This window comes from Pseudarthrobacter sp. NKDBFgelt (assembly GCF_046097905.1).
Classification (GTDB): domain Bacteria; phylum Actinomycetota; class Actinomycetes; order Actinomycetales; family Micrococcaceae; genus Arthrobacter; species Arthrobacter polychromogenes.
Genome location: NZ_JBJURL010000007.1, coordinates 1 through 54453, shown reverse-complemented (window position 1 = coordinate 54453; position 54453 = coordinate 1). Strand labels below are relative to the sequence as shown.

The 54453-nt window shown below is 66.3% G+C and carries 56 protein-coding genes, 1 tRNA gene, 1 pseudogene and 2 riboswitches (1 of these 60 only partly in view); of the genes and pseudogenes, 23 read left to right on the top strand and 35 right to left on the bottom strand.

Features of this window, described 5'->3' with window-relative positions; all coding sequences use genetic code 11:
* On the top strand, positions 1 to 302 hold the end of the coding sequence (locus tag ACKAE7_RS03315; protein WP_408978507.1) for an MFS transporter. The gene continues 1078 nt to the left of window position 1, outside the view; the window shows 302 of its 1380 coding nt (coding positions 1079-1380); its start codon lies beyond the left edge, outside the window; its stop codon occupies positions 300 to 302.
* Between the two features lie 6 nt (positions 303 to 308).
* On the opposite strand, the gene ACKAE7_RS03310 is transcribed toward ACKAE7_RS03315, so the two are convergent.
* The 3 genes from ACKAE7_RS03310 to ACKAE7_RS03300 form a co-directional block, all read right to left on the bottom strand.
* Complete coding sequence (locus tag ACKAE7_RS03310) at positions 309 to 1463, bottom strand: N(5)-(carboxyethyl)ornithine synthase (protein WP_188811980.1); 1155 nt, start codon at positions 1461 to 1463, stop codon at positions 309 to 311.
* On the bottom strand, positions 1460 to 1600 hold the full coding sequence (locus ACKAE7_RS03305) for a hypothetical protein (RefSeq protein WP_172801468.1): 141 nt from the start codon (positions 1598 to 1600) through the stop codon (positions 1460 to 1462). The genes ACKAE7_RS03310 and ACKAE7_RS03305 overlap by 4 nt, the downstream gene beginning before the upstream one ends.
* Positions 1601 to 1704: 104 nt before the next feature.
* Positions 1705 to 1778: transfer RNA gene (locus tag ACKAE7_RS03300), tRNA-Gly, on the bottom strand.
* Between the two features lie 241 nt (positions 1779 to 2019).
* Here ACKAE7_RS03300 and ACKAE7_RS03295 point away from each other — a divergent pair.
* Positions 2020 to 2499 (top strand): SRPBCC family protein, encoded by a 480-nt coding sequence (locus ACKAE7_RS03295; RefSeq protein WP_188811982.1) that lies wholly within the window; start codon positions 2020 to 2022, stop codon positions 2497 to 2499.
* Between the two features lie 30 nt (positions 2500 to 2529).
* Here the strand turns inward: ACKAE7_RS03295 and ACKAE7_RS03290 are convergent, their stop codons facing one another.
* Entirely contained in the window at positions 2530 to 4188 is a 1659-nt protein-coding gene (locus tag ACKAE7_RS03290) for a CAP domain-containing protein (RefSeq protein WP_408978506.1), read from the bottom strand.
* A 248-nt stretch (positions 4189 to 4436) separates the two neighbouring features.
* On the opposite strand from ACKAE7_RS03290, the gene dcd reads away from it, so the two are divergent.
* Positions 4437 to 5012, top strand: coding sequence for a dCTP deaminase (dcd, locus tag ACKAE7_RS03285; protein ID WP_188811987.1), 576 nt, complete (start codon positions 4437 to 4439; stop codon positions 5010 to 5012).
* A gap of 49 nt (positions 5013 to 5061) precedes the next feature.
* Here the strand turns inward: dcd and ACKAE7_RS03280 are convergent, their stop codons facing one another.
* The 7 genes from ACKAE7_RS03280 to ACKAE7_RS03250 form a co-directional block, all read right to left on the bottom strand.
* Positions 5062 to 6240: a cation:proton antiporter gene (locus ACKAE7_RS03280; protein WP_188811989.1), complete on the bottom strand. Its 1179-nt coding sequence runs from the start codon at positions 6238 to 6240 to the stop codon at positions 5062 to 5064.
* 6 nt (positions 6241 to 6246) lie between these two features.
* On the bottom strand, positions 6247 to 6729 hold the full coding sequence (locus tag ACKAE7_RS03275; RefSeq protein WP_188811991.1) for a cation:proton antiporter regulatory subunit: 483 nt from the start codon (positions 6727 to 6729) through the stop codon (positions 6247 to 6249).
* Between the two features lie 9 nt (positions 6730 to 6738).
* A complete protein-coding gene (locus ACKAE7_RS03270; RefSeq protein WP_190614487.1) occupies positions 6739 to 7785 on the bottom strand; it encodes a LacI family DNA-binding transcriptional regulator in 1047 nt (348 codons plus the stop codon).
* Complete coding sequence (locus ACKAE7_RS03265; protein WP_408978505.1) at positions 7782 to 8516, bottom strand: cupin domain-containing protein; 735 nt, start codon at positions 8514 to 8516, stop codon at positions 7782 to 7784. Before ACKAE7_RS03265 ends, ACKAE7_RS03270 begins: the two co-directional genes overlap by 4 nt.
* Positions 8517 to 8539: 23 nt before the next feature.
* Positions 8540 to 9511, bottom strand: a complete 972-nt coding sequence (locus ACKAE7_RS03260) for a PmoA family protein (RefSeq protein ID WP_408978504.1) — start codon at positions 9509 to 9511, stop codon at positions 8540 to 8542.
* Complete coding sequence (locus tag ACKAE7_RS03255) at positions 9508 to 10608, bottom strand: Gfo/Idh/MocA family protein (RefSeq protein ID WP_408978503.1); 1101 nt, start codon at positions 10606 to 10608, stop codon at positions 9508 to 9510. Before ACKAE7_RS03255 ends, ACKAE7_RS03260 begins: the two co-directional genes overlap by 4 nt.
* Positions 10609 to 10716: 108 nt before the next feature.
* Complete coding sequence (locus tag ACKAE7_RS03250) at positions 10717 to 12120, bottom strand: MFS transporter (protein WP_408978502.1); 1404 nt, start codon at positions 12118 to 12120, stop codon at positions 10717 to 10719.
* Between the two features lie 195 nt (positions 12121 to 12315).
* Between ACKAE7_RS03250 and ACKAE7_RS03245 the strand changes: the two genes are divergently transcribed.
* The 6 genes from ACKAE7_RS03245 to mnhG are packed head-to-tail and all read left to right on the top strand — an operon-like array spanning position 12316 to position 18840.
* Positions 12316 to 15387: a Na+/H+ antiporter subunit A gene (locus tag ACKAE7_RS03245; protein WP_408978501.1), complete on the top strand. Its 3072-nt coding sequence runs from the start codon at positions 12316 to 12318 to the stop codon at positions 15385 to 15387.
* On the top strand, positions 15384 to 16031 hold the full coding sequence (locus ACKAE7_RS03240) for a Na(+)/H(+) antiporter subunit C (RefSeq protein WP_408978500.1): 648 nt from the start codon (positions 15384 to 15386) through the stop codon (positions 16029 to 16031). Before ACKAE7_RS03245 ends, ACKAE7_RS03240 begins: the two co-directional genes overlap by 4 nt.
* Positions 16028 to 17632, top strand: coding sequence for a Na+/H+ antiporter subunit D (locus ACKAE7_RS03235; RefSeq protein ID WP_104188508.1), 1605 nt, complete (start codon positions 16028 to 16030; stop codon positions 17630 to 17632). The genes ACKAE7_RS03240 and ACKAE7_RS03235 overlap by 4 nt, the downstream gene beginning before the upstream one ends.
* On the top strand, positions 17629 to 18174 hold the full coding sequence (locus tag ACKAE7_RS03230) for a Na+/H+ antiporter subunit E (RefSeq protein WP_188812008.1): 546 nt from the start codon (positions 17629 to 17631) through the stop codon (positions 18172 to 18174). The genes ACKAE7_RS03235 and ACKAE7_RS03230 overlap by 4 nt, the downstream gene beginning before the upstream one ends.
* Positions 18171 to 18449: a monovalent cation/H+ antiporter complex subunit F gene (locus ACKAE7_RS03225; RefSeq protein WP_104188512.1), complete on the top strand. Its 279-nt coding sequence runs from the start codon at positions 18171 to 18173 to the stop codon at positions 18447 to 18449. Before ACKAE7_RS03230 ends, ACKAE7_RS03225 begins: the two co-directional genes overlap by 4 nt.
* Positions 18439 to 18840 carry a monovalent cation/H(+) antiporter subunit G gene (gene mnhG / locus ACKAE7_RS03220; RefSeq protein ID WP_104188514.1) on the top strand — a complete coding sequence of 134 codons (402 nt, stop codon included), beginning with the start codon at positions 18439 to 18441 and terminating at the stop codon, positions 18838 to 18840. The genes ACKAE7_RS03225 and mnhG overlap by 11 nt, the downstream gene beginning before the upstream one ends.
* 74 nt (positions 18841 to 18914) lie before the next feature.
* Here mnhG and ACKAE7_RS03215 read toward each other — a convergent pair whose 3' ends face one another.
* From ACKAE7_RS03215 to ACKAE7_RS03190, 6 genes are all read right to left on the bottom strand, one after another.
* Positions 18915 to 19178 (bottom strand): DUF4235 domain-containing protein, encoded by a 264-nt coding sequence (locus tag ACKAE7_RS03215; protein WP_066279890.1) that lies wholly within the window; start codon positions 19176 to 19178, stop codon positions 18915 to 18917.
* Positions 19179 to 19268: 90 nt separating this feature from the next.
* On the bottom strand, positions 19269 to 19562 hold the full coding sequence (locus ACKAE7_RS03210) for a CDGSH iron-sulfur domain-containing protein (protein ID WP_229666471.1): 294 nt from the start codon (positions 19560 to 19562) through the stop codon (positions 19269 to 19271).
* A 10-nt stretch (positions 19563 to 19572) separates the two neighbouring features.
* Positions 19573 to 20628 (bottom strand): iron-containing redox enzyme family protein, encoded by a 1056-nt coding sequence (locus ACKAE7_RS03205; RefSeq protein WP_408978499.1) that lies wholly within the window; start codon positions 20626 to 20628, stop codon positions 19573 to 19575.
* Positions 20629 to 20699: 71 nt separating this feature from the next.
* Positions 20700 to 21215: a DUF4383 domain-containing protein gene (locus ACKAE7_RS03200; protein ID WP_408978498.1), complete on the bottom strand. Its 516-nt coding sequence runs from the start codon at positions 21213 to 21215 to the stop codon at positions 20700 to 20702.
* 98 nt (positions 21216 to 21313) lie between these two features.
* Positions 21314 to 21463: a hypothetical protein gene (locus ACKAE7_RS03195; protein WP_190614469.1), complete on the bottom strand. Its 150-nt coding sequence runs from the start codon at positions 21461 to 21463 to the stop codon at positions 21314 to 21316.
* A 22-nt stretch (positions 21464 to 21485) separates the two neighbouring features.
* Positions 21486 to 22028, bottom strand: a complete 543-nt coding sequence (locus ACKAE7_RS03190) for a heme-degrading domain-containing protein (RefSeq protein WP_191036232.1) — start codon at positions 22026 to 22028, stop codon at positions 21486 to 21488.
* A 73-nt stretch (positions 22029 to 22101) separates the two neighbouring features.
* Positions 22102 to 22241, top strand: a riboswitch (TPP riboswitch).
* Positions 22242 to 22305: 64 nt separating this feature from the next.
* On the opposite strand from ACKAE7_RS03190, the gene ACKAE7_RS03185 reads away from it, so the two are divergent.
* The 3 genes from ACKAE7_RS03185 to ACKAE7_RS03175 are packed head-to-tail and all read left to right on the top strand — an operon-like array spanning position 22306 to position 25282.
* Entirely contained in the window at positions 22306 to 22929 is a 624-nt protein-coding gene (locus ACKAE7_RS03185; RefSeq protein ID WP_188812024.1) for an ECF transporter S component, read from the top strand.
* Positions 22929 to 24485 (top strand): ABC transporter ATP-binding protein, encoded by a 1557-nt coding sequence (locus ACKAE7_RS03180; RefSeq protein WP_408978497.1) that lies wholly within the window; start codon positions 22929 to 22931, stop codon positions 24483 to 24485. Before ACKAE7_RS03185 ends, ACKAE7_RS03180 begins: the two co-directional genes overlap by 1 nt.
* On the top strand, positions 24482 to 25282 hold the full coding sequence (locus ACKAE7_RS03175) for an energy-coupling factor transporter transmembrane component T family protein (RefSeq protein WP_408978496.1): 801 nt from the start codon (positions 24482 to 24484) through the stop codon (positions 25280 to 25282). Before ACKAE7_RS03180 ends, ACKAE7_RS03175 begins: the two co-directional genes overlap by 4 nt.
* A gap of 13 nt (positions 25283 to 25295) precedes the next feature.
* Here the strand turns inward: ACKAE7_RS03175 and ACKAE7_RS03170 are convergent, their stop codons facing one another.
* Both ACKAE7_RS03170 and ACKAE7_RS03165 read right to left on the bottom strand, forming a co-directional pair.
* A complete protein-coding gene (locus ACKAE7_RS03170; RefSeq protein ID WP_408978495.1) occupies positions 25296 to 25688 on the bottom strand; it encodes a hypothetical protein in 393 nt (130 codons plus the stop codon).
* Between the two features lie 93 nt (positions 25689 to 25781).
* Positions 25782 to 26189, bottom strand: a complete 408-nt coding sequence (locus tag ACKAE7_RS03165; RefSeq protein ID WP_408978494.1) for a hypothetical protein — start codon at positions 26187 to 26189, stop codon at positions 25782 to 25784.
* Between the two features lie 179 nt (positions 26190 to 26368).
* Between ACKAE7_RS03165 and ACKAE7_RS03160 the strand changes: the two genes are divergently transcribed.
* Together ACKAE7_RS03160 and ACKAE7_RS03155 are read left to right on the top strand one after the other, a co-directional pair.
* Positions 26369 to 27892 (top strand): UDP-N-acetylglucosamine 1-carboxyvinyltransferase, encoded by a 1524-nt coding sequence (locus tag ACKAE7_RS03160; protein WP_408978493.1) that lies wholly within the window; start codon positions 26369 to 26371, stop codon positions 27890 to 27892.
* A 67-nt stretch (positions 27893 to 27959) separates the two neighbouring features.
* A complete protein-coding gene (locus ACKAE7_RS03155; protein ID WP_188812028.1) occupies positions 27960 to 29186 on the top strand; it encodes a glutamate--cysteine ligase in 1227 nt (408 codons plus the stop codon).
* Between the two features lie 166 nt (positions 29187 to 29352).
* On the opposite strand, the gene ACKAE7_RS03150 is transcribed toward ACKAE7_RS03155, so the two are convergent.
* On the bottom strand, positions 29353 to 31146 hold the full coding sequence (locus tag ACKAE7_RS03150) for an endonuclease (protein ID WP_408978492.1): 1794 nt from the start codon (positions 31144 to 31146) through the stop codon (positions 29353 to 29355).
* Positions 31147 to 31268: 122 nt separating this feature from the next.
* On the opposite strand from ACKAE7_RS03150, the gene ACKAE7_RS03145 reads away from it, so the two are divergent.
* Positions 31269 to 31571: a DUF1905 domain-containing protein gene (locus ACKAE7_RS03145; RefSeq protein ID WP_188812030.1), complete on the top strand. Its 303-nt coding sequence runs from the start codon at positions 31269 to 31271 to the stop codon at positions 31569 to 31571.
* On the opposite strand, the gene ACKAE7_RS03140 is transcribed toward ACKAE7_RS03145, so the two are convergent.
* The 4 genes from ACKAE7_RS03140 to ACKAE7_RS03125 are packed head-to-tail and all read right to left on the bottom strand — an operon-like array spanning position 31522 to position 34003.
* Positions 31522 to 32085, bottom strand: coding sequence for an isoprenylcysteine carboxylmethyltransferase family protein (locus tag ACKAE7_RS03140; protein WP_188812032.1), 564 nt, complete (start codon positions 32083 to 32085; stop codon positions 31522 to 31524). The genes ACKAE7_RS03145 and ACKAE7_RS03140 overlap by 50 nt on opposite strands.
* A 23-nt stretch (positions 32086 to 32108) precedes the next feature.
* Positions 32109 to 33317, bottom strand: coding sequence for an O-succinylhomoserine sulfhydrylase (locus ACKAE7_RS03135; protein ID WP_188812034.1), 1209 nt, complete (start codon positions 33315 to 33317; stop codon positions 32109 to 32111).
* Positions 33318 to 33728, bottom strand: coding sequence for a rhodanese-like domain-containing protein (locus tag ACKAE7_RS03130; protein WP_188812035.1), 411 nt, complete (start codon positions 33726 to 33728; stop codon positions 33318 to 33320).
* On the bottom strand, positions 33725 to 34003 hold the full coding sequence (locus ACKAE7_RS03125; RefSeq protein WP_408978491.1) for a DUF1737 domain-containing protein: 279 nt from the start codon (positions 34001 to 34003) through the stop codon (positions 33725 to 33727). The genes ACKAE7_RS03130 and ACKAE7_RS03125 overlap by 4 nt, the downstream gene beginning before the upstream one ends.
* 13 nt (positions 34004 to 34016) lie before the next feature.
* Positions 34017 to 34130, bottom strand: a riboswitch (SAM riboswitch).
* 310 nt (positions 34131 to 34440) lie between these two features.
* Here ACKAE7_RS03125 and opgC point away from each other — a divergent pair.
* Complete coding sequence (opgC, locus tag ACKAE7_RS03120; RefSeq protein WP_408978490.1) at positions 34441 to 36849, top strand: OpgC domain-containing protein; 2409 nt, start codon at positions 34441 to 34443, stop codon at positions 36847 to 36849.
* Between the two features lie 55 nt (positions 36850 to 36904).
* On the opposite strand, the gene ACKAE7_RS03115 is transcribed toward opgC, so the two are convergent.
* From ACKAE7_RS03115 to ACKAE7_RS03100, 4 genes are all read right to left on the bottom strand, one after another.
* Positions 36905 to 37495: a GNAT family N-acetyltransferase gene (locus ACKAE7_RS03115; protein ID WP_408978489.1), complete on the bottom strand. Its 591-nt coding sequence runs from the start codon at positions 37493 to 37495 to the stop codon at positions 36905 to 36907.
* Positions 37496 to 37659: 164 nt separating this feature from the next.
* A complete protein-coding gene (locus ACKAE7_RS03110; protein WP_188812043.1) occupies positions 37660 to 37917 on the bottom strand; it encodes a hypothetical protein in 258 nt (85 codons plus the stop codon).
* A 242-nt stretch (positions 37918 to 38159) separates the two neighbouring features.
* Positions 38160 to 38624, bottom strand: a complete 465-nt coding sequence (locus ACKAE7_RS03105) for a pyridoxamine 5'-phosphate oxidase family protein (RefSeq protein WP_104188559.1) — start codon at positions 38622 to 38624, stop codon at positions 38160 to 38162.
* A 66-nt stretch (positions 38625 to 38690) separates the two neighbouring features.
* Positions 38691 to 39626: an aminodeoxychorismate lyase gene (locus tag ACKAE7_RS03100; RefSeq protein WP_190612619.1), complete on the bottom strand. Its 936-nt coding sequence runs from the start codon at positions 39624 to 39626 to the stop codon at positions 38691 to 38693.
* Between the two features lie 99 nt (positions 39627 to 39725).
* Between ACKAE7_RS03100 and cls the strand changes: the two genes are divergently transcribed.
* On the top strand, positions 39726 to 41198 hold the full coding sequence (cls, locus tag ACKAE7_RS03095; protein ID WP_188812176.1) for a cardiolipin synthase: 1473 nt from the start codon (positions 39726 to 39728) through the stop codon (positions 41196 to 41198).
* A 76-nt stretch (positions 41199 to 41274) separates the two neighbouring features.
* On the opposite strand, the gene pabB is transcribed toward cls, so the two are convergent.
* The 7 genes from pabB to ACKAE7_RS03060 all read right to left on the bottom strand — a co-directional run bounded on the left by pabB (position 41275) and on the right by ACKAE7_RS03060 (position 47459).
* On the bottom strand, positions 41275 to 43329 hold the full coding sequence (pabB, locus tag ACKAE7_RS03090; RefSeq protein ID WP_408978488.1) for an aminodeoxychorismate synthase component I: 2055 nt from the start codon (positions 43327 to 43329) through the stop codon (positions 41275 to 41277).
* Between the two features lie 16 nt (positions 43330 to 43345).
* Entirely contained in the window at positions 43346 to 43468 is a 123-nt protein-coding gene (gene ykgO / locus ACKAE7_RS03085; protein ID WP_011693081.1) for a type B 50S ribosomal protein L36, read from the bottom strand.
* 53 nt (positions 43469 to 43521) lie between these two features.
* Positions 43522 to 44652, bottom strand: coding sequence for a GTP-binding protein (locus ACKAE7_RS03080; protein ID WP_408978487.1), 1131 nt, complete (start codon positions 44650 to 44652; stop codon positions 43522 to 43524).
* Positions 44653 to 44720: 68 nt separating this feature from the next.
* Positions 44721 to 45260, bottom strand: a complete 540-nt coding sequence (locus ACKAE7_RS03075) for a low molecular weight protein-tyrosine-phosphatase (RefSeq protein WP_190612622.1) — start codon at positions 45258 to 45260, stop codon at positions 44721 to 44723.
* A 114-nt stretch (positions 45261 to 45374) separates the two neighbouring features.
* Positions 45375 to 45998, bottom strand: coding sequence for a LysE family transporter (locus ACKAE7_RS03070; RefSeq protein WP_181038179.1), 624 nt, complete (start codon positions 45996 to 45998; stop codon positions 45375 to 45377).
* A gap of 102 nt (positions 45999 to 46100) precedes the next feature.
* Complete coding sequence (locus tag ACKAE7_RS03065) at positions 46101 to 46919, bottom strand: methyltransferase domain-containing protein (protein ID WP_190612623.1); 819 nt, start codon at positions 46917 to 46919, stop codon at positions 46101 to 46103.
* Between the two features lie 9 nt (positions 46920 to 46928).
* The gene (locus tag ACKAE7_RS03060; RefSeq protein ID WP_190612624.1) at positions 46929 to 47459 is read right to left on the bottom strand and encodes a MarR family transcriptional regulator; all 531 of its coding nucleotides are present in this window, start codon (positions 47457 to 47459) and stop codon (positions 46929 to 46931) included.
* A gap of 197 nt (positions 47460 to 47656) precedes the next feature.
* Here ACKAE7_RS03060 and ACKAE7_RS03055 point away from each other — a divergent pair, with 197 nt between their 5' ends.
* From ACKAE7_RS03055 to ACKAE7_RS03030, 6 genes and pseudogenes are all read left to right on the top strand, one after another.
* A complete protein-coding gene (locus ACKAE7_RS03055; protein ID WP_190612625.1) occupies positions 47657 to 49849 on the top strand; it encodes an efflux RND transporter permease subunit in 2193 nt (730 codons plus the stop codon).
* 48 nt (positions 49850 to 49897) lie between these two features.
* Positions 49898 to 50158, top strand: a complete 261-nt coding sequence (locus ACKAE7_RS03050) for a hypothetical protein (protein ID WP_188812053.1) — start codon at positions 49898 to 49900, stop codon at positions 50156 to 50158.
* 250 nt (positions 50159 to 50408) lie between these two features.
* Positions 50409 to 52298, top strand: a complete 1890-nt coding sequence (gene dnaK / locus ACKAE7_RS03045) for a molecular chaperone DnaK (RefSeq protein ID WP_190612626.1) — start codon at positions 50409 to 50411, stop codon at positions 52296 to 52298.
* A 2-nt stretch (positions 52299 to 52300) separates the two neighbouring features.
* Positions 52301 to 53005 (top strand): nucleotide exchange factor GrpE, encoded by a 705-nt coding sequence (locus ACKAE7_RS03040; protein ID WP_188812055.1) that lies wholly within the window; start codon positions 52301 to 52303, stop codon positions 53003 to 53005.
* Between the two features lie 78 nt (positions 53006 to 53083).
* Positions 53084 to 54055: a DnaJ C-terminal domain-containing protein gene (locus tag ACKAE7_RS03035; RefSeq protein WP_188812057.1), complete on the top strand. Its 972-nt coding sequence runs from the start codon at positions 53084 to 53086 to the stop codon at positions 54053 to 54055.
* Between the two features lie 15 nt (positions 54056 to 54070).
* Positions 54071 to 54394: pseudogene (locus ACKAE7_RS03030) on the top strand (heat shock protein transcriptional repressor HspR); the annotation flags it as partial.
* Between the last annotated feature and the right edge of the window lie 59 nt (positions 54395 to 54453).

The following is a 54453-nucleotide window of genomic DNA, read 5'->3' as shown; positions in this document are numbered from 1 at the left end:
TGATGTTCCTGACCGGGTCCAACCAGCTGGTCCAGGTCAGCTCCAACATGGGCATCAGGGGCCGGGTCATGAGCCTGTACATCATGGTCCTGATCGGCGGCCAGGCAATCGGCGGGCCCATGCTGGGCTGGATCGCCGAGCACGCCGACCCGCACGTGGCGCTGCTGGTGTCCGGCGGCGTGCCTGCCCTCGCGGCCCTGACGGTGGCAGTGATCCTGGCGCGCAAGGGCTCGCTGTCGCTGAGGGTGGACCTCAAGGACCGGCGGCAGCCCGTGCGGATTGTCCGGCGGGCGGCCGCGTAGTCCGGACTACAGCGCCAGGTGAGGGTACGCCTCTTCGCGCTTCTGGAACTCCAGGACATCCTTATTGCGGATGACGCCGTCGCGGATCTCGATGGCGCGGGCAATGGTGTCGTTGCCGTCCCACGCCCCGGGGCCGCTGACGACGGTGTCCAGGAATGGCAGCAGGGCCTGGCTGATTTCCCAGCTGGCCGAGTTCCAGAGGTAGGACGGGCTGTGGTCCACGGCGTAGTAGTTGATGTGGTCGCCCACCGTAAACATGGGGTCGGCGAAGGTGGTGGACCGTGCCCAGCTGAAACCCATGCCCTCGTCGCACGAAACATCCACAATGAGGCTCCCGGGACTGAACGCCGCCAGGTCCTCCGTGCGCAGGTACGTCAGCGGGTTATTGGGGTCCTGCAGGGTGCAGTTGACCACGATGTCGCTCTCGGCCAGGAACGGTGCCAGCGGTACCCTGCCGCGCTCGCTGATGACCTGGCTCAGGAAGGGGGCTTCGTCGTCGTGGTCGAACTGGACGATGTTCACAGAGTGGATCGGCGCGCCGACAGCGGCCACGCCCCGGTTGGTCAGCACCTGGACGTCATGGATCCCGTGGGCGTTCAGCGCGGTGACGGCACCGCGGGCTGTTGCACCGAAGCCGATGACCGTGGCGCTGAGCCTCCGGCCGTAGTCGCCGGTGGACCCGGTCAGCGCGAGGGCGTGCAGCACGGAGCAGTACCCCGCGAGTTCGTTGTTCTTGTGGAAGACGTGCAGTCCAAAGCCGCCATCGCTTGCCCAGTGGTTCATGGCCTCGAAGGCAATCAGCGTGAGCTTCTTGTCGATGGCCAGCTGGGTGATGGCGCGGTCCTGGACGCAGTGCGGCCAGCCCCAGAGGACCTGGCCGTCCCGCATGTCGGCGAGGTCTTCCGGCTGCGGCTTTGGCAGGAGGACGACGTCGGCCTCCGCCAGCAGCGCCTCCCTGCCGGCCATCCTGCCCACCAAAGGCGAGAGGTGTTCGTCGGATACGCCCAGCCGCTCGCCGTAGCCGGTTTCCAGGATGATGTGCTCGCGGATGTCGGGTGCGATGCGCTCGAAATGCAGCGGATGGATGGGGAGCCGGCGCTCATCGGGCTTCTTCGTTGAGGCCAGGACGCCGAGGGTCAGTCTTTTCTGCTGCCCTGTCACTTCTTTTTGGCGGCCTTGCTGGAGGTGATGTCCAGGGAGCTGGCCGGGGCGGAAGCGGCCTTCTTGTCGGCCCGCTTTTCCTTGATGGACTTGCCGGATTTTTTGGATGCTGTTTGACGCGGGGACTTGTCAGCCATGAATTGCTCCTGTAGCGGAACCGAAGAGGTTCCTGACTTCTGACGATACACTCCGGTACCTAATGGGCGCCGGGGTGGTTTGTCTTCTGTCCCGCTGCAAGCAGTGGAGCGGCTGACGGGAATCGAACCCGCGTATCAAGCTTGGGAAGCTAGCGCTCTACCATTGAGCTACAGCCGCGCTGCCCCGCCGTGGAGGGGCAGAACATAGCTTAGCGCAGAACTTTGCCTGCCCTGCCCACACACGCTGCGCGCCGCCCGTGTCCCGGTCAGGGGAACGTCATCCAGTAACTCTTCAATAACGTCGCCTGCCGTGGCTAGGTGGGCCTGCGGAGCGCTGGCTAACCTGAACCGGGTAGCTGCGGGGCCGGGGGGATTGCAGCTACTGCGGCAGTTGAACCTCAACCACAGGAAGATCCCCCATGGCATTCGCAGAACACGAGGTCCTTATCCGGCGGGACGCCATGGCCGTGTATCTGTACCTGCTTGATGCGACCAACCTGCCTGCGTGGAATGACTCGGTGCGCAGCGTCAAGCTGCTTCTAGGCGCATCGGCCTCCAAGGGAGCGGTGTACCGGAAGATGGTGGCCGGACGGTCCGGGCTGAGCATCCCCGCGGAGCTGGAAATCACCCACGCCCGGCCCGGAGCCGAAATCCAATTCCAAGCCATTTCCGGGCCGGCCCACCGTTCGGGCGGGTACTACCTCAGCACGGAGGCTGAAGGAACTCGCGTCAGGTTTGCCCTCGAGGCCCGGGCAGAAGGGGCGGCCGGCGTCCTGCACAGGCTCAGGTTGCTCAACCGGATCGGATTCCTGAACAGGATGCTTCAGCGGAGTGTCTCCACCGAGGTGGCCCAGCTCGAACGGCTCAAGGACGTCCTGGAGCTCCAGCCGGCCATCTAGGAGTGCCCGTCCCCTCCAGCAGCGGCGGGCCTACTGCGCCAGCCGTTGCCCGGTCCACGGGCCCGGAATGTTCGACGGCGACGCGAGGCTTCCGGAGGTCAGGTCCCAGTACTGCACGACGTCGGACGCCCTTCGCAGGGCCAGCCCGGTGGAGTTGAGTCCGGTAACGTCCCGCAGCGGCCTGAGGCCCGTGACGTCTCCCCAACCCGTGGCGACGGTAGCCCTGGCTTCCGTGCGCAGTGCGGTGGTGCCCCAGCCGCGGTGCAGCTGGACGGAGCCGTCAGCCCGGAGTGCAAGGATGTCCTGGAACCCGTCGGCGTCGTAATCCACCATGGACAGCTTCCGTGCGGCGCCGATGGAGCCGACGAGTGCCCGTGCGGAGAGGTCGCCCAGGCCCTTGTTGGGATACAGGTAGAGGTTTCCCGCCCCGTCCAGGGCAAGAATCTGGGGGAGCCTGTTGTTGGCACACCATCCGCCGACGGCGAGGGTAAGGGTTTCCCACCCTCCGCTTCCCAGGGTGGCGGGCGGCTGGAATCCGCCGGCGGCAATGCCGCGGTGGAGCGTCAGGGTGCCGCTGTTCCACTGCGTGACGAGGTCGTAGGCGCCGTCCCTGTCCCAGTCCGTGGTGAATACTTCCTTGGCGCCGGCAAAACCTGAGCCGATGACCTTGGCAGCGGCAAAGGTGCGCGCTCCGGTGGCTGCGCGTGCCAGGAGCTGGCCGGAGGAGTCGACGGTCACCAGGTCTCCGGGCCCCTTGATGGCCGCTGCGGAGAGGTCAAGCGTGGGCGGCATGTGCCGTACCGGGGCGTCGCACACGGTGGGCGGCGGCGCCGGGAAGGGTGTGCTCGTCCCGGTTCCGCCGGGTGAATTGGTGGTACCGGCGGGAAGGGTGGTGTAGCCGAAGAAGTTCACCACGCCCCAGATCTTGTACGTGCGGTCCGTAAAGCTGATCCCGGCCCCCATGACGTTGAAGCGCGGATCGAGGAGCATGGCGTTGTGGCCGGGGGAGCCTTTCCACCATTCCACCAGCAGCGCTGCGTCCCGGTCCGTGCGGATGGCGATGACCTCGCCGGCGCCGTTGTTGGGACTTAGCGCGCGCTGGTCCGTCCAGAAGCTGGCGCGGTGCTCGATGACCTCGCGGGTTGCGATGCTGTCCGACCATTCCTGTGCCAGGGCAGCCACTGTTGAGTTGTATTTCACGGGGTTCAGGCCCTTGGACGCCCGGTACTCGTTGATCCGGTTGAACACCGTGAGGATGGCGGCTGCGTTGCTGTCCGGGATGAGGGCTTCCGGTGCGGGAACGGCCGCAAGGGATTCCGGAACCGCCTGGCGGGACACCTGAGGGGAGGCAAGTTCCTCGTCCGGTGCCCAGAGGGGAGGTATGGACGGGACGTCGGGTGCCGGCTCTTCGGAGGCCGGAACGGGTGCCGGTGCTGCGGGCTCGGGGGAATCCTCAACGGTGCCGGCGGACGGACTGGTTGCCGGAGACGGTGCCAGGGGTTCCGCCGCCACAGGTCCCACCGCCACTGGTTCGGCCGCCAAGGGTTCCGTGGGTGATGCCGGCCGGATGTCCGGTTCAACCGCGGGGGCGAGCAGGGACCCGCGGGAGTCCGCGCCGGAGGGGGACCCGGCGCCCTCGGTTACGGCCGGAGCGCCCAGGCTTACGCTGCTGGGCCCCGTTGCGCCCACTGGCGGCCCTGCGGCCGGCACCGGCGGTGTGCCCGCCGATGAGGAGAGCAGCGCTAAAGCCAAGAGCGCCCCAATAAAAGAGGGCGCGGCCAATCTATTCACAACATCCCCAGCTCTGTTGGGCCATCCGGGAGACCATCCGGCGCCTGAATCACTGCTGTAACAGTAGCCCCACGAGCGCTCTGCAACAACGAAAAAATGTTGCTGTGGATAACTGCCCAGGAGGGGCCGTACGGTAATTTGGGACGGTGCTGATCTCTGACCGCGATATACGTGCCGAAATAGACTCCCAGCGGATCGTGCTCGAACCGTACAATTCCGCGATGGTCCAGCCGTCGTCCGTGGATGTTCGGATCGACAAGTTCTTCCGCCTGTTCGATAACCACAAGTACGCCCACATCGACCCCGCCGAGGAACAGCCGGAGCTTACGCGCCTTGTGGAAGTGGAGCCGAACGAGCCCTTCATCCTGCACCCGGGCGAGTTCGTCCTGGGGTCCACGTATGAGACCGTCACGTTGCCGGACGACATCGCGGCCCGCCTGGAAGGCAAGTCCTCCCTGGGCCGGCTGGGCCTCCTGACCCACTCCACGGCCGGGTTCATCGACCCCGGATTCTCAGGCCACGTAACCCTGGAACTGTCCAACATGGCCACCCTGCCCATCAAGCTGTGGCCGGGCATGAAGATCGGCCAGCTGTGCTTCTTCAGGCTGACGTCCTCTGCGGAGCATCCCTACGGTTCGGGCGAGTACGGCAACCGCTACCAGGGCCAGCGCGGTCCCACTGCAAGCCGCAGCCACCTGAACTTCCACCGCACGGAGATTTAGCAGGCAGCGGAAGCGCCCGCACCGCCCCCACGCAGGGGCGGCGCTGGCCTCAGGCGTTGGCGGCCACGCCAGCGGGCGGCTGGGCGGCCCTGACAGGCCCCACAAACCGGGCCGCCAGCGGACCTATGACCGCCATCAGTAGGACATACGCGGTGGCAAGCGCCGCCAGTTCCCCGGGGACCGCCCCGGAAGCAACTGCCAGCCCCGCAATGACGATGGAAAATTCACCGCGTGCGATCAGCGTGGCTCCGGCGCGCAGGCGGCCGGGCCGCGCAATGCCGGCGCGCTTGGCCGCCCAGATGCCCGTCGCCATCTTGGTGGCGGCCGTGATGACGGCCAGCACCAGGGCCCAGCCAAGGACCGGCGGGATGGATGCGGGATCCGTATTAAGCCCAAACGCCACAAAGAAGATGGCAGCAAACAGGTCCCGCAGCGGCTCGAGGATGCGGGTCGCGTTGTGCGCCGTCGCGCCTGAAATAGCGATGCCGAGCAGGAATGCTCCCACCGCGGCGGAAACCTGCATGGCCGAGGCTATCCCGGCCACCAGCAGCGCGGCGCCCAGCACGTTCAGGAGGAACACTTCCGAGTTCTCGCTATGGACGGCCTTGGACACGTGGTGCCCGTGCCGCAGCGCCACCATCAGCACCACACTCACCACTGCCAGGGCGATGCCAACGCTGGTGAGACCGCCGAGGAAGCTGACGCCGGCCAGGATGGTGGTCAGCACGGGAAGGTAGACGGCCATGGCCAGGTCCTCGAACACCAGGATGGACAGCACCACCGGTGTTTCCCGGTTGCCTATCCGGCCCAGGTCTGTGATGACCTTGGCTGCAATCCCCGATGAGGAGATGTAGGTGACGCCGCCCAGCACCATGGCGCCCACCCCGCCCCAGCCCAGCACGTAGGCCAGGGCAGCACCGGGCAGGAAGTTCAGGACCAGGTCGAGCACACCGCCCTGCCAGGAGCGGCGCAGTCCGGTGAAGAGTTCCGTCGCGGTATATTCCAGCCCGAGCATAAGCAGGAGCAGGATCACCCCGATCTCACCGGAGACGTGCGCAAATTCCTTCATGCCGTCGAGCTTGACGATGCCGCCGGCACCGAACGCGAGTCCGCCCAGGAGGTAGAGCGGGATGGGGGACATTCCGACCCGTCCGGCCACCCTGGCCAGCAGGCCAAGGCAGAACACAACAGCCCCCAGTTCAATGAGGGTCAGGGCCAACGGGTCCATGGCGACCTATCCGTGACGCAGGATATTGGCCGCCGCGTCAAGGCCTTCCTGGGTACCCACTGCCACCAGCAGGTCGCCGGTATGGAGGACGACGTCGGGTCCCGGCGACGGGAGCACCTCGCCTTCGCGCATGATCGCCACGATGGAGACGCCGCACCGGGTGCGGATGCACGCCTTACCCATGGGCTGGTTCTGGAAGGGGGAGTCCGGAGCAATGGAGAACTGCCGGGTAACGATTCCCGGGACGTCCTTGTGCTCCTCTGTAAGTTTCATGGCCAGGTGCTGCCCGCCCAGGAGGTTGCCGAGGGTGGCTGCTTCTTCGGTGGTGAGGGGGATGGATGCCTGGCATGTGTCCGGATCATCCCAGGCCGAGACAATGAGTTCGGTCTGGCCCTCGCGCCGCTCCACCACGCCGATCCGGCGGCCTGAGGCGGTCATGAAATCCTTGCGCCGGCCCAGACCGGGAAGGTTGGTTTCGTCCACGTTCATGGTTCCAGACTAGTCTGCCTGGCCAGGGCTGGGGGCGGGCCCCGAGGATTCCCGCAGGACCAGACGCATGCCCGGAGGACCGGGCTCCGGAGCGGGCGCGCGTCCCGGGTTCAACGCTGCGAGCAACTGCTCCATGGCCCGGCTGCCCTGGGCCTCCAGGTCCATGTGGACGGTGGTCAGGGACGGGACCAGGAACGCGGATTCAGGATGGTCGTCCCAGCCGACGACGCTGATATCGGCGGGAACCCTGAGGCCATGATCGTGCAGGGCACGGATGGCCCCGATGGCCAGATGGTCGTTCGCGGCGAAGATGGCAGTGAAGGAGGGTTTGGCCAGGAGGATTTGCGCGGCGGCGTATCCGGAGGCGGCGCTCCACTCCGCTTCGGCCACTCCGCCGTCTTCAAGCCCGGCGTCGTGCACCGCCTTGCGGTAAACGGCCAGGCGGTTGCGGGCTGCGGGCCATTCCTGCGGGCCCGCGATATGGGCGATCCGCCGGTGGCCGAGGCCGGCAAGGTGCTCCACAATAGCCTGCGCCGCAGAGCCGTCCGAAATGCGGCCCTGGCCGCGCATCTTGTCGTCATACTCGCCGGCCACCACCACAGGGATGCGTTCCTGCGCCTGCAGGAGGTCCGTCCCGGAAATGGGCACGAAGGACAGTGCACCCGCGAAAGGCCCGCCGTCCAGGATGCGGCGGAGGCGCTCCGTCCGCTCAGGACCGGCACCTTCCAGGGCGACGACGTCCAGGTGGTATCCGGCTTCCCGGGCGGTTGCGGCCGCGCCATTGAGCATCCGGGACGGAAAGTATGGCGAGGATCCGGGCACCAGCGCCAGGAGCCGGTAGGCGGCCTTGGTCCGCAGCGATCGGGCGGTGAGGTTGGGCGAGTAGTTCAGTTCCGCCATGGCCCGTTCCACCTTCTCCGATGTGGAGGCCTTCAGCTTGGAGCGGTCAGCCATGTACCGGGAGACAGTCTGGTGGGAGACGCCGGCCAACCGCGCCACTTCGTAGATCGTTGCTGCACGGGCGGGCGGCCGGGTTTCGGCGGGGGACGGCGTCACAGCCTGGAATCCTCCCACGTGGTGAGGCGCCCGCACATGCCGAACCCCTCACCCGCGCGCTGTTCGGAACTGGCCACCGCTGCCCCCGCCAGGGACGCGGCCGAGCCGTCTGCCAGCTCGCGGAGTGCCTGCTCCGTTGCCAGGACCTGGCTTTGGACGTTCGCTGCCCAGAGTTCCTTCCAATGCCCGACGCGCGGGCGGACCAGGCGGGCGGCCGCGCGGTGGAACTCCTGGAGCGCCGGAGTGCCGTCCCGCAGCACGGATGTATGCAGTTCGGCGTATCCTTCCAGGGCGAGGTCGCGCCGCCTCCGCGCTGCCGCTGCAACGTCGCTTTCCTCCGCACCCCGGGGCAGCAGGGCGTGCGCGGCGTACAGGTCCGGGTCCTGGAGGATGCGGCGTGGAAACGTCAGGACGGCGTCTCCGGCCTCAGGCAGGCCCGCGTTGGACATGATCACGTTGAGCGTGAGGCCGCCCCTGTTCACCAGCCGGTGGACGGTGCCGGGGCTGAACCACACCAGCGATCCGGCCGCCAGCCCATGTTCCTGGACGCCTCCCATCGAAATGGTGTGCACCTCTCCCGTGCCGCCCGTGACAACGTACGCCTCGGAAGACACCGTGTGGAGGTGCGGGGAGCCGCCGCACAAGCCGTCGGCGGATTCCCAGTCGTACACCCGAAGCCCGGTAACTGCAGTGCCGCCGGGAAAGCCCGGCGCCGGGAGGAGCTGGTCCATCCGGCTGTCCACCGGCCGGCCGTTCATGTCCCTGCCGGGGACGCCGGGGCAGCCACCAGGATGCCGCGGGCGGCCGTTGCCAGTGCTTCCGCCCTGTCCTTCTCCGATGCGCCGTCCGCAACCACAACGCCGTACCGGAAACGGAGGGTGACACCTGCCTCGAACAGGACTTCCTTGCTGAAGAACGGGGCAGGGCCCATGCAGGCAAACGGCTCGGACCGGGCGAACCACTCCGGCTCCTGGTGGACGCTGCCGGGATCGTCAACCATCACCAGCGTTGAATAGCGGCAGGTTTCATCGTGCTGCCCCACGAAGGAAAGCCAGGGGGCCCGCTGGCCGCGGAGCTCCTCGCCGGTGGCGCCGCCGGGGCCCATGATGGTCCCGCCCGCGAAGGAGCGGGGGCCGCGCCAGAACAGTCCGCCGTATCCTGCGTTCTCACGGCCCTCCGTGGTGGGGGAACCGATGTGGATGTCATCGCCGGAAACGTTGGTCATGGCGGTGTCGAAGACGAGGGTGTAGCTGGCGTCCGCCCCCGGCACCACCCGGAAGGACCGATCCTCCTCGACCACGAGCGAGCCCTGCTGGGTCATCCACTGCAGCCTGTGCGCAAAACTGAACGTGCCGTCGTCGTCCGTTGCCGTTGTGGTTTCCCGGTGCCGCATGGCGCCGTTGTTGGGCAGCCACTGGTAGTCCTGGCCGCGCCGGTAGCTGGGGCCGCCCCAGAAGTTGTCCGGGCCAAGGTGCGGCAGGGACCAGGCGATGCCTTTGTGCCACACATGGTCGTGCGGGCGGTAGGCGCTCACCAGGTCGCCTCCCCTGGTGCGGACCGGATGGAAGTACGGCCGGGGCGATTCCGCCTGGGGATCATCGGCAGCATAGGTGTAGGTAAGGACGGGCACGCCGTCCAGCGAGATTTCGACGGCGGCGTCATTGTCCGTCCAGCCGAGCTGGTGGGCGGGGGCTGGGGCGGCAGTTGTTCCGGGGGCGGTGCTCATGCGTGGCTCTTTTCCAGTTTCCAGGGTTCCAGCCGGCCGTCGGCACGGTCGAAGAACGGGTTTCCTTCAGTGATGTCGCCGCGGCGGACGGTTTTGCCGGTAATCGCCGATGCGTAGATTGCGGCGGCGAGCTCCATGGTGGGGTAGGCGTCAGCGAGCGTGACCGGCGGAACGGTCCCGGTGCTGACGGCTTCGATGATCCGGGCATATTGCGCGGAGTGGCCGCTGGGTGCGCTGGCCGGGCCGTCCGTCCACGCGGCGGCGAGGTGCTCCTGGCCGGGTGCCGGGGTAAAGCGCCAGTTCGAGTCGTCGTAGCCGTAGAGGTGTTCCAGTTCCACGGTGGCATGCTCGTAGTCGAACCGCAGCTGGGAGGTTTCCCGGGGCGAGATCACGGAGTTGATGACGGTGGTCAGCGCGCCCGATTCGAACCGCACGATGGCGGTGGAGACGTCCTCTGTCTCCGTCCGGCGGGCCAGCTTTCCGGCGAATGCCGTCACTTCCTGCCAGGGCCCCCACAGGTGGAGAAGGAGATCGAACTGGTGGATGCCGTGCCCCATGGTGGGTCCGCCGCCCTCAACGTCCCATTGGCCGCGCCACGGAACGTCAAAGTACGCCTGGTCCCGGAACCAGAGGGTGTTGCAGAACCCGGTGAGCGGGCTGCCCAGGGCTCCGGACTCCTGCAGGTCCGCCAGCTTGCGGGCGCCCGTACCAAAGCGGTGCTGGAAGATGCAGCCCACCCGCCTGCCCGTGGCGCGTTCCGCTTCCTGGAGCTCCCGCAGCTGCCGGAGCGACAGGGCGGGCGGCTTCTCCAACACCACGTCCATGCCCAGCGCCATGGCTTCCAGGGCCACGGGGGCGTGCGACGACGGCGGCGTGCAGACGGCGACCAGGTCCAGTCCGGTTTCCGCTGCGGCGGCCAGGGTGGGGGCGGTCTGGCCGACACCCACCTTTTCCGCAAATTCTGTTGCCCTGTGGGGGTCGATATCCACCGCCACCACGAGCTCCGCGCCCGCCAGCTTCAGGGCTTCCGCATGAGCATGGGCAATGCCGCCCGTGCCGATGATTCCCACGCGGGGACGATGTTGGGCCTGTGTCATGGTGCTCCTCGTCATTGAAAGGATTCATGTTATCGATCACAATTATGTGATCGATAACATCGTGCGTCAAGAGGTCAGCGGGGAGCCCCACGTAAAACCTGTGGGCTGTCAGGCGGCAGGCACGACGGCGATGGGCGCCCGGTCCGGCGACTTGACGGGCAGCAGGACGAGCAGTCCGGCCAGCAGCACGACCATGATGCCCAGGATGCCCCAGCGCTGCGCCTCGCCCGGCGCCACCAGCGGGGCCGCAAGGGTGATGCTGAGGGTGAAGAGCGCTGGTGCCAGGAAACTGACGGCGCGGCCGGTGGTGGCGTAGAGGCCGAAGAGTTCGCCGGACTCGCCGTGCGGGGCCAGCCTGGCCAGGTAGGCGCGTGATGAGGCCTGGGCGGGCCCCACGAACAGGCACAGGAAAAGCCCGAACACCCAGAAGGTGGTGCTGCCGGCCCAGGCCATGCCCAGGAAGGTGTAGTCGCCGTTGCCGAGCACCAGGATGACGCTGCCCGCAACCAGGAGGCCCACCAGCGAACCGATGATCACCCTCTTGGGGCCGATCCGGTCGTCCAGCAGGCCGCCAAGCACTGCACCCGCTGCGGCCACGACGTTGCCGAAGATGGCGAAGAAAATGACCTCGGACAGCTCAAAGCCAAAGGTTCCCGCAGCGATGATTCCGCCGAAGGTAAAGACGGCGGCCAGTCCGTCCCGGAAGACTGCGCTGGCCAGCAGGAAGTAGATGGTGTGGGGGCTGGTGGCGTAGATGGCCTTGATCCGGCGGAAAAGCAGCCCGTAGCTGGCTGGCAGGCCCAGCCGCTTCGCCTGGGCGGCGCGGGGAAGCTCGGGAACGGCGAACAGCACGGGGAGGGCGAAAATGAAGAACCAGAGGGCCGAGAAAACAGCCACCAGCCGGATGTTCAGGCTGTCCTCGGTGGACGCGCCGAACCAGTCGAAGCTGGGCTGGACGAACAGTTGGAGGACTATGAGCAGGGCAACGATGCCGCCCAGGTAACCCGCTCCCCAGCCGAATCCGCTGACCTTGCCGATGTTCCGCGGCGTGGAGATCTGGGCGAGCATGGCGTTGTAATTGACACCCGCGAACTCGAAGAACACGTTGCCCAGGGCTATCAGGGATACTCCGAGCAGCAGGAATTCCGGCCGCGGGAAGACGAAGAAGCACAGGGCAGTGAGGATGGCGACGGCGGCCGTGTTGACTCCCAGCCACAGCTTGCGCCGGCCGCCTGCGTCGGAGCGCTGGCCGGTGACAGGAGCAAGCAGGGCAATCGCCAGGCCGGCAACTGCCAGGGCACCTCCCAGGACCGCCGAGGCCTGGTCTTCGCCGCCGAAAGCGTTGGAGGTGAGGTAGACGGTGAAGACGAACGTTGTCATCACGGCGTTGAAGGCTGCGGATCCCCAATCCCATGACGCCCACGCCAGGATGCGGCCTGTGCTGGTGCGCTGGTTCCCGGACTCAAGTTCCGAGGACGGCTGCGTTGCCCCTGGAGCGCTGGCGCTGTTCATAGGATGCATCGTATCCGCCCGTGGCGAACAGGAGGCGGAGCGAACCCCCGGGGATACCGGGCTCCGCGCCGGGCGCGGCATCCTGCGGGGCGGGGCGGGTGCCGGGGCCTTGATAAACTGGAGCCTCCCGGACCTAACGAATGAACCGCCTGCTCCAACTTTGACAATCGAATCCCTGACGTTGCGGAGATACCAGTGATAACAGTCCTTGCCGTGAACTTTTCGGTGGCTGTGCTGGCTCCGTTCCTCTTCCGGGCCTGGGGCCGCAACGCGTTCTACGCACTCGCAGCTGTTCCTGCCGCATCCTTCATTTGGCTGCTGCTGCAGCACGGTCCGGTCTACGCCGGAACGGGGTCCATCAGCGAAACGGTCCCCTGGATTCCCGGGCTCCAGCTCGAACTTGCCTTCCGCATGGACGCGCTGGCCTGGGTCATGTCCCTGCTGGTGCTGGGCGTCGGGTCGCTCGTGCTGGTTTATTGCGCCAGGTACTTCAAGAAAAAAGACCAGGACCTCGGTGCCTTCGGTGCGCAGCTGCTGGCCTTTGCCGGCGCCATGTTCGGCCTGGTTGCGGCGGATGACCTGCTGCTGCTGTTCATTTTCTGGGAACTGACCACCATCCTGTCCTACCTCCTGATCGGATTCGCCCGCACCAGGCTGGCTGCGCGGCGGTCCGCCTTGCAGGCACTCATGGTCACCACTGCCGGCGGGCTGGCCATGCTGGTGGGACTCATCATGCTGGGCCACACGGCCGGCACCTACCGCATTTCAAGCATCCTGGATCAGGCGCCCGCCCTCACCAGCGGAGCCTCCGGCGCCATGGTGAGCGCCGCCGTCGTACTGATCCTGGTGGGCGCCATTACCAAGTCCGCCCTGGTCCCCTTCCACTTCTGGCTCCCCGGCGCCATGGCCGCACCCACGCCGGTCAGCGCCTACCTGCACGCCGCCGCGATGGTGAAGGCAGGAATCTACCTGGTTGCCAGGCTGGCGCCCGGGTTCTCCGAAACGGCGTACTGGCAGCCGGTGGTGCTGGGCTTGGGCCTGTCCACCATGCTGGTGGGCGGCTACCGGGCGCTGCGCCAGACCGACATCAAGCTCATCCTCGCCTACGGCACCGTCAGCCAGCTGGGCTTCCTCACCATGGTGGTGGGCCTGGGCACGCCGGACGCGGCGCTTGCAGGGCTCGCAATGCTCCTGGCCCACGGGCTGTTCAAGGCCACCCTGTTCCTGGTGGTGGGCATCATCGACCACCAGTCAGGAACGCGCGACGTCCGTAAGCTGTCCGGCGTGTTCCGCTCCTCCCGTGCGCTCGGAGTGGTGGCCGCAATTGGCGCTGCTTCCATGGCCGGAGTTCCCCCGCTGGCCGGGTTCGTGGCCAAGGAATCGGTGCTGGAGTCCTTCGTCCACCACGCGGGAGACGAAGCAGCCGGGCCGTGGGGCATGGTGGTCCTGGTGGGTCTGGTCCTGGGATCCATCCTCACCTTTGCCTACAGCGCGCGCTTCATGTGGGGCGCGTTTGCCGTCAAGCCCGGCGTGGAGCCCACGCCCTTCAAGGCCATCAGGCCCTCTTTCCTCGCCGCGCCGGCCATCCTCAGCCTTATGACCATCATCTACGGGCTGTGGCCGGCACCCGTTGATGCATGGATCCAGCCGTACGCCGCACTGTTTGCCTCCACCGCTCCCGACGCCGGAACGGCCGCTGAGCAGGCCGGGTACCTTGCGCTGTGGCATGGCTTCACGCCGGCGCTGGGCCTGACGGCCCTCACGTTCGCGCTGGGCCTGGCGATGTACTTTGGCCGGGACGCGGTCTCGCGGGCACAGTCCCTGGTCCCGCCGTGGGTGGACGGGGACAAGGCGTACCAGTACACCATCGGCGGGCTGGATGACGCAGCGGTGTGGATCACTGGACGCACGCAGCGCGGTTCGCTGTACTACTATCTGGCCGTCATCCTCAGTGTCGCCTTTGTCCTGCCACTGTCAGTGATCCTGGTGACCGGAAAGCCGCTTCCGGACGGCATCTACCTGGTTGACCCCGGCTCCCCGCTCCAGCTCGTGGTAGGTGCGGGCATCGTGATCGGCGCCCTGGCAGCCGTCAAGGCCAACAAGCGGTTCCTGGCTGTCCTGATGGTTTCCGTCACCGGTTACGGCATCGCCCTGATGTTCGCGCTCCAGGGCGCCCCGGACCTGGCGCTGACCCAGATGCTGGTGGAAACCATCATCCTGGTGGCTTTCGTGCTGGCGATGCGCAGCCTGCCGCCCGAGCTCCGCGACCGGACCGGCGGCAAATACCGGGTGGTGCGCGTGATCATCGGCCTGGGCTTCGGCGTCACCATGGTATTCGCCGCGATTTACGCCATGGGGGCGCGGATAGCAACGCCCGTGTCCCTGGAGTTTCCGCGGCTCGCGTACGAGGGCGGCGGGGGACTGAACATCGTCAACGTGACGCTCGTGGACATCCGGGCCTGGGACACCTTCGGTGAAATCACCGTCCTGGCGCTGGCAGCCACCGGCGTGGCGAGCCTCATCTTCGTCCGGGGCCGCGGCGACAGGATTCTGAACTCCGCCACCGTTGCGGAAGGAACCGTCGGCCGCCACCGGGGAGTTGACCCGGGGAGCCGGGACGCGGCGGCGCTGGCCGTCAGCCGGAAGTTCGCGGCGTCTGCCCGGGATGCGTGGATCGTGGCCGGCCGGACCCTGGCCCCCGAGCGCCGGTCCATCATTTTCGAGGTGGTCACCCGGCTGATCTTCCACTCCATGATCATGTTCTCGCTGTACCTCCTGCTGGCCGGCCACAACCTTCCCGGCGGCGGCTTCGCCGGCGGGCTGACAGCCGGCCTGGCCCTGACCATCCGGTATCTGGCCGGAGGACGGTTTGAGCTCCGCGAGGCCACCCCGGTCAGCGCCGGTGCCCTGCTGGGAATAGGGCTGGCCGTGGCTGCAGCCTCCGGCGCAGTGCCGCTGCTGCTCGGCGGCCAGGTGTTCCAGACCGCCATCATCGAGCTGTGGCTTCCGGTGTTCGGCGACATCAAATTCGTCACCTCCACCATTTTTGATATCGGCGTATACATCGTGGTGGTGGGCCTGGTGCTGGACGTCCTGCGGAGCCTGGGCGCCGAAATCGATGAACACTTTGAACAGCGTTCCGCCGTGGGTGGCCGGACTCCCGGCGAGGAGCAGGAATTCGCGGGCGACGACTCCGCCACATCTTCCGCACGGGAGCAGGGGCCAGAAGGCGTCGCCTCCGAGACCACCGCAAAGGGCCAACCATGAGCGTAAACCTGACCCTCCTGATCGTGATGGGGGCCCTGTACGCCTGCGGGATCTACCTGGTGCTGGAGCGCAGCCTCACGCGTGTCCTGCTGGGGCTGATGCTCCTGGCCAATTCCACCAACCTGCTGATTTTGGCCACCGGCGGATACTCAGGGCTCGCACCCTTGTACTCAAAGGACACTGCCGCGGGGGATTACAACGATCCCCTTCCGCAGGCCCTGATCCTGACGTCCATCGTCATTTCCTTTGCCGTCACCTCCTTTATGCTGGGCATCATTTACCGCACGTGGGTGCTGGCACGCCGTGACGAGATCCAGGACGACGTAGAAGACCTCCGCGTTGCCGAGACTCCGAGCTTCGACGCAGAGGACGACTCCGAGGTCCCTGCCGAGACCTCAGAGTTCCCGCTCACCATGCTGGGCACCGACGGCCACAGTGTTTCCAACCACAGCGTCTCCAACCACAGTGTCTCCAACGACGGCGGCACGGGCCATGGCGGCCCCGGCGAGTCCACCTCGAACGACGGCGCTGCCGGGACAACGCTGCTGGCCGGCGGCCGCGAGATGGCGGCCGAGCAGGCAGCCTCCGAAGAAAAACCCGGCTCCACCAATGTGGCCCCTGGCCCGGAAGGAGGCGGAAAGTGAACCTCGCAAGCCTTGCCCCGCTCGCCGTCGTACTTCCCATCCTGGGCGCCGCCCTGACCTTCATGCTGATCCGCCATTCACGGGCCCAGCGCGCGGTGAGTATCGCCCTGCTCTCCCTCACGCTTCTGCTGGAATGCCTCCTGCTGGCCTCCGTCTGGGACGGCGGCACGTTTGCCGTAACCCTGGGCGGCTGGCTGCCGCCGTGGGGCATCGTGCTGGTGGTGGACCAGTTCTCGTCGCTGATGCTGGTGGTCTCCTCGGCGGTGAGCCTTGCCGTGCTGGTGTACGCCACCGGGCAGGGCATGGCCGACGGCGACCAGGATGCGCCCGTCTCGATCTTCCACCCCACCTACCTGATCCTGGTGGCGGGCGTCTCCAATGCGTTCCTTTCCGGGGACCTCTTCAACCTTTACGTAGGGTTCGAGATCCTGCTGACGGCAAGCTACGTGCTGATGACGCTGGGCGGCACCGGACCCCGCATCCGGGCAGGCGTCACCTACGTGGTGGTGTCCGTGGTGTCCTCGGTGCTGTTCCTCATCTCGATCGCCATGGTCTACGGCGCCACCGGAACCATCACCATGGCGGACCTGGCCATTAAGCTCGGTGAGCTGGACCAGGGCACCAGGACGCTGCTGCACGTGATGCTCCTGGTGGCGTTCGGCATCAAGGCCGCCGTTTTCCCGCTGTCCTTCTGGCTGCCGGACTCCTACCCCACGGCGCCGGCGCCGGTCACTGCCGTGTTCGCGGGCCTGCTCACCAAAGTGGGTGTGTACGCCATGGTGCGCACCGAGACGCTGCTGTTCCCCGGGGACTCACTGAACACCCCGCTGATGGTTGCCGCGTTACTGACCATGGTGGTGGGAATCCTTGGCGCATTGGCACAGAGCGACATTAAACGTCTGCTCTCGTTCACCCTGGTGAGCCACATCGGCTACATGGTTTTCGGCCTGGCCATGTCCTCCGTGGCGGGGCTCGGTGCCGCCGTCTTCTACGTGGTGCACCACATCACCATCCAGACCTCCCTCTTCCTGGTCACAGGGCTGATCGAACGCCGGGGCGGCAGCTCCTCCGTGGACCGGCTGGGCGGCCTCGCCAAGCTGTCCCCGCTGCTGGCACTGCTCTTCTTCGTGCCCGCCATGAACCTGGCCGGGATCCCGCCATTCTCCGGATTCCTGGGGAAGGTGGGGCTCATGCAGGCCGGCGTTGAACTGGGAACACCGCTGGCATACGTGCTGGTGATCGGCGGAGTGCTGACCAGCCTGCTGACCCTGCTTGCCGTAGCCAGGGTGTGGAACCGCGCGTTCTGGCGCAGGCCTTCCGACGCCGAACACCCGGATCCCGTGCTGCTGGCCACGCCTGCCGCCCGCGTCACCGGGCCGGGAGCCAAACCGAACACCGTCACCCTGCTGCCGCGCACCATGGTGGGCTCCACCATCGGGCTGGTGGTCCTGGGCGTCGGGCTGACTGTGTTCGCGGGGCCGCTGTTCATGGTCTCTGACCAGGCCGCGCACGACATGCTCGACAGGTCCTCCTACATCCAGGCAGTCCTGGGCGAGGACACCGACGTCCCACTGGTCCTTACCGCAGGGGGAGGGAAATGAGCCGCCGGCGCATTTCGCTGCGCCAGGAGCTTCCGCTCCTGGTGTGGCTGGTCATTGTCTGGGGGGCCCTGTGGCAGGACTTCAGCCCGGGCAACCTCCTGTTCGGGGCCCTGTTGTCAGTAGCAGTGGCACGCCTGTTCTACCTTCCGCCGGTGGAGCTCAGCGGACGCTTCAACATCCTGCATGCCATTCCGTTTGCGCTGATGTTCCTGGCCAAGGTGGTGATGGCCAGTATGCAGCTCCTGTTCCTTGCCGTGTGGCGGGGTCCCAGGGTGAAGAATGCCGTTGTGGCGGTGACCCTGCGCAGCCACCAGGACCTCCTGGTCACAGCCACGGGCCACGTGATTTCACTGATTCCCGGATCGCTGGTGGTCGAGGTGGACCGGTCAACATCAACGCTCTACCTGCACGCGCTGAACATCAGCTCCCCGCAGGAAGTCGAAAACCTGAAGAACGAGGTGCTGTCCATCGAAGCGGGGCTGATCAGGATCATGGGTACCAGGGATGAGCTTGAGATTTTGCGAACGGAGGCGGCCGCATGATGCAGGTTGTCCTGGCAGTGACCGCCGTGATTTTCTCGCTCGCAGCCGTCGGCGCCATCATCAGGATTTCCCGCGGCCCGTCGCTGCTGGACCGGGTGCTGGCCACGGATGTCCTGCTGGCCATCCTGGGTGGGGCCCTGTGCGTGGACATGGCCGTCAACCGGCACCTGAACAACCTGATGCTGGTGGTGGCCATCTCGATCATCGGCTTCATCGGGTCCGTGACGGTGGCAAGGTTTGTGGCAGACCGGAGGGAGCAGCCCAATGAGTCCTGATTCCACTGGCCTGGATGCCTGGGTGGACGTGCTGTCCGCGGTGTTCATGATTGTTGGGGCCACCATGTCCCTGGGGGCGGCCATCGGCCTGCTGCGGTTCCCCGACCTCCTGAGCCGCATGCATGCCGCCACCAAACCCCAGGTGCTGGGCCTGTTCCTGCTCCTGGCATCCATCGGACTGCAGATGCGCACCTGGTGGGTGTGGCCCGTGCTGCTGGTGGCCTGGATCTTCCAGCTGCTCACCGTACCGGTCTCTGCGCACATGGTGGGGCGTGCGGGCTACCGCACCAAGCACCTGCACCGCGAACTCCTCACCTCGGACGAGCTGGAGGCCGTGGTGCAAAAAGCCGCCGCCAAAGCCGCCCGTGAGGACGGTTCCGGCGACGGCTGAGTGCTGGTTGCTCGGGAGCCGGGAGCGGTGCAAAACATCCCGGTTGGGCGGGGCTATTGGGGCTGGACTGCGTGCTAGACGATGTCCTGGCTCTTGGCGAACCGGGTGATGGCCCGCTGGGTGCCGCGGTTGGCCAGGACCTGGATGATGGTGCTGACAGAGGCCGAGATCAGCGCGAACGTCAGCGCGGACTGCAGGCTCGTGGGGACGTCCTCGTCCTTGCCGGTAGGCGGCTTACGCCCGGTGGACTTTTCCCAGATGGTGTTGACCAGCTTGGTGCCGACGAAGCCGGCGCCGAGGCTCACGCCGGTGCCGAGCAGCTTGATGAAAAGGTTCATTCCTTAGTACTCCTTGCGGGCGGAAAACGGGCTGTTCCTAGCCTATCTGGCGTTTGCCGGGTCCCTTGCCCAGCGTGCCGCGTCGCTTGTTCAGTCTGACGGGGGTTCGGTGCGGAACTTGATCATCTTGTGGGTGCCGTCGCAATAGGGCTTGATGGCTGAGGCGCCGCACCGGCACAGCGCCACGGTTTTGCGGTCACGGGGAACCGGTTCGCCGGACGGCGTGACGAGCTCAAAGTCGCCGCGCACAATAAGGGGCCCGTCGGGGCAAACCACAATGGAGCTCTCGGTGGGTTCCTGGTTCATCTCTGCTCCTGCGGATCGCTGGGAAATTTGGTGGAAGTCGTTGTTGATGCCTGCGTGGAGCCCGTCAGTAGAGTTCATGCCCTGGTGCTCAGGCCGCAGCAGGCAAGGCCTGCCTCAGCGAGGTCCCGCCATTTTCCCAGGACTGCATGATGTGCGCGGACAGCCTGCCGTCCACGGCCATGACCGCGGTGGCTCCGAACAGGACGTCCGCCAGCAGGTGGGGTTCGGCCTCAACCAGCCCGCCCGCAAGGTCCCGGCCGGCAATCTGCTCGTGGACGGCGTCGGCCTCCACATGCTCGTCGAAGTAGTGGGTGACGTCCGTATCGAATCCATGCCGTCGGAAGCCCCTGCCGTACAGGCGGTTGGGCTGGGAGGACGTCATCTCATAGATGGCCAGATGCCCCGTGATGGCGCCCCGCAGCCGGCGGTTCAGGCCGAACAGGGACATCAGGTTCACAGCAGCGAGGGAGACCGCGGGGACGGCGTCCACGTATGCCCCGTACCCGTCCTCCATTCCCAGGCCCCGCATGGTGCGGGCAAAAAGGGCGCTGTGCATCCGCTCGGGCCGTCCGCCGCCGTACTCGTCCGCCTGGATTTCCACCAGTGCCGCTTTCGGCCTGCCGGAGAGCCGCGGGATGGCGAAGGTGTGCGGGTCGGCTTCCTTCAGCTGGTAGATGGACTTGTGGATCAGGAATTCCTTGAGCTGGCCCAGGCTGGCCTTCCGGGCCACATACCGGGAGAGGCTGGGGCCGGTGTCGCGTGCAGCCAGGCCGAACAGGATGTCTGCCACTGCGTCGCTGGTGACACCGGGTCCGGCGGGAAGGTCCAGGTCACCGGCGGCGGCCGCGGCAGCCTCCCGGAGCGCGGCTTCGAACGGTTTTTCCAGCAGCTGGCGCACCCGGATCAGTTCCGGGGCCCACTCCCACTCGTCACGCACGCCCTCAAGGCCCGAGTAGTGGAGCTCGTAGAGGCAGAAGAGCGTCAGCTGGAGGTCGTCGTCGCCAATGATGTCCAGGGTCTCGGGAAGATGGCCGGCCACCGTCCGGTGCAGGGCCTCATGGGCGGCCCCGTCCATGCCCGGCAGTTCCTTGAGGGCGTTGAATAAGGCGGTGCTGACGGGACCCCGTGCTGCTGGGATTTTCATGGTGCTCCTTCAGGTCTGGCGTGTGCCGGGTCCGTGCCCCCTGCGCTGGGGGCCCGGCCGGAAGATGGTGGTCAACGGCCGCGGGTGCCGGGCGCTGAAGACGTGGCGGTGCTGGAGGTGACGGCGCCGGAGCCGTCTCCGGCAGCGGCCGGGGCTGGTCCACGGGCGAGCATGATGGCCAGGGCAATCATGGCCAGGCCAAGGACCAGGTGGAGCCAGTTGTCGGCATCGTTTGCGGGGAGGAAGTTCGCCGGGGTGGTGTCTCCGACCAGGAGGCCGTACAGCCAGAGGACCAGGTAGATGACACCGCCGTAGATGAGGAAGTTCCGTGCCTGCGGGTGCGAGCGAGACATCAGGACGCCGGCAAGTCCAAAGAGCAGGTGCACGGAGTTGTGGAGGACGGACACCTGGAAGATCCCGAGCAGCAGCGCTCCTGAGGCGTGCCCGGCCAGGTGGAGCGCGTCAGAGTGTGAGGTGATGCCGGGAATGAATCCCAGGATGCCGGCCAGGCAGAACACGGCGCCCGTTGCGAGCGCCGCCTTCTGCAGGCCTGTTCGGGCGCCTGCCCGGCGGATGCTGGCTGCCATGTGCTGTACTCCTCAAACCCTGGAGACAACATAGTAAGCATGATTACTAAATAATTGCTAAGCAGGCTTTGTATTCTGCCGGCGTTGAGCGCCGGTCACTAGCCTTCCGGGCCGGCCCACGAGTAGGGGTTTGTGTCCGGACTTCCGCGGCGGCCGTGGTCGTAGCGTTGCTGCCAGGACTTCCCGACGGCGGACACCAGTTCCGCCAGCAGGGAATAGTAGGGGTGGTCCGGGCCGATGAAAATCATCTCGTCCCAGGCTTTCAGGGCGTCACTCCGCGCCGGCCGGCCGGAGGATATCGCGGAGAGCCTCGACCACCAGGTCATGGTCCTGCACCTGCGGCAATCCGGACACGGTGACGGTTGCTACGGCGCCCACCCCGGTGACGTACACGGGGAAGGAACCGCCGTGCGCGGCGTAGAGCGCCTGGTCGAACCAGGCATTGTCTTCAATACGTCCGCCGCTGAGCCGGGCGCGCAGCCCCACCAGCAGGGAAGGAACCTCGTAACGGGCGGCGGTCCGCTTCTTGGCCCGGATCCAGTGCCCGTTGTCCGGTGTTGCCCCCGGCAAGGCAACGTGGAAGAGGACCTGCTCGCCCTTGGTGATGTCGATGGCGATGGGAAGCCCGCGCTCCTTGCCCAGCTCCACCAGGAGCAGCCCCAGGTTCAGGGAGTCGTCCAGGGAGAAACCGGGAAATTGGAGTTCCCGGACCTCCGCCTCAATCCGCGCGATCAAGGCCTCCAGGGATCCCGCCGGCTGGGCATCGCGGGAATCCGGATCATACCCGGTCACATCTGGTGGATTCGCAGTCATGGCCCACAATCTACCCCTCCCTGCGGTAAACTGGACCACGCCCAACAGGGCGGATATTTCACCAAACAGAATCATTCAACGACAGGGGAGCGCCGCCGTCGGCATCACTGGCCATGCCAGGGACCGCAGGTGGGCGCTGAGAGTGCGGACAGCCGCAGACCCTCGAACCTGATCCGGTTAGTACCGGCGCAAGGGAGTCGAGTTCTCGAAGTGCGCGCAGCGGCAGCAGTGCCGGTAGCCGCGTCCACTTTCCCCTCCTGTTCCTCAGGAGGACCACATGGCTACAACAGCAGTCAAGAAGCCCGCCGGCAAGTCCTGGCGCGTCGTGGACATCGTGGTGGCGGCCCTCATCGCCGTCGCCGGCGGCGTCATTTTCTGGGCCTGGTCCCAGGGGGCCGCCGCAGTCTCCGGACCCATGAACGCCGTCTACCCGCCCCTGACCGGCCTGATCGCCGGCGGCTGGATGATCCCGGCCGTCCTGGGCATGCTCATCATCCGCAAGCCAGGCGCCGCGCTCTTCTGCGAGACGGTGGCCGCCACGGGTGAACTGTTTATGGGCTCCCAGTATGGGGCGTCCGTACTGTTCTCCGGATTCGTCCAGGGCCTGGGTGCCGAGATCATCTTCGCCATCTTCGTGTACCGGAAGTTCAACCTGCCCGTGGCACTGCTTGCCGGCGCCGCCGCCGGCCTTTTCTGCGGCCTGAACGACTCCTTCGCGCCGTGGGGCTGGAACATCGCCTACGCCGCCGGCGACAAGCTGGCCTACATCATCTTCACCGCCATCTCCGGCGCCATCATCGCCGGGGCACTGTCCTGGATTGCCACCCGCGGCCTGGCCAGGACCGGGGTCCTGAGCTCCTTTGCATCACGCAAGGCGGCAACGGAGCCCGTCTTCTCCTGATGGGCGCCCCTTCGCGGCACGAGGAATCCGTGGCGGTGCGTCCGGCCTCCGTCACAGCCAGTGGCTGGGGCTGGAGGCATGCGGGGCGCGCCAAGCCGGCCGTCCGTGGCCTCGACCTGGAGATCCGCCCGGGGGAGCGGGTCCTCCTCCTGGGGCCCTCCGGCGCCGGCAAGTCCACGCTCCTGCATGCCCTGGCCGGGGTACTGGGGGACATAGACGACGACGGCGGCGACGCCAGCGAGTCCGACGAGACGGGCTCGCTGCTGGTTGACGGCGCCGTGCCCCGTGAGCAGCGCGGCCGGGCCGGGCTGATGCAGCAGGACCCGGAGACGCAGGTGGTCCTCTCCCGCGTCGGCGACGACGTCGCCTTCGGCGCCGAGAACCTCGCCGTGCCCCGCGACGCCATCTGGGCCCGCGTGCACGAGGCGCTGGACGACGTCGGACTTTCCCACCTGCCGCTGGACCACCCGACGTCGGCCCTGTCCGGCGGGCAAAAACAGCGCCTGGCGCTGGCAGGAATCCTCGCCATGCGGCCCGGCCTGATCCTGCTCGACGAGCCCACGGCGAACCTGGACCCTGCCGGTGTGCTGGAAGTCCGCGACGCCGTGGGCCGCTGCCTGGACAAAACCGGTGCCACGCTGGTTGTGGTGGAGCACCGGGTGTCCGTGTGGAAGGACCTGGTGGACCGGATCGTGGTGCTGCAGCCGGGCAGCGCCACCGATGATGCCGTGCTGCTTGACGGTCCTCCGGACCAGGTGCTCGCGGACGCGCGGACCATGCTGGCGGCGGCCGGTGTGTGGGTGCCCGGGTATGTTCCTGAGACACGTGCAAGGTCGGGCAACCCGGCTGCAGGCTCCGGCGATCTCCTGCTGGCGGCCGAACACCTTGCGGTTTCCCGGGAACGTCCGCGCCGCAGCGGCTTTCGGAAGGTCCCCACGGTGCCCGTCCAACACGATATTTCCGCGCAGGTCCGGGCAGGGCAGGCGCTGGCCATCACGGGCCCCAACGGGGCGGGCAAGTCAACGTTTGCGCTGACCCTCGCGGGACTCCTGGAGCCGGTGGCTGGAAAGGTGTCGGCCACCCTGGACCTCAGCCGCGGCGCCGGGATAGACCCTTATAAGTGGAAAGCCGAGCAGCTCATCGAGCGGATCGGCACCGTGTTCCAGGAGCCTGAGCACCAGTTCGTCACCGGGAAGGTGCTGGACGAACTCCTGTTCGGTCCGCGGCACCTGGGGCACGGTGAGGAGCGCGTGGACGAGCTGCTGGAGCGGTTGCGGCTGACCCACCTCGTGGACGCGAACCCCTATACGCTGTCCGGCGGCGAGAAGCGGCGCCTCTCCGTGGCCACGGTCCTGGCGGCACATCCCCGCGTGCTCGTGCTGGACGAGCCGACGTTCGGCCAGGACGCCAACACCTGGGCGGAGCTGGCCTCGTTCCTGTCCGAGCTCCTGGATGGCGGCACCGCCTTGGTGTCCGTGACGCACGACGCCGAGTTCACCGCCGCGCTGGGTGGAACCGAGCTGCGGATGGCTGCCGCCGAACCGGTGGCGCCATGAGGCAGGAACTGAACCTGCGGGGCAACCAGGCCCTGCTGACCCGCGCCAATCCCCTGAGCAAGTTCGCCGCCGTCTTCCTCATCACGGCAGTGCTGGCGCTTTCGATCGACTGGGTTTCCGCGTCAGTGGCGCTGGCCTTCGAATTCCTGCTGTTCCCGCTCGCAGGCCTGACGCTGACGCTGCTGTGGCAGCGCGGCTGGCCGCTGATCCTCGCGGCGGCGGTGGGGGGCTGGAGTACCTCAATCCTGGCTCCGGACAGCGGAAGGACGCTGATCGACGTCGGCATCTGGACCATGAGCGAAGGCTCGCTGGAACTGGGGATCGGCTTCATGCTGCGCGGGCTGGCCATCGCCCTTCCGGCGGTGCTGCTGATGAGCTGCACCGACCCCACGGACCTGGCCGATGCCCTGGCGCAGAAGGCCCGCCTGCCGCACCGCTTTGTGCTGGGGACCCTTGCCGCCATGAGGCTGGTGGGCCTGATGGCGGAAGAGTGGCAGACCATCGGCATGGCGCGCCGGGCCCGGGGCGTGGGTTCGCGCGGCAGTGCCGTTCAGCGGTTGAAGGCGACGCTGGGGCAGAGCTTCGGGCTCCTGGTGCAGGCAATCCGCCGGGCGTCACGGCTGGCAGTGACCATGGAGGCGCGTGGTTTCGGCGGCGGACTCCGGACGTGGGCGCGCGAATCCACCTTCAGCGCGCTGGATGCCTGGGTGCTTGCCGGGGGCGTAGTGATGGCGGGAACAGCGGTGGTTGCAGCAGTGTCCCTTGGGACATGGAACATGGTGTGGCTGGGAAGCTGATACCTGGGCCGGCCTAGGGGCAGGCATAGTTGTAGTCGAAACCCCTGGACACGAACTGGGCCAGCACCACCCTGCCGCCGCCGGTCAGCGGCTCGCTGGAGCAGGCGCTCGCCGCGCCGGAGGCGTTGAGGGACCCGGCCAGCCAGCTGGCAAGCGAATAGAGGTTGCTCGAGCTGCTGACTGTTCCGACAATCCGGTCCCACTGCTGGCCGGTCGAGTAGATCCCCACCTCGGCTCCGATGCTGTGGAAGAAGTCAGTCATGCCTTCGAGGACGGTCCGGTTGGCATCCTTGTCGGTGCGGGACCAGCTGTTCTCCGTTTCAACGTCCAGCCACCAGAAATATGAGGACGGGTTGCTGATCCCGCGGAAGTACGCGTCGTCGTAGGCCTTGGCGAAGCCGTACATATAGGCGCAGGCCTTGCCGTAGTCCCCGGCCTTGCAGGGGCCGTAAGGGTTGTGGACATCCTTGCCGGGCGGGTACTCGTCGTTTTCCGGCCATCAGGAGCCGGCGGCGCCGGGATTGGCGGTGTTGACGTACAGGGAGACTGTGGGCTGGCCGGGGTGGCCGGCGGAATCTTCGGCCCACCTGAGCTGCTCGGACAGGCAGGGGTTCGTGGTGTTGGCCAGGCCATTGTTGACGCCCACAATGGCAAACGCCTGTTCCGAGGGAAAATCTCCGTTGCACTGCGGCCACGAGATGTCGTTACCCAGAAATGACTGCTGCCCCTCCCCGGGTGAGGGAACGGCGTAGGCGGGGGCGCCGGTGACCAGGAGCAGCGCGGCAAGAAGCAGGCCAAACATTGCCGGCACGGCCCGTGGGTTTCCGGCGTGCAGTACCCGGTGTGACGGCGCCCTGCCCCGCTTGGTGGTGCTTGGCGGCGCCTTGCTGGCTGGTGTGCGGCGCATGCTGCCTCCGTTGCCGCTGGACGAAGAGGTCCCCATCCAGTGTCCCGCCGTTGGCACGGAGAGGTCAAGGTGCCTCGATTCCCCGGTTATATCGCATGGGACGGGTAACGAATCGTTATGACGGCCCAATGGGGAGTCCATGTCCCGCCCAATAGCTCATCTGTGATATAAACTTGACTATGACGCAGGAAACCGCCGAACACGTTGCCGCCATGTTGAGGGACGCCCGCAGTGAGAAGGGCTGGACCCAGGGCCAGCTGGCGTCCGAGCTGGGTACGAGCCAAAGCGCCGTTGCCCGGATGGAGCAGGGCAAGCAAAACCTGAGCCTCAGAATGATCCAGCGCCTTGAAGCGATCTTTGGCAGGAGCATCGTGAACGTGGGCAAGCCGCAGATGACGCACCTGCGGGTTGAGGGCGGACATACCCTTTCAGGTTCTGTGGACGTCAACAGCAGCAAGAACGCCGGAGTGGCACTGCTCTGTGCCAGCCTGATCAACCGGGGGACTACTATCCTTCGCCGCCTGGCGCGCATCGAAGAGGTAAACCGGATTGTTGAGGTCCTGACCAGCATCGGCGTGGAGTGCACCTGGCTTAACGACACCGACCTGCAGCTTCGGCGTCCGGCTGTGCTGGACCTGGACGCCATGGACGTTGACGCCGCACGCCGCACGCGGAGCGTCATCATGCTTCTGGGACCCCTGCTGGACGAATCGGCAAAATACCGGCTCCCCTATGCCGGCGGCTGCGACCTCGGGACCCGTACGGTTGAACCGCATATGCAGGCACTCCGCCAGTTCGGACTCTCGGTGGAGGCCACCGCAGGTTTCTACAGCGTCCAGGCCCCGCCCGCGGACACCCGGGACCGCTCGTTCGTCCTCACCGAACGGGGCGATACTGTCACCGAGAACGCCATCATGGCAGCCGCCCACCGCGAGGGCACAACCGTGATCCGGAACGCCAGCCCCAACTACATGGTGCAGGATCTTTGCTTCTACCTGCAGATGCTGGGCGTGGAGATCGAGGGCGTAGGCACCACCACCCTGAAGATCACGGGGCGCCTGTCCATCGACGCCGACATCGAGTACTTCCCGTCGGAGGACCCCATCGAGGCGATGAGCCTGATCACCGCGGGCATTGTCACCAACTCCGAGGTGACCATCCGGCGCGTGCCCATCGAGTTCATGGAAATTGAGCTGGCAACGCTGGGCCAGATGGGCCAGCAGCTGGAGATCTCCGGGGAGTACATGGCCCGGAACGGCCGGACGCGCCTGGTGGACGTCACCACCAAGCCTTCGGAGCTGCACGCTCCGGAGGACAAGATCCATCCCATGCCGTTCCCCGGGCTCAACATAGACAACCTGCCCTTCTTCGCCGTCATTGCCGCGAATGCCCAGGGACAGACCATGATCCACGACTGGGTCTACGAAAACCGGGCGATCTACCTTACGGAACTCAACCGGCTGGGCGCCCAGGTGCAGCTGCTGGATCCGCACCGGATCTATGTCAACGGACCCACAAAATGGCGTGCGGCCGAGGTGGGCTGCCCGCCTGCACTTCGCCCGGCAGCCTGCCTGCTGCTGGCGATGCTTGCCGCGCGGGGAGTATCAGAGCTGCGGAACATCTACGTCATTGAGCGCGGCTACGAGGACCTGGCGGAGCGGCTGAACGCCATCGGCGCGAAGGTGGAGTACTTCCAGGACTGACCTTTCACGGTTCGTCATGAAAGGCGGGGTCACCCCAAAATCTTCCTGCCTGCCGCAGAATGACAGTATGCGTACATTCGGCGTCGAGGAAGAGCTCCTGATTGTTGACCCGAAAACAGGGGAGCCGCTTGCACTGGCCGATGCCCTGTTGTCCGGGCACAGGATGGCCGCCGACGATGCTCCCGATGCCCGCGCGCTGGAAACCGAAGACAAGACCGTTTACGACGACGACGAGATGGGCTTGAGTGCCGAGCTTAAGCTTGAGCAGATCGAGACCCAGACGCGGCCCTGCCTGGAGTATGGTGTCCTGCTGGACCAGATCCGTGCCGGCCGGACGCTTGCTGACCGGGCTGCCCAAAAGAACGGTGCCCGGGTGGCGGCGCTTGCCACCTCGCCCTTGGCCTCCACCAGCCATACGACACCGGACCCCCGGTATGCCCGGATGCTGGAGCGCTTCGGCCTCACGGCGCAGGAGCAGCTCACGTGTGGCTTCCATGTGCATACCTATATTGAATCGCCGGAAGAAGGCGTGGCGGTCCTGGACCGGATCCGGGACAAACTTGCCGTGCTGACCGCGTTGAGCGCGAACTCCCCGTTCTGGAACGGTGTGCCGACTGGCTTTGAGAGCTACCGGACCCAGGCCTGGAACCGCTGGCCCACCTCAGGACCCGCGGGGATCTACGGAACCTACCCCGCGTACCGGCGGGTGGTCACGCGGCTGCTGGACAGCGGGGTGATGCTGGACGAGGGGATGCTCTACTTCGACGCCAGGCTTTCGCGGAACCACCCCACCGTGGAAGTGAGAGTGGCCGATGTCTGCCTCCGTGCCGAGGATGCCGCGCTCATCGCACTCCTGGTGCGTGCACTGGTGGAGTCGGCCAGCCGGGAGTGGCGGGACGGGGTGGACCCCGCGCCAGTGCCCACTGTGCTGTTGCGCATGGCTGCATGGCAGGCGAGCAGCAGCGGGCTTAGCGGGGAACTGTTGGATTTCGGTACCTTCCGGCCGGCCCGGGCCACGGATGTGGTGCGTTCGCTGGTGGATTACCTCGCGCCCGTCCTGGACGAACAGGGGGAGCTCGCCATCGTGCGGCAGGGCGTGGAGGACATCATCGCCCGCGGCACCGGGGCGGCTGAGCAGCGCCGGGTCCGTGACAAGGCCATGGCAGGTTCTTCACCCGAAGATCTCGGCCTGGGCGCCGTGGTAAACCACGCGGTGAATATCACCATGCGTGGGGCCATGGACCTTTCGGAAGTGGAAGCGGCCCCGGACCTGCTGCGCGTCCGGCAGTCCTAGGCGCTCCTGGGCATACGAGGGGCTGCCTCTTGAGCAGACAGGGGCTGCGCGTACGGCAAGGCATATGCCACGGGAGGCTGGCCAGCTTTATACCCGGGGGCGCGCTGGGCAGATCTCCGCGTCCGGCGACCTTGCTCTGTCCTAAAGGAGCGATAGTTGCTCTCTCCTAAAGGACAGCAAGGGAGGCTTCCAGCAGTAGGTGCCACTCAGGGAACGGATCCTGGGGAAGTTCATCCTCGGTGGGTCCGGGGTCTTCCGGCACGTCCACGTCTGGCGGATCGAAGTCATCGGGCAGGTCCAGGTCCTGGGGCATCCCAAAGTGCTCAACAAAGCCCTGGAGGGTCAGGCCTCCGATCGCAGACAAACTCGGTTGTCCTTCCGATTTCGTTGCCGTACTCCACATGTCCGTAACCCAGTCTGGCCAGTGGGGTGGTTCCCAGTCCTGGTGTTCGCTTTTGTAGTGGCGCCCGGACGGTGAGATCCAGCCGGGTGGTTCATCCTTGGTGGCCGGTGTCGGTTTCCACCCGCTGCTGTGCCGAAGTTTGTGGTGCTTCGGGCAGGGCTGTCCGAGATTGCTGATCCCGGTGGTCCCGCCATGGTGCCAGGCCAGGAGGTGGTCTGCCTCGTTATCCAACGAAGGGTTGCTGCAGCCGGGGAAGGGGCATGTGCCGTCCCGCAGCCGCAGCCAGTTCCGCATGGCTTTGGTAACCCGGTAGCTGGTCCGCCCGATCTCCAGCGGCGCCCCGTCCCTCGGATCGACAAGGACCCGGTGGAACGAATCGGCACCGTTCGCGACCAGGTCCCGTGCCATGGACGGCGGGATGGGCCCGAAGCCGTCCAGCACGGCCGGCTCATCCGTCAGGCCCATCAGCGCGACTACCGGGACCATGACGAGCACCTGCGCCCGCACCGCAGACGACAGCCCGACGGGATCCATCCCGGCACCCGCCCCGTCGTTGGTACCCAACCCGTCGCCGTTGCCTGTACTCACCCATTCGCTGTTGCCTGTATGAAGGCGGGAGCTGTCGCCTGTATGAAGGCGGGAGCTGTCGTCTGTATGAAGGCGGGAGCTGTCTCCATTACCGCGGCTGGCGCCGCTGGTGAGGATCGCTTCGGCGAAGTCGTCGGCCCGGATCTGGGTGAGGGTGCGGGACTCGTCGGGTCCCTGCGCGGCCCGGGCGAGGGCGTTGAGCCGGTTCCAGCCCGCCATTGCCTGATGGGCGGGGAGGCAGGCCGAGAGCCAGGCCATGCCGTCCTGGTCCGGCCGGTATTCCACCCGCCGGTCCGCCAGACCCTTGGCGTGGCGCTTCTCGATCGATTCGGGATGGTGGCGTTCGCGCCAGGTACGGGCCTTGGCCTTGAACCGGTAGGCGGGCATCTCCCCGATCATGGCCGCGGCGCCAGGCCGGACCGTGTCCGGGTCCAGGAAGTGCGCCTCCAGAGCGGCTGCCCCGGCGGCGTCGAGGGTGGCTGCCTCCTCCGCCATCCCCCGGGCATGCGCCCAGGAAATCGAACCGCCCTGCAACGCTGCGAGCGTCCGTTGCAGGGTGGTTGTCAGGGCGTGGGACTCGGCCAACAAGGCACCGGCGGCGCGGTCACCGATCACCAGGGCACACCCGACCTCGGCCACCAGGCTCCGGTCCTGCGCCGTGGCCTCATGCGGCGAGGACGGCGGACCGTTCAGCACACTCGTGGCGGCCGCGAGAACCTGAACCGCCTGAGCCTTCAACGCCGCCAGCTTCGCCTCCGCCCGGGCCACCCCGGCAAGGACATCCAACGCCCCATCAGCAACCCGCTGCAACTCATCATCCAAACCAGCAGCAGGAGTTGGGCCCGCTTCTGCGGCAGGATCCGGCTCACCAGCCGCGGCACCGTCCCTGCCATCCAACGCAGCAGTAAACGCAGCGATGCCAGCCATAACGGCTTCCTCCGCCTGCACCACCGCCGGGTTCGTTTCCATACAAACATCATCTTGCGGGGGTCTGACAAAAAGAGCCATGCGGCAGGGGCTGTGGATAACTAGTGGGCTGCTGGTCATCCACAGCCCTGGCGGCACTACCGCAGGCATGCCATACTCGGCGCGTGACGTCGTCGTACTCGTTCAAAGCGGAGCTGTGGCTGTACCCGGGCGAGGCTGGCTGGCATTTCCTCACCCTGCCGCCGGACGTGGCGGACGATGTCCGCGCACAAAATGCAGGGCGCAGCAAGGCGTTTGGCTCAGTCCAGGTGAGTGCAGAAATTGCCGGCCACACTTGGCAGACCTCGCTCTTCCCGGACACCAAAACAGGGACGTACCTCCTGCCGGTCAAGAAGGCCATCAGGGCCAAGGCACGGATCAGCGAAGGCGACGCCGTCGAAGTCCGCCTCTCCGTCCAGGGCACCTGAAGCCCACACAGCGCCTGATGCCCGCACAGCGCCTTCCCACATAGCGCGGCACCGCCCTCCGGTACTCAGCGAACGCCCCACCGAAGGAAGCGGCGAGGCTGGCCTCCTCCCGCAAGACCTGGCGATGGACGGCACCGGCCGCCACCGGAAGTGCGGCCAGGCTCCACGCGTTGCGCCGTACCAGCCCAATGCCCAGATGCAGCAGCGTCCAGCCCACATACATAGGGTTGCGCGAGAATGAATACGGGCCGGACGTCAAAAGCTCAGCCGGCCGGGTGAGGAGAGTGCGGTGGGCTGCCCACCATGACCAAGTGACGAGGACGCCACCTGCGGCGAGCGATGCGCCGCCCGCTGTCCGCAGACGCCTCTGCCAGCGGCTTGATATCCCCGAAAGCCTGATTGGAACCAGGCGCTGAAGGGCCGCGCCGGCGGCGATGCCCAGCAAGTTCTGCTCCGGCAGGGGGATGTTGGACAGCAGCAGCCGCCAGCCGGGAGCAGCGACCTTTCCAGGCATGTCCACCACCACCGTCCGGAGTGCTAGATCTGCTTGAGCGCCTGCTCCAGGTCGCCGATGAGGTCGTCCACATCCTCCAGCCCAACGGAAAGCCGCACCACGCCGTCGCTCAGGCCGATCGCCGCCCTGCCCTCCGGCCCCATGGCGCGGTGCGTGGTGGTGGCCGGGTGGGTGATAAGGGACTTGGCGTCGCCCAGGTTGTTGGAGATATCGATGATCCGCAGGCCGTCCAGCAGCGCGAACGCTGCTTCCTTCCCGGAACGGCCCCCGGAGGGCGCAAGCTCGAGGGTGAGGACGGTGCCTCCGGCGCTCATCTGCTTTGCCGCCAGCTCATACTGCGGGTGCGATTTCAGCAGCGGGTACTTCACCCAGCTGACAGCAGGCTGCTCCTCCAGCCACTCTGCGAGCCGCAGCGCGGTGGCCGAGGAATGGTTGACGCGCAGCGCCATGGTCTCAAGGCCCTTGGTGAGCACCCACGCATTGAACGCGGACAACGCCGGTCCGGTGTGCCGCATCAGCTGCTTCACCGGGCCGTCGATGAACTCCTTGGTGCCCAGGATGGCGCCGCCGAGCACCCTGCCCTGGCCGTCGATGTGCTTGGTTCCGGAGTACACAATGACGTCCGCGCCGAACTGCCCGCAGCGCTGCAGCAGGGGAGTGGCGAAGACATTGTCGACGACGACGGTCGCCCCGGCTGCGTGCGCCAATTCGCTGACCGCGGCGATGTCCACGATCTCCTGCATCGGGTTGGATGGCGATTCAAAGAAGACGGCGGTGGTGGGCTTGGACAGGGCCTCGCTCCACTGCTCCAGGTCCGGCCCGTCCACGAAGACGGTTTCCACGCCCCACCGCGGCAGGATCTCGTTGAGGATCACAAAGCAGGATCCGAACAGCGAGCGGGCGGCAACCACGCGGTCTCCGGCTGCCAGCAGGGCACCGAGGGCGGTGAACACAGCGGACATCCCGGACGCCGTCGCAAAGCACGCCTCGGTTCCTTCCAGCAGGCGGAGACGCTCCTGGAAGGTGGCCACGGAAGGATTGCCGTAGCGGGAGTAGACAAAGCGCTCGTCCTCGCCCGTGAAGGCGCGCTCGGCGGCAGCGGCGGATTCGTAGACAAAGCCTGAGTTCAGGAAAATGGCTTCGCTGGTTTCCTGGAAGTTGGTGCGGTCCAGCCCGCCACGCACGGCCTGGGTATCGGGGCTCCAGCCGGCGGCATCCTCGTTGAAGGTCACTTAGATCTTTCCCAGGTTGGTTGGCAGGCCGCGGTTCTTCCAGCCGTTGACGGTGCGTTCGCCGAAGCGGTCGGGGTCGCCTTCAAAGCCCTCGAGCACGTTGTAGGAGGTGAAGCCGGCCTGGGTGGCCGCTATGGCTGCCGCGATGGACCGCTGGCCGGAGCGGCACAGGAACACCAGTTCGGTTGAACGGTCCTCGGGCGCCTGCTGGTTGAGGTCGTTGATGAAGTCAGGGTTGGGGATGCCGCCGGGGAAAGTCCACTGAATGAACAGCGGATCGTTTTCTGTTGCTTTAGTCTCCGGGATCCCGATGTGGGCCCATTCGCCCTCGGTGCGCACATCCACCAGGATGGCGCCCTGTTCCAGCTTGTCCCAGGCCTCCTGCGGCGTCAGGTCTCCTGCGTAGCTCACGCGTGGCCCTCGCCGTCGAACTCAAGGTCGTCGCCGGCGGACTCGAGGTCGTCCACGGCGTCCGCCACTGCGGCGTCCGCAGAGGCGATCGCTGCCGGCAGGACCACGGCCTGTGCCACGATCACGCTGGTGCCGTTGAAGGTTGCCGCCGGGCTGCCGTGCAGCACATAGCCTTCGGCCAGGGCGTTCGAGATCCGCTCGCAGAATTCACGGTTGTCCGGGCCGCTGACGAGGCGGTAGGACAGTTTTTCTTCAGGGGCAGGTGCGTCAGACACGACGGATCTCCTTCTCTCACGCTTGCAGCTCGAATGGTCGATATGCCGAGTATTCACCTGAGGCACCCCGCCGTGGAAGGAGGGTTGCCGACCGGCCAGTCAGGGCTTGGCGCCGGTACTCATTACTCCCCAAAAACGTAACACTTGCCGCCCGGCGCTGCACCGCCGTCGTCGTCATGTTGCGTAACTGAAGGATGCAGGGCGGACCGCGGCGCAAAAGACGCGTCCGCCGCCTCTCTTTAACTTACGACGGCGACGCCACCTTGGGTGCGCGGGCGCCAGGTGCCTGCCGCCCCCGTCAGCCCGATAAAGTTTCTGCAGGGGCGCTCCGCCCCGCCACTGGAGAAATCAGTCCCTGGGGGGTCTTCATCAGCACGCAATCCGATGCCGCGTCCACACGTCCCGCCCGGAGCCGCCGGCTGCGGCCCCTCCACCGGATGGCTGCGCTCCTCGCCGCCGTGCTGATGGCCGTCCTGGCGGTGGTGGTGCCCGCCGGGTCAGCGCAGGCAGCGCGGAGCTTCCCGGAGGAAGGCAAGCCGCTGCTGGGGGCAGTCCTCGAATGGGGAGAGGACACCGCCGGCGGCTTCTCCGAACGGCTCAGGGCATCCCCCGCAATCTTCGGACACGACATCGCCTTCCCGTTCCGTGCCGCGGAGGAGAACGATATCCGGGGCTTCCTGGAGCAATCCGCCGGGCAGGGTGCCCATGTGATGCTCACGGTGAGGCCTGCTGTCCCGCTGGACCAGGTCACCGCTGACGCTGCCGCGGCCTTCGCTGGGGAAGTGCGCCGGTTGCAGGGGGATTTCAATGGCCAGCTGCTCATCCGCTTTGCGCCGGACATGAATGCCAGCTGGGTGGAATGGGGCCAGCAGCCGGGCGACTACCGGCTGGCATTCCGGGCGGTAACGGCGGCGTTTCGGGATGCCGGCGCCAGCTATGTCATGGTGTGGGAGCCGTACCTGGGCAAGGACTACCCCTTTGACCGGAACCGGAATGCGCCCGGGCCCGGAACTGAGGGATTCTCCCTGCTGGACACTAATGGGGACGGCGCCTGGAATGGCTCGGACAAAGCCTACGAACCCTACTTCCCGGGAGACGACGCCGTGGACTGGGTGGGCCTGACGGCCTACCACGATGACACCGCAGGGGGCGCCGCCGTCAATACCGTACCCCGCACCGGTGAGCTGCAGGAGATGCTCACGGCCTCCGGCGGGGAGAACTTCTACGGGACATATGCCGCGGGGCTGGACAAGCCTTTCATGCTGCAGACTTCAGCCTTCTACAGCCCGTCCTCCGGAGGCGCTGCGGAAGGGGAGATCAAGAACGGCTGGTGGGATCAGGTCCTGGGCGTTGCCGCGTCACCCGACTTTGCACTGACCGGGGCAGTGGTCTGGGACGAACGCACCAGCACACGGGACACCGGGGTGGCCAGCATCGACTGGCGGCTCACCGGAAACGCCGGTATTGCGGACGCTGCCCACACCCGGCTTGAGAAGTCGCCTGTGCTGACGGGGCCTGTTACCGATGTCAGCTCGGGTCCCGGGTTCGTCAGGTCCAATACGCTTTCGGGGGCTGCCGCCTGGACCGTTGGGGCCGCGCTCATCATCCTCCTGGTGGCGCTGTGGCAGCTCCCCGCCAGGTTGAGTGCGGTCACGGCGTGGGGCTACAGCGATCCGTCCGGCAGGGACTCACGCGTGGACCTGCTCCGCGGCCTGGCCATCGTGTTCGTGGTGGTGAACCACCTGGGCATGGTGTCGCTGTTCCAACTCCTGACCCAGGAAGCGGTGGGCTTCGTTTCGGGTGCCGAGCTGTTCGTCCTGTTCTCCGGCCTGGTGGTGGGCATGGTCTACGGGCCCAGGGCGAAGGACGATTTTGGAACGGTGGTGGACCTCACCTCGCGCCGGGCAGGCAAGCTCTACGTAACGGCGCTCGTGGTGCTGGTGGGCGTCTTCCTCCTGTCGCTGCTGCCTTTCTTCCGGACCGAGGCGCTCACAACGTTCGTGGACCAGGGCACCGGCGGGGCAGGACACGACGGAGCCGGACGCACCTACGATCTTTACGCGGGCATGGAATCGCTGTTCCAGTTCCCTGTGCCGGCGCAGGTGCTTCCCGCCATCCTGCTGCTCCAGTTCGGGCCGTGGCAGTTCAACGTGATGGGCCTCTACGTGGTGCTGCTGCTGGCCAGCCCGCTGATCCTGGCCGCCCTCAACCGCGGCAAAACTGTCTGGGTGCTGGCGGCATCACTGGCCGTGTACGCGGTGGGTACGGTGACGCGTTTCCGGCTCTTGCCGTCGCAGTTCGAGGATTCATTCCCCTTGCTGGTGTGGCAGGTGCTGTTCGTCATCGGCCTGGCGGCCGGGTTCCACCGGCGGGGCATCGTGGCCTGGCTTTCAGCGCACACGTGGGTGGTGGCGGCCTGCACTGCCCTGGCCTTCGCGTTCGCTTTTATGTCCTGGGGCAACCCGTACCTGGCCAACGGGTTTGACGTGCGACTGGCGATCATCCCGGACACCGCGTACCGGGCCATGTACGACCTGTTCTTCGGGCGCACCTACCTTGCCCCGGGCCGGTTGCTCAACGTCCTGGTCCTGGTGGTGGCGGCGTATGCCTTCCTCACCGCGTACTGGAAACCGGTACAGCGCGCCTTGGGCTGGTTCCTGGTTCCCCTGGGCCGAGCAACCCTCTACGTGTTCATCATGCATGTGGTCCTCATCGCCGTGATCGCCAACATTTCGGTGCTCCAGCAAGAGAACATCCTCATCAACACCCTGGCCTACGCCGTGGTGCTGGGGCTCCTCTGGGTAATGGTGCGGACGCGGTTCCTCTTCAAAATCATCCCCACCTGAGGATGCGCCCCGGCGCGCAGCCCGTGCGCTCTTGCCGGGGGCTGACAGGAGGGGCTCAGGCGTGCGGCAGGATCAGCTGGTGAAGCAGGTGGTCCTGCCACTGCCCCGCGATTTTCAGGTATTCCGGCGCGACCCCGATCTCCCGGAACCCTGCACGCTGCAGGATCCGCCGCGACGCTGTGTTGTGGGGCAGGGTTGCCGCCTGGATACGGTGAAGCCCAAGCGTCGTCCGGGCGTAGTTGGCTGCGTGGAGAACGGCGGCTGTGCCGATCCCTTGCCCGGTGAGTTCGTGGTCCACCCAGTAGCCCAGATTGGCACTGAGGAAGGGGCCGTGCACGATTCCCGTCAGCGTGACCGCCCCAACCACGCGTCCGGCTCGGTGGCCTGCGCGCACTGTGCCTCCGCCGTCGTCCTCTCCTTCGACCAATACCCAGGGGACTTCGGTGCCTAACGCGTGCTGGGCGAGTTTGGCGCGGATGATGTCCGCCTGGTGTCCGCTGGTGAAGAACCTGTCAGTGCGTTTCGGCTCCCAAGGAGCCAGGTGCTCCAGATTGCGCTGATAGGCCCTGGCCAAGGCAGGGGCATCCGCGACCTCGAGCAACCGGATGAGGAGTCCTCCGCGCAGATAAGCGCTGCTGCCAGTCATGTACCGGGCACCTTTCAGGGGGGTGCTCCGCAGACGGAGCAACGTTTACGCGACCGAAATGATTCGGCATCCGGCGGCAGGTAGGAGTCCCCGGATACAGGAACGGCGTGGACCCCGGTGCCGAAAGCACGTGGTCCACGCCGTTATCTGTCTACTGCGGCTTGTTATACGAGTCCGGGGTAGCTCGCCAGGATGTAATCGGCGGCAGCCGGGCCCTTCATGCGCAGCCCGTTGTGGCCGGAAGCAATCCTGCGGTGGTTCATGGCTGCCCAAAACTCGGATTCCGGTCCGGGCTTCTGCTGGTTGATAAAGCACCAGCTGGTGTACAGGCCGTACAGGCGGTCGCGGTCCAGCGTGGATTCCGAGGCCTGGTCGAGGTAGGTGGCTTCTTTGAGAAAGAGGTCGAACTGCGAATGTGCCAAGACGGCTTCCCTTCGCTAAGTGCGGTGGTACTGCCGTTCGGCTACAGCAGCTAACCTCAATGCCGTGCACGGGGCAATGGAGTGTGGATGAAGGTGTCACTGCCGCATCTACAATGTAGACTTTACCCGTAGACAACCAATCAAGCAAGCGTATGGACTATCCATCCCCACCGGTCAGCCGCCGCCCCCAACTGCCCATCCGGCGTCGGAAATTTCCTGCCGCCGGAGAGCCTTGGACACCACTATTCGAAGGAAGCGCGGCGCCTGTCCTGCGCCCGGGTTGCCCAGACGTCCGGGCGGTTCACCTTGAAGCGGCGGCCCGTCAGCGCCCGGGCTGAGAGCCGGATGTAGTTCGCCTTTTCGCCCGGCTGCCACGGCTCGAGACCCAAGCTGTCTACGGCATCCTTGTCCGCCTGGTCCTCGATGACCTGGGTGTCTCCGCGCAGCACCACGCTCCACGCCTCTTCGGTGTGGGGATCGTAGCCGTCAATTTCCAGGGCCGCAGGCCGTTCGGACAGGGCGCTCCAGAGCTTGGTGACGCCGGCCGTCCGGAAGGCGATGCTCCGGCGGTGCACCACATAGTTGATCGGGAAGATCTCCGGGTGGCCATCAACCACCACGGCAAGGCGGCCGACTGTGTCATTGGCCAGGAGTTCCCAGCATTCGTCAAAGGTCAGGGTGCCATCCGGCTGCGTCTGCGAGTCCATGAACCACACCTTACGGCCACTGTCCCTGCGGAACCTAGAGTGCAACGGCCCGAATCGCAGGCCGGCCTACTGGATGCCCGCGAACAGCCCGTTCAGTTCCGCAGTGAGCTCCTTTTGCACTGACGGCGTCCCTACCTGCTTGCCGTCGATGTGGTTGACCGGTGCCAGCAGGCGGACGCTGGAAATCAGCCACACAGCATCGGCGTCCAGCAGGTCCTGGGGCTCCAGCGGGCCGTAGCCCAGGTCCCAGCCGGCTGCCTTGGCGGCGGTGAACAGCGCCCCCTGCGACGTTCCGGGCAGGATGCCGCTGTCCAGCTGCGGTGTGATCAGGCGCTTCACAGACGTGCCGTCGTCGGCCTTTTCCACGTGGGCCAGCAGCACGGTGGACGTGGGACCCTCCAGGACCCTGCCGTCCGAGGAGATGAAGATGACGTCGTCCGCGCCCTGTTTATGGGCGTGGCGGAGGGCGGCCATGTTGACGGCGTAGGAGAGTGTTTTGGCGCCGAGCAGCAGCCAGGGTGCGCGCTCGGCGGCGTCGCTGTCATAGCCGCGGTCCAGGAGGATTACGTCGATCCCGGTTTCGCGCTGGCGGCGGGCGCCTGCGCCCACAGGCGAGACCTGGACCCAGCAGTTGGGGGCAGTTGCGCCTTCCACGCCGCGGGTCACCACGAGTTTCACCACCAGTTCATCCCCGTCCCCGGCCCCCGCCCCGGGAGGGTTCTGGGCCCGGTGCTCGGACAGCGCGGTAGCAATGGCGCGGCGCCACTCGTCCTGGCCCGGAATGGAGAGGTCAAGCGCGTCTGCGGAGCCGGCAAGGCGGTCCAGGTGGGCCTGGATCTTGCGGACGTTTCCGCCCACCGCCAGCATGGTCTCGAAGACGCCGTCGCCCCGGGTGGCGCCCTGGTCTGTCACCATCAGCTGCGGCTGCGAGGCGTCGGCCAGCCGGCCGTCAGGGAAGGTGGGGTCGAGGATAACGAGAACCACGGGCGCAGGAGAGGTCATGGGTCCAGCTTAGTGCGGTGCCCCACCGATAAGCTGGGCGGAGTGCCCCGGCTGGAAACCGTCCGCCGGAGCTCATTTTTCCGGGGGTTATCGCACGTGTTGTGGCCATTTTCGCTTGCCGGCACCGCTCCAGGCTGGCTGGTTGTGGTGCTGGGTATCGCCGACCTGGTGATCAGGGTGCTGGCTGTGGGCATCATTCCCGGCAACAGGCGGCCCACCACGGCCATGGCCTGGCTCCTGGGTATCTTCTTCGTCCCGTTCGTGGGCATCATCCTGTTCCTCCTGTTCGGCAACTTCAAACTTTCCAGCCGCCGGAGGGAGCAGCAGCAGCAGGTCAACGAAAGGGTGCGGGCCGGGATCTCCTCCCTCGCCGACGTCGAAAGCGACTACCCGGGACCTGAATGGGTCAAGTCTGCCGGTGAACTGAACCGCAGGCTGGGCTCCCTGCCCATGGTGGACTGCAACTCGGTGGACCTCATCCCCGGCTACCCGGATTCCCTGCTTGAAATGACGAACGCCGTCCGCAAGGCGAAGAAGTTCGTCAACGCCGAGTTCTACATCATGAGCACGGACCACATCACCGACGAGCTCCTGGAAGCCATGGAGGAAGCCGCGGAACGGGGCGTGGAAGTCCGCGTGCTGTTCGACCACATCGGCACGCTCCGGGTGCAGGGCTACCGGAAGCTGCTGAAGCGGCTGCGCGCCGGCAAGATCCAGTGGAAGCGGATGCTTCCGCTGCTGCCCATCCACGGCCAGTGGCGCCGGCCGGACCTCCGCAACCACCGGAAGATCATGGTGATCGACGGCGAAATCGCCTTCACGGGGTCACAGAACCTGATTGAGCCTTCCTACAACAACCCCCGCCACCGCAAGGCAGGCCGGGAATGGGTGGAGCTGATGGCTTGCCTGCGCGGGCCCATCGTCACCACGCTGAACGTTGTTTTTGCCACCGACTGGCTCAGCGAAACGGACGAATCGCTGGAGCACCAGCTGCAGCTCCCGGCCAACACGGAACCGGGGAACGTCACCGCCCAGGTGGTTCCCAGCGGCCCGGGGTTCATCACCGAGAACAACCTGCGCCTGTTCAACACCCTGATCTACTCGGCCCAGCACAGGATTTCCATCTGCAGCCCCTACTTTGTGCCGGACGACTCCCTGCTCTACGCCATCACCACAGCTGCCCAGCGCGGCGTGGAGGTGGAGCTGTTCGTGTCCGAGAAGGGCGACCAGTTCCTGGTGCACCACGCCCAGCGGTCCTACTACGAGGCCCTGCTGGAGGCCGGTGTCCGGATCTACCTCTACAAGGCCCCGTTTGTACTCCACGCCAAGCACTTCACCATCGACGACGAGGTGGCGGTCCTCGGCTCCAGCAACATGGACATGCGCTCCTTCTCCCTGAACCTGGAGGTATCCGTGATGCTGCTGGGAGAAGACATCGTCACCAAGATGCGGGCGGTGGAGGACACCTACCGGGACATCTCCCACGAGCTCAAACTGACGGACTGGATCAACCGGCCCCTGGCGGCCCGCTACGTGGACAACGTGGCGAGGCTGACCGCCACCGTCCAGTAAAACCTAGGAGTTTTTGTCCACTTGTGCAGGGTTTGCCGGTCCTGAAGCCTGCATATCTGGACAAAAACTCCGGGGTTCAGGCGTCCGGAAAGCCCGCTCCCAGCGTGGAGAGGACGCCGAACGCCTTGGTGCGGATTTCCTGGTACTCGTCCTCCGGATCTGAATCCGCGGTGATGGCACCGCCGACGCCGAGCGTCAGTTCCGCTGTTCCGTCGCCCCGGGCGTTGATCACCAGGGTCCGGATCGCGACGGCGAGGTCCGTGGCCCCGTTCAACGAAAAGTAGCCGATCGCTCCGGAGTAGACCCCGCGGGCGCCGCCTTCCAGGCCGTCCAGGATGGCCATGGTGCTGATCTTGGGTGCGCCGGTCATGGATCCGGCGGGGAAGCAGGCGGCCACGGCCTCGGCGCGGGAGGAGCCGGGCTTCAGTTGCGCGTCGATGGTGCTCACCATCTGGTGGACGGTGGCGTAGCTTTCAATGGCGCAGAGCCTGCTGACGGTGACCGAACCGGGGACGGCGAAGTGGCTGAGGTCATTGCGGAGCAGGTCCACGATCATGATGTTTTCGGCGCGGTCCTTCAGCGCGGTGGCAAGGTCGGTTCGAAGTTTGGCGTCCTCGGCGGCGTCTGCACCCCGGCGGCGGGTTCCCTTGATGGGCTCGGCGCGCATCCCGCCGTCGGCCGCGATCTTCAGGAACCGCTCGGGCGAGGTGCTGGCCACCGTGAGGCTGCCCAGGCGCAGGTAACTGGCAAAGGGTGCGGGATTCCTGCGGCGCAGCGCCAGGTACGTGGTCCATGGATCCAGGGCATCACCCGGTATGTCCGCGGACAGGGCGGTGGTCAGGCAGACCTCGTAGGAGTTCCCCTCGCTGATCTGGTGCTGTGCCGCAGAGATTTTGGCCAGGTACTCCGCACGGGTGTCCCGGCTGCGGAAGGCCGGCGCTGCCGGGAGGACGACGCCGTTGCTGCCGCCGGCTTGCGCTGCCGGCCCGGCGGTTTCCACGGCGGCCCGCGCGTGGACCAGCCAGTCATCGGCATCGGGGGCGTCGAGTGCCAGGAGCCAGGCGGCTCCTTCCGCATGGTCCAGGACCACGGCCCTTCCGGCGAAGATGAGTGCGGCATCGGGGGTGGGGGAGGGAAGGTCGGTCCCGCCGGTCTCGCGCTTGAGTTCGTAGCCCAGGCAGCCTAGCCAGCCGAGCGCGAAGCTGCCTGGGTACGCATCGGGAATGTCGACGGCGGAAAGCCCCCATACGGTGTCCAGCCAACGGAAGAAGGGGCCCTGCACGGTGGCGGTGGCGCACCCCGCGCTGAGCAGGCTGTGGCCTGAACGGTGCGTTACCGACTGGCCGAACGTGCCGCCGTCGTCCGCCATGATGCTGAAGCGGCTGCGCGCCGCAGCCTCCCCGGCATCCGTGTCCGGGGCAGCTCCTGCGTTCGAGGAGTCCAGCCAGACGGCGTTGGACGAGCGGCCGTAGAGGGAGTCGAAGAGTCCCGCGGCGTCCGGACGGACGTCCAGCCGTTCCGCGCGGAGGCGCAGTCCCCGGCGTGCTGACAACTCCGGTGCCAGGGCGGGGGCCAGCGCCGGAAGGTAGGGGAGGACCTGCAGCACGTCGGCCGGTGCCGAGCCGTCGGCGGGGTTACGCACGCGGATGTCGGCATCGAGGGGAACGTTGTCCGCCGCGAGCCACTCCTCTTCCTGCGCCGCCCACTGGTCCCAGAACGGCTCATAGGTTTCGCCGTCCCGGTCCAGCGCCCGGGTCCGGCGGACGTCGTCCGGGGCCTCGGCCCAGATCACCGCGCTCAGCAGGGGGCGGGCCGCTGCTGCTGCCGCCCCCACGCCCTCCACGATGACGATCTCTGCCGGAAGCGTCACCCGGGGTTCGCCGTCGTAATGGTTCTCCCAGTCCCAGCAGACCCAGGAGGCAGCCTCCCCACGGCCCAGGGGCGTGAGCACCGTGGAAACATACCTCTCGATGCCCGCCGCCAGTCCATTCCATCCGGGGTATATGTCCTCGAGGTGGAACAGTGACACCTTGTGGTGGGCGCGCAGCCGGGCAGCCAGTTCGACGGCGAGCGTCGTTTTCCCAGCGCCGGAGCGTCCGTCAATGGCGATGATGACGGGGGCTGGGCTCATGGAGTAGAGCGTACCTTTATCCCTGCCGGGCTTTCATCCGCGGGTTCTTCTTGTTGATCACGAACGTCCGGCCGCGGCGCCGGACAATCTGGGCTCCCGGGATCTTCTTCAATGCGCGAAGTGAGTTGCGGACCTTCATGGTGTGCTCCTTGTGGGTTGATTGTTTTGTTGGTACTGGTGCGGGATTGAAGCTCAGCTGGCCTGTTCGAGGCCGAAGGGGTCGTGCAGGCCCTTGCCTGACGCCAGTTCCTCGTCGGTGAGCTGGCAGGAAGTGAGCAGGTGCTCGAATTCCGACGCGTCGAGGTCCTCGCCGGTGGCCGTGATAACCGTGGCGGCAGGCGCTGGCATTCCGCGGCCGGCAGTGACCTCCGTTGGAGGAACGTCGTCCCACGCCCCGGTATTCTCGAGCCAGATCCGGGGGCCGACGCCCTGGATGGCAATGCGGCATTCGGGCGCCGAGGCAATCCAGAGGTGCCCGCGCACCACGCAGCAGCCTTCCGCCAAGGTTGCCAGGGCCTGGCGGAAACGTCCGGGGTGCAGCGGCCGTTCAACGCGCTGGACAACAGTCATGAACGGTGAAGCATCGCTCGTTTCTGCGCCCCCGGTCCGTTCTGCGCCCATCCCATGCCCTGGCCCGAAGGACACTGTTCCGGGTGCCGTCCGGGCCAGCGACTCCAGGTAATGGTGACGTCCCGGGCGGACCTCACCTGCGCTGGACGCCAGGTCCGCGTGGGGTGCAAGCTGCCGGACCAGGTGCAGGCCCCGCTCCCGGCCCGCCGGGTCCGCTGGCACGATGTCCGGTTCCGTCAACAGGACGGTATCCGCAAAGGCCAATTCGCCGATGAGGCATTCGCCGGGCGTCCGCTCATCCTCCACCATGGGCGTGAAGCCGGATTCGAACAGCGTATGGGAGTCCCAGATGTGGTCCTCCAGCGCATCCGGAGCCAGCGCGAGGATCACGGAAGAGACGGTGGCACGGTCCGCCAGTTTTCCGTTCAGCGCTGTAACGGCCGCCTGCGCAGGGGTGGCCGGTGCCAGTCCGATGATGATGGGACCCGGGGTTCCCCTTCCCTGGCTGTCCTGGATCAGACGCTCAATGCCGGGCACCAGGTCCAGGCGGACGGCGCAGCTCAGGCACCCGTGCTCCAGGAAGGACTCCCCGCGTTCAATCTCGCCGGCCCCGGTGAAAGTCCGCCGGACCACGATTCCGTTTTCCAGCAGGTCGTGAAGGACCACGAGGCTTCCGGGGCGGGCGGCCGCCAGGTCCTCGCAGGCCTGCTGGCGGCAAAGGGCATCCAGGGAAGTGACAACGATGAGCTCCATATGCCCAGCCTAGTTGAGAATCATTCTCAACTACAACTGGAGGTTCGGAGTTTTGGCCCAGGTTCGGGTCAGTGGTCCTGCCGCTGCAGCTCCGCGCTGCGGAGCACGGCTGACTTGATGTGGTCCACGATGCCGGGGAGTGCTGCGTGGATTTGATGCCAGACGGCGTCGAAGTCGGCGTGTCCGCCATACCAGGGGTCCTCGATGCCCTGGTCCAGGAGATCCAGGCCCGCCACTGCGGGATCGAAGCTGCGGAGCATGCGGATCTTTTCCAGCGACTCCTGGTCCGGGGCGGCTTCGCTGAGCCAGGCGTAGTGGTCGATGTCCAGCGCAAGGATCAGGTCCCTGGAGTGGAACCAGTCCAGCTCCCATTCGCGGGCGATGTGCTGCTCCGATAGAAGCTGGGTGGCGGCGAGCCTGCGGGCGGCCCGGGGATCGATGGGGCGGCCGGCCTCGTAGCCCGTGGTTCCTGCCGAGTCCACCGCCACGAGGTGGTCCAGCCCCTCGCGTTCAAGGGCCGCGGCGAGCATGAGCTCAGCCATGGGGGACCGGCAGATGTTGCCGGTGCAGACGGCGATGACGCGGTATGGGCTCGACGCTGAGTTCATGAAACCAAGCATGCGCGCTATCGGCCCGATTGGCCAGAGGAGTGATTCATATTGCGTGACAGGCTTGTAAAGAAGTTTTCCCGCTCCGTCACGGATGCTGGCTGCGTGGGCGGCCTAGTGCATGACGGCCAGGAGGATGCCGACGCCGACGAAGAGCACGCCAAAGACCTTGCTGAGGACCATCTGTCCACGGGCTGAATGCGTAAACCGCTGGAAGGACCGGGCAGCTGCAGCGAAGAAGAACCACATCACCAGGATGTCGATTGCAATAATCGTGGCCGTCAGTACGGCGTACTGGGCGAGGAGCGGCTGTTCAGGCCTGATGAACTGGGGCATGAACGCCAGGAAGAAGATGATGGCCTTGGGGTTGAGCAGGTTTACCCACAGTCCCCGGCGGAAAATGGACCAGGCAGGTTCGTTCCGGAGGGATGCGGTTTGTTGCTCTTCGAGATTGGGTTTGCTCAGGAATTGCCTGATGCCCAGGTACACGAGGTAGGCGGCGCCGGCGAAGCGGATGACGTTGAAGGCGACGGGTGAGCTTGCCACCAGCACTCCCACGCCGAGCGCCACGATCACCACGTGGATCACCAGTGCTGCCTGCTGTCCAAGGATGCCCCAGATGGACCGGCGGAACCCGGCGTTCAGGGAATTGCTCATGGTGTTGATGGCTCCGGCGCCGGGCGTGAAGCTGATGAGCGTTCCGGCGCCCACCAGGGCGAGCCAAAGGGAGAATTGCACCATCCAAGTTTAGTGGCCGCTGACGCTGCTTAATCACCTGTCTGCCCTGCCTGCGGCCACAAATGCCGTACTGCGAGTGCGGCCGCCTGGACATGTACCGGCTCATGCCCTGGCGATGACCTCACCGTTGGGGATCAGGAACCACCCGTCGTCGGTGGAACCCCAGCGGTGCCACCCGGCCGAGATCCGGGCCAGGTCCGCGGGATTGGCGAAGCCGTATTCCAGCGCCTGCTCCGCGAAGGCGGAATGAAGCACGCGTTCCCCCCACACGCGCGCCTGCCACCGGCGCTGCTGGCTTGTGGCATAAAGCCAGTTGCTGCTGGAGGGTGCCACGTCGGTAAATCCCGCCGCCTGCGCCCAGCTGACCAGCCTCCGGCCGGCGTCGGGTTCCGCCCCGTTCCGCCGCGCGATGCGCTGGTAAAGCTCCATCCACTCGTCCAGCTCCGGAATGGCGGGATACCAGCTCATGCCGTGGAAATCGGCGTCGCGCACGGCAACGATGCCGCCGGGCTTGGCAACCCGCCGCATCTCACGGAGCGCCTCCACCGGGTCCGTAAGGTGCTGGAGCACCTGGTGGGCGTGGACGACGTCGAACGTCTCATCCTCGAAGTCCAGGTCGTAGATATTCCCGGCCACGAAGTCCACGTTGGAAACCTCGCGTTCCATGGCGAGCGCCTTTGCCTGGGCGATGATGTCCGGTGACCGGTCCAGGCCCGTCACCTTCCCCGGCGCCACCAGAACGGCGAAGTCGCACGTGATGGTGCCCGGGCCGCAGCCGACGTCGAGCACACCGGCCCCCGGTGTGAGGTGCGGCAGGACGAATGCTGCCGAATTCTCGGCGGTCCTGGCGGCATGGGCGCGGACCACGGATTCGTGGTGGCCGTGCGTGTAAACGTCGTCTTCAGGCTGCTGCGCACTCATAACCAAACGCTACCCCGGGGCGGGTGTGTCCGGCAGGCCAGCGGAAGACTCTTCGCGCGCAGCAACCGTGGCCTCCACCATGGCGGTCATGAACCGGGTGACAGTATCGAGCTCGTCAGCCGAGAATCCGGCCATGGCGCTGCCCATCTGGCGGGCGAGCGGAGCGAAGATGGCGCCGCCTTCCTGGAATGCCTTGGGCGTCATCCTGAGCTGGACCTGCCGGCGGTCCGAGCTGTGCCGCTCACGGGTCACGTGTCCGGAATGGTCCAGCCGGTCGATCAGGGCGGTGGTGGCGGGGGAGCTGAGGTGCAGTTCCTTCCGCAGGAGCCCCGGCGTGACCACATTCCCCTTGGCGGTGTGGCGCATGATGACGGCCAGCGCGTTGAGGTCTGTCCGGTGCATGTCCTTGCGGCCGCCTGCTGTGTCCACGTAGCGGTTGGCCTCGAGCGTGAATTCCTGCAGGAGGCGGACCAGGGGATGGGGCCCTCCGGCAGTCCCGGGAGGGCCGCCCTGCGGTGCCGGGCCGGTGCCGTCTGCCATGTCCACCTCCTGGTCGTCCCGATGCTTGGCCGCTTGCAGTGCAAACCGCGCATTGCGTACTGACGGATATTACTTCAGCGGCTGAGGCCCCTGATTACCGCGGAATGATGAAAAAGCTAGCCAGGCGCTTATCTCCATCATGGAGATACTCTAATATGGAACCAATGTTACTCCCCGCCCGTCGTCCGGAAGGCATCATGAAACACAAATCCGCAGGAACGGAACGCGTCCCGTTCTGGCTGCGCTGGCTGCTCCCCGTCATCCTGGTCCTGACGTGGCTGGCGCTCGCCGGCGTAGGAGGCCCCACTTTCGGCCGCCTCGAAGAGGTATCGTCCAACGACCAGGCCTCCTTCCTTCCCGCCAGTGCCGAGGCCACGGCCGCCCAGGACTGGCAGGCGAAGTTCCGGGACTCGGACGAGGTGCCCGGCGTGATCGTGATCGAGGGCAACGAAGCCTTCACCCCGGCCCAGTTCGGGGAAGTGGCGGGCCTCAAGGCGGAGCTGGAAGGGCTGCAGCTTGGCAGCGCAGTTGTGGGCCCGATTCCTTCCGAGGACGGCAAGGCGGTCCAGTTCATCGTGCCGATCGATTCGTCCGCGGAGGTCAAGGAGGCCGTCCAGGAGCTGCGGGACACCGTGGCCGAGTCCGCGCCGGCAGGAATGCAGACCTTTGTGACCGGCCCGGCCGGACTCGCAGCGGACCTTACAGCTGCTTTCGCCGGGATTGACGGAATTCTCCTCCTGGTGGCCCTGTCTGCGGTGTTTGTGATCCTCCTGATCGTCTACCGTTCCCTCCTGCTGCCCATCATGGTGCTCCTGACCTCCGTCTTTGCGTTGTGCGCGGCCATCCTGCTGGTGTTCGGCATGGCCAAGGCCGGGTGGATCCAGCTGAACGGCCAAAGCCAGGGCATCCTGTCCATCCTGGTCATTGGCGCCGCAACGGACTATGCACTCCTTTACGTTGCACGGTTCCGGGAGGCACTGACCCATACCACCAACCGCACCGCCGCCGTGCTCACCGCCTGGAAGGCATCCTTCGAGCCGATCCTGGCCTCCGGGGCCACCGTGATCATCGCCCTGCTGTGCCTGCTTTTCTCCGACCTGAATTCCAACAAGGCCCTTGGCCCCGTGGCTGCTGCCGGCATTCTTTGCTCCCTGTTCGCGGCCCTCACGCTGCTGCCGGCCCTGATGGCGCTCCTGGGCCGGGCGGCTTTCTGGCCGTTCCGCCCCAAGCTGGTCCCGGCGGAAGACCGTGAACCCGAGCTGGTGACCGGGCTGGAGGGCCAGAAGGGGCTGTGGCGCGCCACCGGATCCCTGGTCTCCCGGCGTCCGCGTGCCGTGTGGATCGCCTCGGTCCTCCTGTTGCTGGTCGCCTCGGCCGGCGTCCTGCAGCTCAAGGCCAACGGTGTTCCGCAGACAGACGTCATCCTCACCGCCTCCAACGCCGTGGACGGCCAGGACGCCCTGGCGCGCCACTTCGATGCCGGCAGCGGCAGCCCCGCCGTCGTGGTTGCGGACCAGGGCAAGGCGCAGGAGGTTCTTGACACAGTCAAGGCGGCCGACGGCGTAGGGGACGCCTATCTGCTGGCCCAGGGCAGCGTACCCATCACCGGGGCCCCCGGCGCTCCCAGCGCCCCCGACGTCCGCGACGGCAAGGTGCTCATCAACGCCACCCTGAACTCCGCCGCAGACTCCCTGGAAGCCGAGGAAGCGGTCAAGGCCCTGCGCGAAAACGTCAAGGCCGTGGACCCGGACGCCCTGGTGGGCGGCGTGACCGCGACGGCGCTGGATACCAACACCACCGCCCAGCGTGACCTGGTGATCATCATCCCCGTGGTCCTGGTGGTCATCCTCTTCATCCTGATGCTGCTGCTCCGCTCCGTCCTGGCGCCGGTGCTGCTGGTGCTCTCGGTGGTGCTGTCCTACGCGGCAGCCATGGGCGTTTCGGCTTTCGTCTTCAACAACATCCTGGGTTTTCCGGGCGCAGATGCCACCGTTCCGCTGTTCGGTTTCGTGTTCCTGGTGGCCCTCGGGGTGGACTACAACATCTTCCTGATGAGCCGGGTCCGTGAGGAATCGCTGAAGCACGGCACCCGCCCCGGCATCCTTCGCGGCCTGGGCGTCACCGGCGGGGTCATCACTTCCGCCGGAGTGGTCCTGGCTGCCACCTTCGCCGCCCTGGGTGTCATCCCCATCATGTTCCTGGTGCAGCTGGCGTTCATTGTGGCCTTCGGGGTGCTGCTGGACACCGTGCTGGTGAGGTCCCTGCTGGTGCCCGCCCTGGCGTACGACATCGGCCCCCGCATCTGGTGGCCCAGCAAGCTGGGGCGGCAGGAGGTTGCGGAGCGGCCGGACCGGGATGAAGCCCTGTTGGCCAAAACGCCTGCTGGATAGACTGCACTTGCGCCCGCATGGACGCGGAACTCAAAGGAGAGATGCACCATGACCGAGAACCAGGAATCCCCGGCCGAGCAGCCCCGCAAGGGAAGCACCGCCCCCGGGCTGGAAGGCGAGGGCGGGCAGTACGTGGACGGCGACTACGGTGATGCCGGGGCGGTGGGAGAGCCCGCCGGGAACCTTGAGGACGGCGAGTACCCGGACGGGGACTACGGTGACGCCGGCACTTCCGGTACAGCCCGCGAAGCCGATGCAGTCCGGGAAGAGCGGGACCCCCTGCACGACCGGCGCGACAGCGAGCGGTAGCACCTCAACACAAAGCAGGACGGCGGCGGTTCTCCAACAGCGAAATCGGAGAGCCGCCGTCGTCCGCTTTTAAATGCTGTTAGGCGCGCCAATGCTGGCGTGAGAGCTGATCCATGGAGCAGCTAAGGCGCAAAGTTGAGCGTACCTCACTCAACTCCGTGTTGACATCAAAAATGCCCTGAGTAAAGTTGAGTGCAGAACGCTCAATAGCGGGCGCCAACCAGTTTCCAAGGAAAGAAGGAAGCAACACATGTCACGTGCAGTAGGTATCGACCTCGGAACCACCAACTCCGTCGTCTCCGTTCTCGAAGGTGGCGAGCCCACCGTTATTGCCAACGCCGAGGGTGGCCGCACCACGCCGTCCGTCGTTGCATTCTCCAAGTCCGGCGAAGTCCTGGTGGGCGAAATCGCCAAGCGCCAGGCCGTCAACAACATCGATCGCACCATCGCCTCGGTGAAGCGCCACATGGGCACCCCCTGGACCGTCGCCATTGACGACAAGAAGTACACAGCGCAGGAAATCTCTGCGCGCACGCTCATGAAGCTGAAGAACGACGCCGAGTCCTACCTCGGTGAAAAGGTCACCGACGCCGTGATCACCGTCCCGGCGTACTTCAACGACGCCGAGCGCCAGGCAACCAAGGAAGCAGGCGAGATTGCAGGCCTGAACGTCCTGCGCATCGTCAACGAGCCCACCGCGGCAGCCCTGGCCTACGGCCTGGACAAGGGCAAGGAAGACGAACTCATCCTGGTCTTCGACCTCGGCGGCGGTACCTTCGACGTCTCGCTGCTGGAAGTGGGCAAGGACGAAGACAACTTCTCCACCATCCAGGTCCGCGCCACCGCCGGTGACAACCGCCTGGGCGGCGACGACTGGGACCAGCGCGTCGTTGACTACCTGCTCAACCAGCTCAAGGTCAAGGGCATCGACCTTTCCAAGGACAAGATCGCCCTCCAGCGCCTCCGCGAAGCCGCCGAGCAGGCCAAGAAGGAACTCTCTTCCTCTACCAGCACCAACGTCTCCCTCCAGTACCTGTCCGTCACCCCCGACGGCCCGGTCCACCTGGACGAGCAGCTGACCCGCGCCAAGTTCCAGGACCTCACCAAGGACCTGCTGGAGCGCACCAAGAAGCCGTTCCACGACGTCATCAAGGAAGCCGGCATCAAGCTCTCCGACATCGACCACATCGTGCTGGTGGGCGGTTCCACCCGTATGCCCGCTGTCTCCGAGCTGGTCAAGGAACTGGCCGGCGGCAAGGAGCCGAACAAGGGTGTGAACCCGGACGAGGTTGTGGCTGTTGGCGCAGCCCTGCAGGCCGGTGTCCTGAAGGGCGAGCGCAAGGACGTCCTCCTGATCGACGTCACCCCGCTGTCCCTCGGCATCGAAACCAAGGGCGGTGTGATGACGCACCTGATCGAGCGCAACACGGCCATCCCCACCAAGCGGTCCGAGACCTTCACCACGGCTGACGACAACCAGCCGTCCGTGGCCATCCAGGTCTTCCAGGGCGAGCGCGAATTCACCCGCGACAACAAGCCGCTGGGCACGTTCGAGCTGACCGGTATTGCTCCGGCTCCGCGCGGCGTTCCGCAGGTTGAGGTCACCTTCGACATCGACGCCAACGGCATTGTCCACGTGTCTGCGAAGGACAAGGGCACGGGCAAGGAACAGTCCATGACCATCACGGGCGGTTCCAGCCTCTCCAAGGAAGACATCGACCGCATGGTCAAGGATGCCGAGGAGCACGCAGCCGAGGACAAGGCCCGCCGCGAGGCAACCGACACCCGCAACACCGCCGAGCAGCTCGCCTATTCCGTGGACAAGCTGATCGCGGACAACGCCGACAAGCTGCCTGAAGAGGTCAAGACCGAGGTCCAGGCCGACGTTGACGACCTCAAGAAGGCACTCGAAGGCACCGACGACGCCGCCGTGAAGGCCGCCTTCGAGAAGCTCCAGGCTTCCCAGGGCAAGCTGGGCGAGGCCATCTACGCCCAGGCCGGTTCACCGGACGGTGCCACCGGCGCTGCAGGTGCTGAAGGCGCTGCGGGGTCCGCTGCCGGTGACAAGACGGGTTCTGCCGCGGGCGAAGAGGACATCGTTGACGCCGAAATCATCGACGAAGACGAAGCGAAGAAGTAGCCATGCCCCATCACGGTAACGAGGAAGAACACAACACTTCCACCGACCACGATCGCGCGGGCCAGAAGGGTGACAGCCATGAGCCGGTCATCCGGGACAACCGCAAGGTTGACCCGGTGACCGGGCAGGCCCGGCACCCTGAAGGGGGCAGCAGCTCCCACGGTGCAGGTTCGGCTTCCGGCACGGATTCCGACGGCGACGCCCTGGCCCAGGCTGAGGAGATCCTCAACGGCGTCGAGGTGCCGGCAGAAGAATCCGTGGCGCAGGGTTCCGCTGGAACGGGTTCGGCCAACGCTGAGGCGGCCGAGCTGCGGAACGACCTCCTCCGGCTGCAGGCCGAGTACGTCAACTACCGCAAGCGAGTTGAACGCGACCGCGCCGTGGCAGGGGAAATGGCCGTCATCGGCGTCCTGAACTCCCTGCTTCCGGTCCTGGACGACGTCGACGCAGCCCGCCAGCACGGCGACCTGGCCGACGGACCGTTTGCCGCGATCGCCACCAAGCTGGAGAACGCACTGAAGACGTACGGCCTGGTCCGCATCGACGAGACCGGCGTGGAGTTCGATCCCACGATCCACGAGGCCCTGATCCAGCAGCCCGGCGAGGACATCGAGGTTGACACCGTCAGCCAGGTGCTCCGCTCAGGCTACAAGTCAGGCGAACGCGTCCTCCGCGCAGCACAGGTCATCGTCGCAGTACCTGCGTAGCATTACTTTCGGTGGTTGAGCCGGCCAGTTTCCGGTTGGCTCAACCACCGACCCATAACTTTTTGAAAGGAAACGCCATTGGCTAGCCAGGATTGGGTGGACAAGGACTTTTACGCGATCCTTGGTATCGCCAAGGACGCTTCCGACGCCGACATCAAGAAGGCATACCGGAAGCTCGCCAGGCAGCACCACCCGGACACCAATGCGGGCAACGCTGCGTCGGAGAAGAAGTTCAAGGACATCTCCGAGGCCTATTCCGTGCTCTCGGATCCCGATGAGCGCCAGCAGTATGACGCCATCCGGGCCATGGGCGGCGGCGCGCGGTTTGCGCCGGGCGGAACCGGGGCGGGCAGCGCCGGGTTCGAGGACATGTTCGGTGGCCTGTTTACGGGCAACACCGGCCGGCACGCTGGCGGGTTCAACCCGTCCGCGGGCGGCATCCCGCCGGAGTTCGCTGACCTCTTCGGCGGCGGCTTCGGCCAGACCGGATTCCAGCGGACCCCGCAGAAGGGTGCGGACCGCACGGCCTCCACGAGCATTTCCTTCGCCGGGGCCATCCGCGGCACCACCATTGGCCTGCGGGAACCCAGCGGCGAAGTGATCGACGTCCGGGTGCCCGCCGGTATCAAGGACGGCCAGAAGGTCCGCGTCCGGGGGAAGGGCCAGCCTGGCGCAGCCGGTTACGGGGACCTGATGGTGTCCGTCGCCGTCCAGCCGCATGCGTTCTACACGCGCGACGGCGACAACCTCCGCATCCACGTCCCCGTCACCTTCCCAGAGGCTGCTTTGGGAGCGGACATCGAGGTGCCCACCATCGACGGCGAAAAGGTGCGGGTCCGTGTGCCGGCCGGTACGCCGTCGGGCCGCACCCTGCGGGTCAAGGGCAAAGGCGTCAAGACGTCCAAGGGAACCGGCGACCTGCTGGTGACCATCGACGTCGCCGTTCCCAAGAACCTGAACAAGGAAGCCGAAGCCGCGGTCAAGGCGTTTGCCGAGGCCACGGCCGGAGCCGATGTCCGTGAGGGCCTGGCCGCCAAGGCCCGGTTGTAACAGGGGAGGTGTGCTGTGGACGTCAGTGCTGACCAGCCTATCTTCGTGATTTCGGTCGCGGCTGAACTCGCGGACATGCACCCCCAGACGCTCCGGCAGTACGACCGGCTGGGCATCGTCTCGCCCAGCCGTGCGCCCGGCAAGTCCCGCCGCTACTCGCAGCGGGATATCAACATGCTCCGTGAAGTGCAGCGGTTGTCGCAGGAAGGCGTCTCGCTGGAAGGGATCAAGCGGATCCTGGAACTGGAGAACCAGGTGGCCGCCCTGCAGAGCAGGGTTTCGGAACTGACCGAGGAACTTGGCCGGCGTCGGCAGCCGCTGGACGCCCGGATCTTCGCGCCTCTTCGGAACTGAACTTCGTGTCCGTCAGGAAGAGGTGGCCGTTACGTTCAACGTAG

Bases quoted from the DNA above. Each gene is read 5' to 3' on its own strand.
- ACKAE7_RS03260 (WP_408978504.1), bottom strand. From the start codon at position 9,511: ATGAGCACCGCCCCCGGAACAACTGCCGCCCCAGCCCCCGCCCACCAG.
- ACKAE7_RS03055 (WP_190612625.1), top strand. From the start codon at position 47,657: ATGAAACACAAATCCGCAGGAACGGAACGCGTCCCGTTCTGGCTGCGC.
- ACKAE7_RS03275 (WP_188811991.1), bottom strand. From the start codon at position 6,729: ATGAACGTGGACGAAACCAACCTTCCCGGTCTGGGCCGGCGCAAGGAT.
- ACKAE7_RS03255 (WP_408978503.1), bottom strand. From the start codon at position 10,608: ATGACACAGGCCCAACATCGTCCCCGCGTGGGAATCATCGGCACGGGC.
- ACKAE7_RS03150 (WP_408978492.1), bottom strand. From the start codon at position 31,146: ATGGAAACGAACCCGGCGGTGGTGCAGGCGGAGGAAGCCGTTATGGCT.
- ACKAE7_RS03100 (WP_190612619.1), bottom strand. From the start codon at position 39,626: ATGACCTCTCCTGCGCCCGTGGTTCTCGTTATCCTCGACCCCACCTTC.
- ACKAE7_RS03170 (WP_408978495.1), bottom strand. From the start codon at position 25,688: ATGTACGGCTTCGCCAAGGCCTACGACGACGCGTACTTCCGCGGGATC.
- ACKAE7_RS03050 (WP_188812053.1), top strand. From the start codon at position 49,898: ATGACCGAGAACCAGGAATCCCCGGCCGAGCAGCCCCGCAAGGGAAGC.
- ACKAE7_RS03180 (WP_408978497.1), top strand. From the start codon at position 22,929: ATGGGCGCCCCTTCGCGGCACGAGGAATCCGTGGCGGTGCGTCCGGCC.
- opgC (WP_408978490.1), top strand. From the start codon at position 34,441: ATGGCTGCGCTCCTCGCCGCCGTGCTGATGGCCGTCCTGGCGGTGGTG.
- ACKAE7_RS03185 (WP_188812024.1), top strand. From the start codon at position 22,306: ATGGCTACAACAGCAGTCAAGAAGCCCGCCGGCAAGTCCTGGCGCGTC.
- mnhG (WP_104188514.1), top strand. From the start codon at position 18,439: ATGAGTCCTGATTCCACTGGCCTGGATGCCTGGGTGGACGTGCTGTCC.
- ACKAE7_RS03225 (WP_104188512.1), top strand. From the start codon at position 18,171: ATGATGCAGGTTGTCCTGGCAGTGACCGCCGTGATTTTCTCGCTCGCA.
- ACKAE7_RS03165 (WP_408978494.1), bottom strand. From the start codon at position 26,189: ATGCGCCGCACACCAGCCAGCAAGGCGCCGCCAAGCACCACCAAGCGG.
- ACKAE7_RS03200 (WP_408978498.1), bottom strand. From the start codon at position 21,215: ATGGCAGCCAGCATCCGCCGGGCAGGCGCCCGAACAGGCCTGCAGAAG.
- ACKAE7_RS03210 (WP_229666471.1), bottom strand. From the start codon at position 19,562: ATGAACTCTACTGACGGGCTCCACGCAGGCATCAACAACGACTTCCAC.
- ACKAE7_RS03140 (WP_188812032.1), bottom strand. From the start codon at position 32,085: ATGCCTGGAAAGGTCGCTGCTCCCGGCTGGCGGCTGCTGCTGTCCAAC.
- ACKAE7_RS03230 (WP_188812008.1), top strand. From the start codon at position 17,629: ATGAGCCGCCGGCGCATTTCGCTGCGCCAGGAGCTTCCGCTCCTGGTG.
- ACKAE7_RS03215 (WP_066279890.1), bottom strand. From the start codon at position 19,178: ATGAACCTTTTCATCAAGCTGCTCGGCACCGGCGTGAGCCTCGGCGCC.
- ACKAE7_RS03040 (WP_188812055.1), top strand. From the start codon at position 52,301: ATGCCCCATCACGGTAACGAGGAAGAACACAACACTTCCACCGACCAC.
- ACKAE7_RS03195 (WP_190614469.1), bottom strand. From the start codon at position 21,463: ATGATTTTCATCGGCCCGGACCACCCCTACTATTCCCTGCTGGCGGAA.
- ACKAE7_RS03265 (WP_408978505.1), bottom strand. From the start codon at position 8,516: ATGGACCAGCTCCTCCCGGCGCCGGGCTTTCCCGGCGGCACTGCAGTT.
- ACKAE7_RS03060 (WP_190612624.1), bottom strand. From the start codon at position 47,459: ATGGCAGACGGCACCGGCCCGGCACCGCAGGGCGGCCCTCCCGGGACT.
- ACKAE7_RS03205 (WP_408978499.1), bottom strand. From the start codon at position 20,628: ATGAAAATCCCAGCAGCACGGGGTCCCGTCAGCACCGCCTTATTCAAC.
- ACKAE7_RS03155 (WP_188812028.1), top strand. From the start codon at position 27,960: ATGCGTACATTCGGCGTCGAGGAAGAGCTCCTGATTGTTGACCCGAAA.
- ACKAE7_RS03065 (WP_190612623.1), bottom strand. From the start codon at position 46,919: ATGAGTGCGCAGCAGCCTGAAGACGACGTTTACACGCACGGCCACCAC.
- pabB (WP_408978488.1), bottom strand. From the start codon at position 43,329: ATGAGCCCAGCCCCCGTCATCATCGCCATTGACGGACGCTCCGGCGCT.
- ACKAE7_RS03115 (WP_408978489.1), bottom strand. From the start codon at position 37,495: ATGACTGGCAGCAGCGCTTATCTGCGCGGAGGACTCCTCATCCGGTTG.
- ACKAE7_RS03160 (WP_408978493.1), top strand. From the start codon at position 26,369: ATGACGCAGGAAACCGCCGAACACGTTGCCGCCATGTTGAGGGACGCC.
- ACKAE7_RS03295 (WP_188811982.1), top strand. From the start codon at position 2,020: ATGGCATTCGCAGAACACGAGGTCCTTATCCGGCGGGACGCCATGGCC.
- ACKAE7_RS03075 (WP_190612622.1), bottom strand. From the start codon at position 45,260: ATGAACTCAGCGTCGAGCCCATACCGCGTCATCGCCGTCTGCACCGGC.
- ACKAE7_RS03190 (WP_191036232.1), bottom strand. From the start codon at position 22,028: ATGACTGCGAATCCACCAGATGTGACCGGGTATGATCCGGATTCCCGC.
- ACKAE7_RS03250 (WP_408978502.1), bottom strand. From the start codon at position 12,120: ATGAACAGCGCCAGCGCTCCAGGGGCAACGCAGCCGTCCTCGGAACTT.
- ACKAE7_RS03305 (WP_172801468.1), bottom strand. From the start codon at position 1,600: ATGGCTGACAAGTCCCCGCGTCAAACAGCATCCAAAAAATCCGGCAAG.
- ACKAE7_RS03240 (WP_408978500.1), top strand. From the start codon at position 15,384: ATGAGCGTAAACCTGACCCTCCTGATCGTGATGGGGGCCCTGTACGCC.
- dnaK (WP_190612626.1), top strand. From the start codon at position 50,409: ATGTCACGTGCAGTAGGTATCGACCTCGGAACCACCAACTCCGTCGTC.
- ACKAE7_RS03175 (WP_408978496.1), top strand. From the start codon at position 24,482: ATGAGGCAGGAACTGAACCTGCGGGGCAACCAGGCCCTGCTGACCCGC.
- ACKAE7_RS03080 (WP_408978487.1), bottom strand. From the start codon at position 44,652: ATGGAGCTCATCGTTGTCACTTCCCTGGATGCCCTTTGCCGCCAGCAG.
- ACKAE7_RS03105 (WP_104188559.1), bottom strand. From the start codon at position 38,624: ATGGACTCGCAGACGCAGCCGGATGGCACCCTGACCTTTGACGAATGC.
- ykgO (WP_011693081.1), bottom strand. From the start codon at position 43,468: ATGAAGGTCCGCAACTCACTTCGCGCATTGAAGAAGATCCCGGGAGCC.
- ACKAE7_RS03280 (WP_188811989.1), bottom strand. From the start codon at position 6,240: ATGGACCCGTTGGCCCTGACCCTCATTGAACTGGGGGCTGTTGTGTTC.